The sequence below is a fragment of the Halomicrococcus pelagicus genome (assembly GCF_050954125.1).
In genome coordinates, this window is the sequence record NZ_JBPBWC010000021.1 from 1 (window position 1) to 57,671 (window position 57,671).

The following is a 57,671-nucleotide window of genomic DNA, read 5'->3' on the forward strand; positions in this document are numbered from 1 at the left end:
ATTGACTTCTCTGATGGCCCATTTTCGCCTTCCGTCTCGTACTCGGCTCGCGTGAAGTAGTGTTTGTCCTGTTTGAGCGAGTTACCGGGGTAGAGAACATATTCGTCGGGGAACGCGACCGTGGCGATATTCTTGATGCCGAGGTCGATTCCTGCCACGCCGTCGCCTGCGGAGTCGTTGGTTTTGAGTTCGACTTTACAGACGAAGTGCAGTTCCCACTCCTCGCCGTTCCAGACGGCGCGAACGTTCTGCACCTTGTTGACCTCGGAGAGGTCAACGTCCGGGCGAGTCTGGTACTCGCAGAGGATGAAGTCCGACCAAGACTCTTTCAGGTTCGCGCCTTTCGAGAGTCGGACGCGGTTGTTCTCAGGATTATGTTTGAACCCGTCTGCTTTGAATGTTACCGTGCTTCGGGGTCGGGTGTCGCCGTGTTTGCGGTAGCCGGGCGGATTCGCCTCTGGGTCGTTCTGTCGCAGGTCGAACCACGACTGGAAAGCGTCAGAAAGTTCTTCAATGACTTTCTGACTGGATTGTGCGTTCAAGTCTTTCCAGCACGACTGGTTCTTCATGTACGATTTCAGCGGGCCTTCGTCGGGAATCTCACCGATTGCGTCCCATACGCGGTCTGCTGTCCAGCGTGCGACGTTCCAGATTTTCGAGGCTGAATCACCGAGCAAATCCAGACCACCCTGCACTTGTTGCTGGTTCTGGATGGAACCAACGTAGGTGCGCGTGACCTGAATCGCCATACATAGCCTATGTAGACAAATCTACTTAATAGTGTGGATCGGCGTGGAATATCCGGCCTACCATCGACTATGGATTGTGTAGTCGAATGACGCGATTCACGCCCGCCGTGAACGGCGGGATTCTCTCGCTGATTAAAGATAGCAAGATGGAACGGAACGATCTGCTGGATGAAGGCGTTGAAGCCGTGTTAATCGGTGGATTCAAGGTTCTGTTAGTGAAGTGAAAGATGGAGCGAGACATCGCTATGGAGATCGACGACGAATTACTCTGTTTGTTCAGTGCGGATCTCGACGAACAGAACGGCTCGTATACAGTCACGATCCCGAAGCGCGAAGTCGAAAAGGGAGACGTCGACGACGATGGCGTGTATCGCGTCGCGTTACTCAGGTCGAATACACTAGCAGACCGCAGTGACCAGGACACACACGAGTCACAGCCAGTGACTGATGACGACTCTGGGCCGCCGGTCGATGTTGGTGACCGGCGGCGTGTCGAAATCGAAGCTATCGGTGAGCAAGGCGACGGGATTGCGCGGGTCGAGCGCGGCTATGTGATTATCGTCCCGGAGACCGAGCACGGCGACCACGTCACTGTCGAAATCACCGAAGTCAAACCGAACGTGGCATTCAGTGAGGTTATCGAACAGACCGTCGAAGAACAAGCAGTCGCCGGATAAGCTCTCCTGTCCTATTCGTTCGCTTGTGCCCACTCAGTGAGCCGGAGTTGGCCGTCGACTTCGTAGAGATGGCCCCGCAATAGCAGACGTTCGATGGTATCGTCAGCCGCTGGTTGGCTGAGGTCTTCTTCCTCGGCAAGGATCGTATAGGCACGATCGTAGCTGAATCCCTCGTTTGCTGGAATCGCCGCGGTCAGTGCGTCAAGTGAGTCCTGAGCGAGTGGGGGAAGCCGAGGAGAATCTATGCTATTGGATGCCATGGGTGTAAATAGATTCAACCGTGAATAATAATATCTCGGGACCGTAGAACTGCGATCCAACGACACTATCTGACAAAGATGAAGCAACCCTCTACTTCGAGTACATCCTTGTTATCTAACCAGTAGAACGATCGGTACGAGATACGCGCTCTACATTCAACACGTCACTACAACTTCTTCAGTCGCTATGAGACTCTATCATCAACTGCTGTCGGAGAAGACGCGACAATGACCCCGATACTGCAGCACCTAATTGTAGTACGACTCGTGCAGTGGCAAAACGTGCCGTGGTCACTTATTTCATACCCATGCCACACTACGTTGCCCGCAAATGGCTCTTGCATCCCAACGACACAAATCAAAAGAAGACCAGCGAACTGAACACGCTTCAACCCGTGTACTTGCCGAGCCTAAGATCACAGCCTGTGCAAATTGCGGCGCAGAGATTCAGCTTCAGCACCAACACAAGTGCCTCTCCGTAATTCAACCAGGAGAAGATGATGAGACCATATTACTCCAATACCCACTCTGCGACGCCGACTGTCTGACCAATTTTCGATAATCATTCCGCGCCCTACTACTGGCTATATTAAGTTCCTCACCCAGTACCATGCCGCCCCCAGCGACTGGTCACCAACCGTCGTCGTAATACCATCACGGCTCGGTGAGTCGAAGTTCACCCTCAACCTCGTAGAGAAATCCCCGCGATAGCAGCCGTTCGAGAATATCGTCAGCGGCGGGTTGACTGAGATCTTCCGCTTCGGCGAGAATCGTATAGGCGCGCTCGTAACTGAAACTGTCGTCATGCGGCGCTGCAGCGATGAGTGCGTCAAGAGCCTCTTGGGCCAATGGTGGCAGCGACGGTTCACCATTCGAAGCCATGTATATGACTAGCTTTGGGAAGCCGACGGGTAAACCCTCAGTCGAATTCGGTCATTAGGGCAAGGATGTGAACCAGTGAGCAAAGGGGGAACAGAACCAGACGACGGGATATGCCGAGGCTTAGGATGACTTGCGGCAGTGTCGTCTGGTATGCCACTGCGACCGCAGTCTACTATTTGATCCCGGTGGTAAAAGACGTGAGCCAACCGGAGTAAAAGTGGAATTGGATTCGCTGCCTAACAGTAATGGGAATCGCAAAAGAAAATCCTGTAGTTAGCATACTAAAATAGCCATTATAAGTTCGAAACATAGTCTGGATTGTCGTCCTGCAGGCACTCTAGGAAGTAATTCCTGACATGCGGAAGGATGATCCTCACTTCGACCAGATTCGGTCTACTCGTGAAAAAACAGGTTGACGAAGGCATATAAATCTCTCCTGATAAGGAGCGAAATAACTGTTTGATACCTTAGAACACGGTAGAACTGCTAAATAGAGAGGCCTGTCCAAGATGTCCCGATTTAGTTTTCCATTGCTTGATCAGCGATTTCGAGGCCGGCGTCGAGTGCTTCTATGGCATCATCGATCTCGTCTTCTGTGATCGTGAGTGGCGGTGCAATAATCAACGTGTTAATCATGTTCGCAACATAGGTCCCGTTCTCAGCGGCCGTTGCCGAAACCTCGTCAACAACGGTACTTCCGCTGCTGATTTTGTCTTCTCGAGTGCCGAAAGGAACGCGCTCTTCTGAGTTTTTCGTGAGTTCAATGCCACGGAAGAGGCCAACACCTCGAGTGTCGCCGACGCTCGGGTGGTCCTCAGCCAAGTTCTCAATCTGGTCGGCGAGATACTCACCTATCTCGCTCGAGCGTTCAATGAGGTTTTCGTCCTGGTACGTTTCAAGCGTTGCAAGCCCGGCTGCGACTGCGACAGGATGACCGGCGTACGTGTGGCCGTGGCAGAGCATATTGCCCTCAAAGTGCTCTGCAATCTCGGAATTGACAATAGTGGCACCGAGTGGCTGGTAGGCACCAGTCAGTCCTTTCGCCATCGTCATAATATCGGGCTCAACATCGAAGACATCGCTACCGAACCATTCACCAGTACGGCCAAATCCACTCATGACTTCGTCACAGATGAGTAGCGCGCCATGGTCATGGGCGATTTCCTTGAGCCGAGGGAGATATTCGTCCGGCGGGACTAGGATACCGTTCGACCCGACAATCGGCTCAACGAGGACGGCAGCAACTGTGTCACCCTCTAGTTCAAGCATTTCATCAATGTACTCGAGACTCTCCATCGGGTCAAGTGTCGAACCGTATGCATAGGGGTCGGGAGCTTTGATTGTGCCGGGAATACCGGGTTCAGACTCTAGACGGCGCGGATCGCCGGTGACGCTGATGGAACCATAGGTAGCTCCGTGATACGAGCGGTATCGGGAGATGATTTTCTGTTTGCCAGTGTAGAACCGTGCGATTTTGATTGCTGCTTCAACTGCTTCTGTTCCGCTGGTGGAGAAGAATGTTTTAGAGAGATCACCGGGCGTGACCTCCGCGAGTTTTTTGCCGAGTTTTGCGCGTGCTTCGGTTGTATAGTTGGGGGCAACGTAAGCGGCCTCGTCGATTTGCTCGGAGACAGCTGTTTTGACTTTGTCTGCAGAGTGGCCGAGGTTCGAACACATGAGCTGACTCGAGAAGTCGATGTATTCGTTGCCATCGGCATCAGTGAAGGTTACACCGTCTGTGTCAGTGATCTGCGTTGGATTAACTTCCTTCTGGAAGGACCACGTTCCAAAGACGTGCTCCCTGTCCATCTGTTCGATTTCGTTGAGGTCGTCTGCAGAGGTCTCTTGCTGTGACATCGGTGTATGTCACCTATTGGCTTAGGATTGATTAATCTTTGCACTACAGAGAGAAATCTCGCACAATGTTCTTCAATAAACCCTCTTCTAGGATTGTATCTGTATCTTCGTATTCAGATTAGGAAAAAGTCGGAAAGACTTATGGCGTGAGGGCTAGATGTCTGGATGTCGAATGTCACTACGTACCAATCCGCCGTGGGACGACGTACAGAACTATATCAATGGTGACTGGCAGTCGCCATCAGGCGATAACGGCCAAGACATCGTCAATCCAGCTACCGGTGAATCCATCTCGTCCGTAGACTTTAGCTCAACTGAGGATATCAACGAGGCCGTCAGTGCTGGACAAGATGCGTTCGAACACTGGCGTTCAACACCAGTTGAAGAGCGCATCCAGCCATTGTTTGAATTCAAACAGCTGCTGGAAGAGCATCAGGATGAGTTGGCAGAAGTGCTTGTTCAAGAGCACGGGAAAACGCTTGCAGAAGCAAATGGCGAACTTCGGCGCGGCATCGAGAACGTCGAAGTAGCGTGTGGCATTCCGTCGATGATGCAAGCAGGATCACTGCCGAATGCTGCCCCCGAAATTGATGAGACGGCAGTGCGGAAGCCGCTTGGTGTTTTTGCAGCTATCACGCCATTTAATTTCCCAGGGATGATCCCATTGTGGTTCTTGCCATATGCGGTCGCAACTGGAAACGCGTTCATTCTCAAACCAAGCGAACAAGACCCTGTTGTCGCTGAACGACTATTTGAGCTCCTTGACGAAGCAGGCTTTCCCGATGGAATCGTTCAGCTCATTCACGGAAGCGTTGACACCGTGAACGCGCTCCTTGATCACGAAGGCATTGAAGGCGCGTCGTTCGTCGGAAGTACACCCGTCGCTAGGACGATCTACGAGCGCGCTGCGAAGAATGGAAAACGCGTGCAGGCCCAAGGTGGAGCGAAAAACCATATTATTGTTACAGAAACAGCAGATCTTGACTTCGCTGCGAAGAAAACAATCTCGTCGGCATGTGCCTGTGGCGGTGAACGCTGCCTTGCAAACGACATTGCCGTTGTCGAAGAGGATGTCTACGAGGAGTTCGTTGACCGCGTTCTCCAAGAAGCAGAAGCCCAGACAGTTGGTTACGGACTTGATGACGAAACTGATATTGGTGCACTTATCACACCTGATCATGAGGATCGAGTCCGGGATTTAATTGCGACGGGTGAAGATGAAGGTGCTGAATTGCTCCTTGACGGCCGTGATGTCGAAGTGAGTGGCTACAAGAACGGTAATTTCCTGGGTCCGACTGTCTTCGGCGATGTTGACCCTGAAATGACGATTGCTCAGGAAGAAATCTTTGGACCAGTTCTTGGACTAATATCCGTAAGCGACGTTGAGGAAGCAATAGATGTGTTGAACCGGAGTGACTTTGGAAATGCTGCAAGCTTATTCACCGACAGCGGGGCAGACGCTCGAAAAGTGCGTCATGAGGCCGATGTCGGGAATCTCGGTGTGAACGCTGGGACAGCAGCACCGATGGCCTTCTTCCACTTTGGGGGCCGCAAAGACTCGTTCTTCGGCGATCTCCATGCACAAGGCGAAGATATGATTCACTTCTATACAGACAAAACCGTCTACATCGAGCGGTGGCCAGATAACTGACTTCCGGTCCTTCAGTAAAACAAAGTAGAAACTGCTTTATTTTCCTCTTCCATCAGTTCCTATCTATTCAGAAGCATCTCAGCGCATTCTGTTGGAGGATTTAGCCCAGAAATGTCTCTTGCTATTGAATCGGATGAATATTATTAATTTATTTAAGTAAAGTAAAATATTAATTTAGGTAAACTCGATGAAAGTCGCCAGTGATACTGTCGACGATGTAGGTCAGAGAGATTTCGTTTGCTGTCGCACATTTAATAAGATGGAATGGTCGATATATGCGTCGGTCTTCGATGACTTGAAGATCTGGTGGTGAGCCGACACGGAGTTCTTTCCGTGCGAGTTCGAGAAGATAGTGGCGCGCAGTACGCTTGGGATTTTCAATATCGGCATCCACTGGAACAACCGCATCTTCGTCGACAACTTGATCGACTGTTTCTGGAGCCTCTTCAATAAACATCTCTTTCCCGTTGCAGAGGTCGACACCACAGTACACCTGATCACTGAAGTCATCAAGGAATGCCTCTGCGTGGAGGTTAAACCCGAATACTCGGTACGGATAATAGACTAAACCATCAGCCGTTGTATCAGCCATCTCTGTATCAGTTTCCAGAAGCGTTTGCTCTGCTTCAGCCACTGAGATGGTTGTGTCGAACACCGTGATGGTTGTTCGTGGTTGAGTGCTAGCCATTGTCTTAACTAATCGTCAGTTGGATAGACATCGAGAGCGGGACTATCGGTTGTCTGTGGCGTCGTATTATCAGCAGCGAGGTGCTCGCCAATGGACCGAGCTTCGGGGGCAAGCGAGCGTGCTGATTGCTGGACAGTTCCTGAGGGTGCAGTACCGGACCGACGAACGCGTTGGACAATGGAGACAACTTCCCCAGTCGGTGGTTCGGTGATGAGCGAAACGGTAACTAGTAGGAAGACAGAAACGAGAAGCCCCGCAAAGAAAGGATGGACTGCGGTAGTCTCCTGTAGGCTTTGAGCTGTCCAAACAATATTCGTGGTTGCGCCACCGATCATCCCGGCGAGTGCCCCCTGCCAATTTGCTCGGTCCCAGTAGACACCAGCAACATTTGGAATCAAGAACGCTGTGCCAAGTCCGCCGAAGGCAAAAATAACGAGTTCGAAGACGCCAGGTGGTTGGACAGCAGCGACGATGACACCGACAATGCCGATAGCGAGCACGAGCATCCGTGACCAGACGAACATCTGGTCATCAGTGAGATCATCGTTGCCGAACCGCTGAATGACGTCGCGTGCTAAAATGGATCCAGCCATAATCAACAGCGAATCGGCGGTACTCATAACTGCCGCCATTAAAGCAGCAAGGATCACTGCCGCGACGAGACCGGGTAGCAGCGAGAGTGCGAGCCGCGGAATAGCCATTTCGGGATCATTAAGATTTGGGAGTAGGACAATCGCGACTAGCCCAAGGATGTACGGTTGGTAGACGAAAAATGTGTTATAGAATATATTCCAAATGGTAGCGTTTTTTGCTGTATCTGGGTCATCCATACTGAGGTGACGGACGACGGCATGGGGCAATCCCATGTAGCCAATTGCATAAATAAGTACGGCGCCGGCAACTACGCCCCATTCACCGAGGTGCGTGAGTCCTTTACCCCAGATGGAGAGATACGTTGTATCTTTGGCTGCGATTTCACTGAAGAGAGCGCTGATCCCGCCGACTTCGAGGATACCTGCGACGAGGATGATGTTGATGCCGATCGCCATTACGATTGCTTGGAATGCATCGGTCCAGGCAACGGCGAGGTAGCCACCAACGAATGTATAGAGGATAATAATTCCTGCTCCGATGAGAAGTCCATATATAAATGGAAGCCCGCTTATTGATTCGATAGCTTTCCCTGCTGCAATAAATTGTGCGAAGACGTACGCAGCAAGGAAAATGATTGAAATTGTTGCGCCAGCAATTCGGATGCTTGGATGCGGGTAGCGATCTTCAAGCCATTCAATCGGTGTGAGTGACCCAAGTGCCTCGGTGATTCGGCGGAGATTCCGGCCGAGAACAGCGAGGTTGATGAGACCTCCACCGAAGTCACCGGCAGCATACCAGAGCGCCCATAGACCCTGCTTAAATGCTAGTGCGGGCCCGCCCATGAACATGAATCCGCTCATGGATGTTGCTTGGAGCGTGAGGGCTGTGACGCCGCTTCCGATCGTTCGTCCGCCGAGTAAATAGTCGCTCAGGTCATCTAATTTCTTGCTTGCGAGATATCCGAAGATGAGGAGACCAAGTAGATATACTACGAACGGGACGACAAGTGCCCAGTTGATCATATAGCTTCCACCTCGTCTTGTTGGGCAGCTTGTTCGTCGTTTTTGTTCATGCGGTAGAGTGAGAAGAGGGCGACTCCCCACCAGAACGGTATCCAGCCGAAGAGGAGCACTATCGTTCCGAGATCCAAACCAGGAATCATTTGTTGGCCCCTCTCTCTGAATATTTTCCTCTTGTTGTCGAATTTCGGAGTACAATATTAGTATTAGTGGCTATTTCTATGCACATTTTCCCTACCCTGCCAAGGAATGGCATGCCAAATAAACCTTTCGGATCAACCGGTTTAAATTGAATGAGGAACATTCCAGAGGAATATCCGCGAGTAGAATAATTCAGGATTTCAGGAGAAAAGCACTCAGAAGCGGTATTTTGGGACTTTCTGCTTCGCAGCTAAACCGGTGAAAGTCGACAGGGAAGCGAATATTGATTATTTCGGCGGGTGAATCAATGATTATGACGAAAACCAAAGTGTTCGAAGAGGTCGAGCGTCAGCGAGAACAGCTCACGACAATAGCACAGCAAATCTGGGAGAATCCTGAGTTAGGCCTTAATGAAGAAGAATCAGCACAAATCTTGATAGAGACATTAGAAGAAGAAGACTTCGACATTGAATCAGGGCTTGGAGAGATGCCGACAGCATTCAGGGCATCGTTTGGAGAGGGAGAGCCTACTATCGGTGTTCTTGGTGAGTATGATGCATTACCGAATCTCTCTCAGAAAGTGAAAGCAGAACAAGACCCAGTCGAAAACGATGCGCCAGGTCATGGTTGTGGTCATAATCTCTTTGGGGTTGCCGGTGTCGGCGGAGTAATTGGAGTCAAGCGTGCTATCGAACGCGATGAACTTGACGGAACCATCGAGTTTTACGGCTGTCCAGCCGAAGAGACGCTTGTCGGGAAGGTCTTCATGGCTCGTGACGGTGTATTTGATCATCTTGATGCTGCACTAACTTGGCATCCGGCAGACCTCAGCACCCCTACACTCAAACGGTCGCTTGCGTTGGATTCGATACAATTCACGTTTGAAGGTGTCGCCGCACATGCAGCTGCTTCACCTGAATCTGGTCGAAGTGCACTTGATGCAGTTGAACTGCTTAATTCCGGCGTCGAGTATATGCGCGAACACATCTCTGAGAAAGCGCGAGTCCACTATGTAATCACAGATGGGGGCACAGCCCCGAATGTGGTTCCGGCAGAAGCTACTGTCTGGTACTATGTCCGTGCACCAACGCGTCCTGAAGTCGAACACATCAGCGACTGGTTGGCTGATATCGCTGAAGCCGCTGCCATGATGACACAGACGGACGTAGAGCGACGATATATCACGGGGTGCTGGGATTACCTTCCAAACAGAACGGTGACGGATGTTATTTGGGAAACGATGCAGGAGGTCGGTGACGTCGACTATTCAGACGATGACCGGGCATTTGCGTCCGATCTCAAAGACACTATTTCCCGTGAACAGGTTACTGCAAGCCTTGAGGATGTCCCTTCGGAGTTTACAGAGAAGATACGCGGAACAAGTCTCTATGACGCTCCAATACCGCCACACGCAGAAGGAGAGGCAGGTGGCGGTTCAACTGAGGTAGGCGATGTTAGCTGGATTACGCCGACTGGTCAGTTCCGAGCAGCAACGTGGGCAGTTGGGACACCAGCTCATACCTGGCAGGCAACGGCAGCCAACGGGGATTTTGGGAAGAAAGGAGCGGTCTATGCTGCGAAAGTTCTCGGCGGAACTGCTTATACTCTCATCGATAACCCAAGCATCATCGAGCAAGCACAGGAAGAATTCGACGAGATAACAGGCGAGCAGAGCTATGAAACGCCGCTACCGGCTGGAACCGAACCGCCATTTGATATCACTGGTTCTTAACAATAGAGCTGAAACACAATTTTGATCGCAAGGAGAACGCGGTGGAGTCCAGGAAGAAGCTTCATGACAAGGGATTCATTTAGTATCTTCAACTAACGTTTCGTTAGCCCATTAAAGATATTATCGCCGCTATAACTGTATGTTCTTCCACTTGAGAGGCGCAAAGCCCCTATCCTATTCCAAGATGTAAGCTTGTAATAAATTCCAATGGTACGGAGCGTGCTTAATCGGTTGATGGGTCAAGTATCGCTTCTCGCGCTGCTTCAGTAAGGTTTGAGCTGACAGTACCTTTGTTTTCGAATTCTCGCATCACAAAGCGAGATGAGGTCTCGTTAACTCCGTCGATTGCAATTATACGATCGATAAGATCATTCAATTGGGTGCGAGTTTGGACACGACTAATCACAACGAAGTCGACATCGCCCATTGTATAGTAGACTTGCTCGACGCCCTCAAGATCGGCTAATGCCTCGCCGATATCTTCGGAGTAGCCTCGTTCGTGTGTGACAGAGACATCTGTAATCGATACCATTTCTAATCCGAAAGCAAGAGGATCAATATCGGCAGTGATCCCCTGGATAACACCGCTGTCTTTGAGTTTGTTGAGCCGGTAATGAATGGCTGATTTCGAGAGATCGAGTTTGTCAGCCAGTGTTTCGAGACTGACATCGAAATCGTCTTCTACTTGTTCAAGAATGGCGAGATCAGTCTCATCGAGATCTGAAGCCGTGTGATCTGTGCCGCTCATATAACCCACTTAGAGGGCTTCCGTCAAGAAAACCTCGTTGTTGAGCGAAGAGCTAGAACAGAGCCCTCCATATTGACTGAATTTAACTAAAGGCAGTGCTCCGGTATTGAAAAGAGCACTCTTACGGCCTGCCAATAGTAAGTATACGGGGATCAATGAATATGTAGTTGTGACTAATGTCGCTCAGAAAAGAACTGATATCGGGATCGATACTGCTAGCCGTGAGTCGGTGATTCGGTTGTTTCCATAAGATCAGTTGTTGACGCAGCCATTACTTTCGCCGCAGTGACTATTTCGTTGATAGGGATATACTCGTCAACCACGTGGGCTTGCTCTAAGAGTCCAGGTCCGTAGACAATGCATTCTTCAATACCAGCGTCATTCACGACGAATCGCTGATCGTCGGACCCTGGTGAGACAACCGGGTCGGTCTCATCATAGAAATCAAGAATATTCTCCGTATATGTTTTGCTCACCGTGCAATCTTCAGAGACACTCGCCGGCTCGGCGAACATAATCTCGTCATACTCGAACTTCGTCTCCGTTGCATTCTGAGATTCCGAAATGAGTTCGTGTATCTCCTCTCGAGCACTTTCGACGGATTCTCCCGGGACAAGCACTCGGTAGAATGTTGCTTGACAACGGTCTGGTATAACGTTCTCTGAATAACCGGCATCAATCATCGTTGCTGAAATATCGGCTTGCCGCGACTCTACAGGCGTAACCGGAAGATCGGTCGTGCGCTCGTGAAGTTCGTCTTCGTAGCTATCGACGCGAGCAAGAAAGTCATTTAGCGCCATGACAGCGTTCGAGCCATCATGTGCCATACAGCCATGAGCTTTTGAGCCATGAGCAATAACGTGAAACTTCAGGACACCTCGGTGGCCGAGACAAATTCGCGAGGAGTCAAAACACTCCGTATAAATACAGTAATCAGTGTTCTCTCGCGAAATGTATCCTTCATCAACGAGGTAGCCTAAGCCAGTGAATCCACCTGTTTCTTCGTCGACAGTCATACTCTGAGTGACTGACCCCTTGAGGTCGACGCCTGCTGCTTCAAGTGCGTCAACGGCAAAAAGACTGGCCGCGATGCCTGATTTCATATCACTAGTTCCCCGGCCATATAGACGTCCGTCCTCGAGAACAGGATCGTAGGGGTCGTAGCTCCAGTCTTCGCCTGCGGGGACGACATCAAAGTGCCCCGTGAAGTGGATATCCGGACCAGATTGATCGCTTTCCTTCTGTCCAAGGACATTCACTCGTTCGTGGGCAGTCCGATCAGGATAGTTCTCGGCCACTGTGTCTTCGGGTACCTCAACGCTCTCTACTTCGTAGCCTCGCTCAACCATCGCATCTGCGAGAAATGCTGCGCCCTCGTCGTAGTTTCGACCCGGTGGATTCTCTGTCTCAATCGAGACGAATTCCTGCATGAAATCGATGATCTCTGACCGGCGGTTGTCGATAGCAGCGTAAATCTCAGTCTTCTGAACCATAGTCAAATATCCCTCCCACCGTCGACTTCAAGCGCAGTCCCTGTTATCATGGCAGCCTCATCACTAGCAAGGAAAGCTGCCGCGTGCGCGATGTCTTTAGATTCGGCCAACCTACCGAGGGGAATCGTTTCGCGCATTGATTCTACACTAAGGCTGTCTGCCGTAAACTCCGGCAGCATGTCTGTATCGGTCGCTACTGGACAGATAGCGTTGACACGAATGTTGTCCTCGGCTAGTTCATGCGCTAATTGTTTTGTCAGGGTTATCATCCCGCCCTTTGAGGCACAGTAAGCTGAAAGTCCTGTCCGTGGACGGATACCGGCTGTCGAAGCTGTATTCAAGATGACGCCACTATCCTGGTCACGCATGTATGGCACTGTGTGTTTTGCGCCGAGAAATGCGCTCTTTAGGTTTACATCCTGTATCTGGTCCCATGTCTCTTCTGTCACGTCTTCAACTGGAGTTGACTGTTGAGGGATTCCTGCATTGTTATGGAGAATATCAATACGACCAAATTCAGCTACTGTCTGCTCAGCAAACGCTGCTACGTCATCAGTGTTAGATACGTCTGCAGTTATTGAAATCGCCGATCCACTATTTTCAGCGTTGTTAATTGCAGAGGCAGTCTCCGCAGCCGCGTCAGTATCAAGGTCAATAGCCGCTACATCGGCGCCACGTTCTGCAAATAGTTGCGCAGTTGCCCGTCCCATTCCAGACCCTGCACCCGTAATAGCTGCCACTTTGTCACTAAGCGTCATACCACATAATCGGCCTTTCACCCTATCAAATTATCGCATAGATTCAAAACAAGAACTCTAAAGTGCGGAAAATAAACGCTAGACCAGAAATATCTCGGATAGAATTCAAACGAGGGCATCATGGGAGTGTTATGTACAGATGCGAAGTCGGGAGATTAGAAGAGAAGATAAAGTAATCGAGATAGGGTGGGGAGTGAGATTATGGCTAAATTGCCAAGCAAGACGACCAAGTCTTGCCGTTCATATTCGCGTGAATGACGGGCGTTTAGATGTCAGAGAGAGTGTAGTCTTGATATGAGGCCTGACATGGCGGGCCATTGGTCGCAGATATCTGTCTCTCAGTGAGACCAAGGATAGCGCTTACACGCGTTATACTCCGTTCTTGGGTGGGCGCGGCCGGGTCGCGATGCCGGCAGATGCTTGTAGGGTTATCAACGTGATCACGCAACGCAGCCTCAATATCCGGCATGGAGAGATCACTCTGGGCAGTAGTGAAGAGGCGGCGAAGACGCGGTCCACGACAAATCGTATCCGGGAGGATACGTTCAAGTTGGCTATCCCCTTTGCCGCCTTCGATATGATTGGCGTGTGTAAGGACGCCATCTGACGGATAAAGGTAATTAGCAGATTCAGGGAGGATCTCGAGGTTAACGAGTTCACCGACGTCATTGCCAAGGAGAACGTTTGCGGAACAGGCACGGTCAGTTTCGATGAGTGCTCCGATTGACTTACTCAGCCGTGTCGCGTTTAGCACGTTCCGAAACCGAACGTGGTAGGGAGTACGGAAGGTTTGCTCGCCATCCATTGCGCTAACTAAGCCGTTCAATACCATGCCGATTCCGTGCTCGTTGACACCGATCTTTCCGCCGACAATGCCGGCCTCTGTAAGGGCGATATGATTGGGTGCGTCTGGCTGCTCGACACCCATAATGAATACGTCGATGTCAGGTATCCAGTCCCAGTTTTGGCCGATATACGGTCCTTCATCATCTACTGCTGGTCCTCGAAGTCCGAAACTTGTACAGCCATCAGTTCGGCGTGGAGATGTATCATCGGCCGCATCCGCGTAAGCGCCATACGTGATTTCATAGCGAGCATTAAGGAGCGAAATATCCTCCAGCGGAACACCACTACCGTCCGCAATTCCACGCATCTCAGTCGCGTATGCTGGTGCCGCCTCATCAATTAACGGAATGAATTCATTTGCTAATTCCCGTGCTCGTTTAGCCGGAATATCGTAATGCGCGAATTTATCTAGATATCGGTTAACGTTGGCTTCAATTTCAGTCGCGAATCGGTCCCCGTGTGTGACGCCTCGATCATATGGGCTCCCGGTCAGTGTAACGAATTCCAGACTATCTCCATCCTGTGTCATTGGCCTGATTGCTTGGTGAGTAACTCTCGAAGCGCAGTCTTCAGCGTCTGGAGCCCTATCGCTGCATCAGCCAAATCGATATGCTCATCATATGTGTGAGCCTGTCTGAGGTCGCCTGGTCCCCACGTAATCGCCTCGATATCCGCGTCGTTAATGAAGTTTCGCACGTCCGTCGAAGCGTTGACACCCCATGGATCCGTTGAGATGTCGGCGTGTTCGGCTGATTTCTCCCGAAAGATTTGTGCTAGATGACTGTCGACGTCGATTGCCGCTGATTCGTATGTACGTGTCCGCTGCCACGATGTTTCGATATCATGGCTTGCTTCGACCTCGGCGAGTAGCTCATTGATCTCGCTGTCGATTTGTTCGGCTGATTCAGAGGGGAGAAACCGCCGGTCGATGGTGATTATGGCGTCCTCTGGTACGACGTTTTCCTTGGTTCCGGCTTCAAGTTGAGTGATAGTTGCATGAGCCTGTCCGACAAGATCGTGCTTTCGCTCGCTGATACGGTCGTCGTAGTTCTCGAGCGCGGCAAGGACTGGGCGTGCATTCGAAATGGCGTTGTCGCCTTGGTTGGGCCGGCTCGCGTGTGATGGCTCTCCGCTAACTGTAATTTCGTACCAGGCCAGCCCCTTCTCACTGGTTGCAGTCCGCATTGCAGTCGGTTCGAGAACCACTCCATAATCGCCATCGTACCCCTTCTCAAGGAGCTTTTTTGTTCCCGGTTCTGCAGTCTCCTCACCGATTGCAGCGTGGAAGATAAGCGAACCTGTGAGATCGTCGGACTTGATAGCGTCCTTGAGATCAGCAAGCGCTTTCATCCCGATGCCGACCCCGGTTTTCATATCGACACTACCGCGTCCATAGAGTTTCCCATCGCTGATTTCAGCAGCATAGGGAGGCCGAGACCATTTGTCGCGGTTTCCGTCTGGAACGACGTCGATGTGACCATTGAGAACGACGGTTGGGTCACCGTCACCGACTATGGCTGCAACCTGGGGGCGATCTTCGTATGGCTCGTGGACCAATGTCGCATTAATTTCGCGTTCGGTCAGCCATTTGTGAATGAACTCGGCAGCTCGCTGTTCGTTGCCAGGTGGGTTTTCTGTTTCGCGCGAGACCAGTTCAGTGATTACGGAGGTCAGTTCCTCGTCCGTCTGTGAGTGGTGTTGAGTCATGATTATGGTTGCAGGATAAGGAAGTTGGAAGTCAGTCGCCTCTAGTAGTTGGTGTGGTGGGTGATGTCTCACGGCTCCACACGAAGTTGCCGATAACGAGCGTGATCAACGCTGCTCCAACGCCGACGAAGGTAGGAGGGATACCGTAGAATCCGCCGCCAAGTCGCCAGCCGACACCGAGCAGTGTCCCGGCTACGATCGAAGCAATGATCGCGGTGCCTGCTGCGCCCCGCCAGTAGAGGGCGACATAGATCGGAATTAGGAATGCGCTCGTCAGAAGAATTGCGCGGAATTCATACAGTGAGATGATGGTGCCTGGTGGATTGACTGCGATAGCTGTCGCGGTGAGACCCCAGAAGATCGTCGAGTATCGCGATATTTTCAGGAGCTTCTGGTCAGATGCCTCAGGACGGAAGTATTCATAGAGGTCGCGTGCAGTAGTGATACCTGTTGAGTGAAGACGGGTGTCGGTGGTCGAGAGGATGGCACTCATCACGGCCAAGATGATGACGACGCCGATGGATGTCGGAACGTACTCTGTGATCAGTACGGGGAACGCCTGGTCGACGTTATCGACGGCTAATCCAGCGTTTTCAAGAGCGACTGTCGTCGCCCCACCGAGCCAGACGAGCATTATGTAGAAGATGGAGAGAATGAGGCCGGCTGCCGCAAGATGGAATTTTGCTGTGCGAATGTCTTTTGTTGCGTTAATTCTGACAATTGTTGACTGGGAGGTGAAAATCGTGCCGAAGAACGCAACAATCGAGGCAAGAACACCAATGAGGGTGTATGCGCCTTCTCCGAGTGGGGCCACATTTGCTGTGCTCATAGCTGCGAACTGATTATTGATTGTTGCGATCCCGCCGAGATCAATCATCATGTAGATTAAGGCACCGAATACGGTCGTGACCATCAGTGTTCCTTGGATCAGGTCGGTCCAGGCAACGCTGACTAGACCACCCATGACCGTGTAGGCGATGAAGACGAATCCGATGACCCAGATCATGTATTTGTATGGGACACCGGTGATGGTCGTGACGAGCAGGCTCGCGCCCACCAACTGCATTATGAGGTATACCCATGCATTGGCGAGAAGCGGGACAGCCGCGACCGGACGAGCCCACTCTCGGCCAGTAACATGAGCGATCAGGTCGGGAAACGTGACCTGATCGAGTTCCCGGACTTTGTCAACAACGAAGTAGAGAGCGGTGACACCGAGCATGAGTCCAAGGACGATACCGGTTATGATTGAATAGCCGCCGCCATAGACGGAGCCAATGAAGCCGATGACACTGACAGCACTGACGAAGTTAGCGACGTACGACCATGTAGCGAGCCAAGGGCCGAGGTCTTTGCCGTAGACCCAGAAGTCGGTTACAGTGCTTGTCTTCTGGTATCCCCACGCGCCAATGCCGAGGACCAGAAGAAGGTACACCACGAATGCACCGAGGTAAAAGTAGTTCACCATATTACTGAACACCTCTGCTATCTACCTTTTCTTCTAAACCCGATTCGTCAACTGGCTTGCCGATGATGACGTGCACTACGATGAAATGTAATGCACCCAAGCTTCCAGCGATGAGTGTGGCTGTGAATACAAGGAACATGTCCAATGGCATTCCGAGTACTGGCATGAGCTCACACAACACATCACACCGCCTATTTTTATAGATATTGGTTTTCTTAATGATCCATAGGCTCCTAAATATCTCATTGCTATCCCGGAGAAATTGCCTTTCACTGCAAGCTATTCACTCTATCCCGCCCCTTGTTGGAATATTTCCTCTTACCCTAGCCGCTCTTCTGCTCTTTCTATATGGTTGTAAGATAAGTAAATGAAGTGGTCTAATGTCTCTTCTACAGGTCAAAAAGAAAGGATGGTATCTCAAGCTCCAGGGAGATCACCACCGCTATCATCCGTGAGATTCACGGCGATATTCTTCGTCTGGAGATACGAATCGAACGCTTCGAGACCCTTTTCTCGTCCAATACCACTTGCCTTGTATCCGCCAAACGGAGTCTGGTTTGTATCACCAAACCATTTGTTAATATACACGTTGCCGGCTTCTAATCGCTGGGCAAATCGATGAGCACGACTAACATTAGACGTAAACACCCCTGCTACGAGGCCATAGTCTATATCATTAGCTAACTCCAGTGCTTCCGACTTGTCAGCAAAGGGAATAACGGTGAGAACCGGTCCAAAGATCTCTTCCTGAGCAATACGCATATTATTTTCAACATCAGTGAACACCGTCGGCTCGACAAAATATCCCTCACGATCTAGTGTATTTCCGCCAGTTGCAATGGTAGCATTCGATTTGCGACCAAGCTCGATATATTGTGTTACTTTCCCCAATTGCTCTTCTGAGGCAAGTGGCCCCATATCAGGATCATCTGAGCCTGGACCAACGTCATAGCTACTAGCGTGGTCAACAAGCCGCTCGACTAGTTCATCGTGGATCTCTTTGTGGACGAGAACTCGATCGGCGGCCGAGCATACTTGTCCAGCGTTCGTGAAAATCGCTTTCGTGATCCAATCTGCTGCCTGTTCCAAATCGGCATCTGGGAATACGATAGCCGGATTTTTACCACCGAGTTCGAGCGTAACCGGGGTTATGTTATCTGCGGCCTGTTTCATGATGGTTTGGCCAGTCGTCACGCTTCCAGTGAACGTGATCGTGTCTACGTCTGGATGCGACGAGAGAGCCTCGCCTGCAGGGTCGCCAAATCCCGTAATTACATTGATAGCTCCATCGGGAACACCTGCTTCCGCGCACAGTTCTACAAGCCGGAGTGACGAAAGTGGTGTTTGTTCGGCAGGCTTGACAACCGTCGTATTACCGGCAACGAGTGCTGGAGCAACACCACGAGCAAAGAGGTTAGCAGGGAAATTCCAGGGAGTGATTTGTGCGCTGACTCCGTATGGCTCACGTACGGTGAAGTCCACCTGATCAGGACCAACTGGCACACTCGTGCCTTCTAGTTTGTCGGCTGCCCCTGCGTAATATTCGAAGTATCGGGCAGCCCCTTCAATATCGCTTTCTGCTTGTGAGATAGGCTTCCCTTGGTCACGGCTCTCCAGTAAGGCCAATTCATCACGATGTTCACGAACAAGTTGTCCAATTCGGTAGATAATTCGTCCGCGTTCATCTGGAGAGGTGTCACGCCAGGTCGGAAATGCCGCTCGTGCTGCTTGGACTGCGCGGTCAACATCAGCGGCCTTTGCTGCGGTTACTTTTGCGAGTGGTTTTTCGGTTGCCGGATTGACCGTGTCAAATCGTTCATTGTCTGTCGACGAAACCCACTCTCCTCCGATGTGAAGATCGTATACGTCTTTGATCGGCTGATTCGGTGTGCTCATAGTTGAAAGTATATTTTACTGAAAAATAATAATACCGGTCAAAATAGTCCCTGATACTATCGAAAGGCTGAATTTTGTTCTACTGAGATACAGAGTAAACGCTTGCTCTCATAGTTAAAACAACCATCCCACGAAATAATTATATGATAGTAGTCCTTTACTCACATAATGTAATGATGAGGAGAAAAAATGATGATAGATGCTAGTCGACGACTCGCTCTGAAGCTATTTGGGTTAGGCACGAGTTTTACGAGACTGGATTGGGCTGATAAAGACGATAAAACTGAGGCAGCTACGACGACCAAAACTGCAGATCAAAGTGGACTCCCATCTCCCGGCTGGGTGCTGAAACATGCCAAGATTGAAGGAAATCGGACCCAGAAACAACTGGAAAAGTCCGAGAGATCTCTCAATCTCGTTCTTTCGGAATTCCCTGATAACCCAGACGTAGAATACGACGGAACAAAATACACAGGCGAAGATGCAGGCGTGGTCGGCCGCCTCGCTGCTGCTGTTGAAGCCACTGATCAAAACGTCTTCCTCCATTATCCGGAGATAATTAAAGAAGTGAAGGGACCGTGGCTCGTCCTTGAACCATTGGGAGGGCAAATTGCAACGGTTCACAAAGGCCAGGCGCAAGCAACCGTTACAATGCATCACCGCCAACCATCGTCAAACACCCACGCTGGATTCCAAGATTGTCTCACCCTTGTCCGCCGCGCCGCAGATGCCTCCCATCTATTCTACCCTGCCGACCGAACAGTTTTCTCAACTGGTTTGACGACGTTCATTCTTGCGGAAGTAGAGGACTGCCCAACAACACTACGTGCTACGTTCGATGTTTCAACAATTCCAACCACCAATAAAGAATCAGTTACTGACCAATTCAAGTCGATCGACTGTATCAAAGAAGTTGAGTTCAAATCGAGCGTTGATTTCGAGAAATCTACGCCCTCGAAACCGTTCCGAGGAGCGGTTGAGAATGCTCATTCAGACGTTTTAGAAAGCGTTAGTTATGAGTGGTTTCCAAGGCCGACTCTATTTTCGACACTTAATACGAACGAGAAGATAGCTTGTGGCATAGATAAACGCGGCGCAACAACATTTACTGCTAAAGAGTACACTCAGATGAAAAATATTCTTTCTAGTATCACTCATAAGATGGGTGATCAGACATGAGAACGATCGCAGAACCGGTTGTTGGGTCCGAAGTGCGAGTTGAGCCGAAAGAGACCGAGGGTATCCTAATAAATGGAATTCCAGCCGAGCTGGGGAATGCCGTTCCTGTGTTCCGTATTGATTTGGTTCAGGACAATGACCGGACGTTCATCGCTGAACATGTCCTTTCCGTGCTCGGAATGTATGGAATTACAGCAGCAAAAGTCACCGGCATCACTGAAAACTGGGATTTCGCTCGTCCCGAACACCGATTCTGCTACTCGGAAAACGTCGGACCTGAGTGGGCAGTCGGCCATCCGGCAGGGCTCCATAATCCGACCTTAGTTGAGGCACTTCGGACCACAGATATTGTGGAGACAGGCGAGACAACGCGGACATCAGTGAGTGAACCCGTTGAGTGTGGCGATGGTGCTATCAGAATTGCTCCGCGTGAATCTGGAACAGGACTTCTGCTTCGAAATCATCACCAAGGAGAGGTTCTTACATTCGATATCGATCCACAGTCGCAAACTGACGGCGAAATAATAAGAGAGATCACGTCATCTACTACCCCGTTTCTCACGCCTGATTCTCGAGAAGGTGCTATTCATTGGATAGGTGATATGGTTTCAGATATTGGTATTATAGGCGGATTCGACGATCTTGTCATTGACTCCTATGAGCCGGGCCACAATTACACGATCGGTGTTTCGCAAAAGGCCTCTGATGAGGGTCTCGTGGTACAATAAGTTAGTATTCTATGCTAATCGCTGCTCTCGATAGATGCGGATGAAGTACTCGAAAATGTCTTCGTCATATATTTATCAAATTTGTTGTATTTGAGTATTGAATAGGAAAGAACACTAAGGGGTAGTCCAATCATCCAAGAGATGCTGAGAAACGGAATACTCGCTATCGATCCGATAAGCACGCTCACAACTGCTGCAGCGGAAATTCCTCGAACAAACCAGAATTTTGAGCCTCGCTCAGTAGAGTACAAGGACGTAAGGTCCGTGTCGCGTTTTCTAACAATCCAATAATCAGCCATCAAAACGCCGAGTGCAGGCCCTAAGAAGATCGAGTAGACATTGATGAAAGTGAAGAATATTCCACTTGAGAAGAGGTACCAGGGGAACGAGATAACAGAGAGTGCGCTTGTAAGGATTACTCCTTGTTTCCATGAGAGGCCAAGAGAGTCCTGAAAAACGTGAGTAGGAGGAAGAATATTAAGCGTGAGATTTGTGGAAACTTGCGCTCCTAATACGAATAGGAGCATTGCGCTGCCAATAATGGGGTTGGGTGCCACAATCATGATCGCCTCAATCGGATTTGCATTCCCTGTGGAAACACCAAAAACAAGCCCGACAAGGAGCATAAACATCATCGGGGGTGCGATACCAAGTAGATGGCCAATGACATGGTTTCGAGAGCCGCCCTTTTCTTTGAGATGGCGACTGAGGTCTGAGGCATTCAGTGCTCCGGTAATGATGAATCCGACCGCTGCAGAGATAGTTGCAAAGAATTGCATACCCCAGGATCCAGGATGATTGATCACGTCCGAAGGAATTTGTTGTGTAGTGAGGACTATATAGACGGTATATGATAGTAAGAGTCCGAGTACGCCGGCTGCTATTGAATCAAACCATTTGATGGAAGTCACGCCATTTAGAGCTAACCCGACGTTCAGAATCAAGAAAAGTACAAAGTACAGCCAGACGTTGCCAAATCCCCATAATGATGTAGTGATCGTCTGGATGGCTAGAGCGCCGATCCAATTTCCAATTCCCAGCCACGCAATTGCAGGTATAATTCGTAAGTAGTTAGGGATAACTGCGCCACGAATGCCGAAGGCAGAGCGTGTTTGAACAACAAATGGAATGCCTTTTTCGTAACCCGGGAACCCATTCAAAATGAAGAATAGTGTTACAATACCGGTCCCGATCGCGATTGCTACCCCTGCTTGGAGGAGATTCAAATTGCCGTGGGGATAGACGGCGAAGAATGCGACAGCAAAAGCTTGGACAATAATTAGCGAGGACCACCAGACTGGGATGTAATGGAGAAGCCCCATTGTTCGCTCGCTTGCAGGGATCGGATTTAGTCCCTCTAAGTCTGTGTTGTTCCCCGGATTATCTTGCGTTTGGTTGCTCATGTATCGCTCACCGTGTTTCTTGACAGCATATTCCACGGCATGACATACACGTATTTAGTCCTAGGGGTAGTAATAGTACGCTGTGTATTATTAGGATTAAAATTAGTATTCTGTATCTCTATGCTTGGAGAAGATTTAATAATGTTTGTGTTGGCATCAATGGTTATGGTCATCGAATTAGACCGAGACAGATTTATAGAAACGATGGAGGAGCAAGCTCAGATTGGTGCTACGGAGAACAACGGATTACATCGGTTGACGCTTTCAGACGAAGACAAAGAGATACGAGATTGGTTCTACGATCAGATGGAAGCGGAAGGGCTGGACATTCGTATAGATGAATTCGGGAATATGTTTGGACGACGTGAAGGAAGTGATTCAGAAAAAGGGGCTCTACTAATTGGATCCCATCTTGATTCCCAGCCGTACGGTGGTATCTATGATGGAGCTCTCGGAGTCATTGGGGCTCTTGAATTTATTCGGACCCTCAATGACGAAGGGATTCAGACCAAACATCCGATTGAGATCGTTAACTGGACAAATGAAGAAGGGTCGCGATATCAGCCTGCCATGCAAGGAAGCGGCGTTTGGGCTGGCGTCCATGATATAGATAACGAATACAAGAAGACTGACGAGGAGGGGAATCAGTTTGAGAATGAATTAGAACGAATTGGATATAAGGGAGAGGTTCCAGCGGAACCAACTGAGAACTACGAAGGCTATCTTGAACTTCATATCGAACAGGGTCCCTACTTAGCAGAACAAGAGAAAGACGTTGGGATAGTCTCGGGTATTGTTGGGTTTACATGGGGTGCAATTACGTACTATGGAGAAGCCGATCATACTGGTCCAACTCCGATGCGTTATCGGAACGATGCTCTCGTTGGAGCTGCTGATGTGATCACACAAATACGGCGAATTCCGAGCATGCTGGGGGAGCGGACAGTAGGATCAACAGGATATGTAGACGCTCAGCCAAATTCCATCAATACGATTCCAGGTGAAGTAACATTTACATGGGGATTTCGAGATCCAGACGATGAAGTTGTACAGGAGGCTTTCGATCGAGTGTTATTTGAAGCGGAAGCAGCGGCAGATCGTGAGGGACTTGATTGGGAATGGGAAGAGCGAATGCGTGCTTCGTCGGTCGACTTTGCGCAGAACAATGTCGAAGCGATATCGCGGGCAGCTGACAAACTCGGTTATGACGCCATGAAGATCTTCAGTGGTGCGGGCCATGACGCAACTCACACTGCTGATATTATGGATACTGCAATGGTCTTTGCGGTGAGTGAGAACGGAAAAAGCCATACGGAAGAGGAGTTCACTAGCTGGGATCATTGTTACAAAGCGGCGAATACACTCGCAAGCGCCGGTCTTGATCTTGCACAAGAAATGGAGGTGGAATCATGAGTGAACCTGAATTTGGCCGGGTTGGTATTTGGAATTGGGAACGCAAAGATATTAAAGATGAATTACATTACGCCCAGTATGCTGAGCAGAAGGGATTGGATTCAATTTGGCAAGGCGAATCTCGACTGGTTCGAGATGCGATGACGATTATGGGTGCGTACACGCAGGTAACGGATGACATAGATATTGCGCCCGGAGTTACGAACTGTTATACGCGAAACGTTGCCTTGATGGCTCAAACGTTTTCAACGCTGGACGAGCTCTCTGAAGGCCGTATGAAGCTTGGAATTGGGGCGTGGTGGGATCCCTTATCTGAGAAAGTTGGGATCGAGAGAGAAAATCCTCTGCGACGAATGTGGGAGTACTGTACCGTTGTTAGTGACTTGCTTGATCTAGAGAACGTAACTTACGAGGGAGAAACTCTTAGCGTAGAAGATATCGAGCTTGATCTTGTCCGTTCGGAGGCTTCCCCTCGTGATGTCCCAATTTACATCGGTGCTACTGGCCCGACCATGCATAAACTGACGGGTGAATTGGTTGGTAAAGGGATTGCTGGAGGCGTGTTTATGAATTATCTTATTCCGCCAGAACACAATGAGACTGGGATGGAAAAGCTCCAGGAGGGCGTTGAAAAGCAGGGAGGATCAATCGAAGATGTTGATCGGCCTCAATTGATTGCTGTCTCTATGGATGAGGATAAGCAGGCTGCTATTGACGAGGCTCGCGGTTTGGTGACACAGTATATTGGACAGCAGCCACATATCAAGAAGGCGTCTGGAATTGCTCCAGAATTGGGCGACGAAGTCGAAGATGAATTAGGGAGTTGGCCGGCCAGTGCGGAAGATGTCGAGCGGGCTAGTAGGCTTGTTGATGATGATATTGTAACAAATGTTGTAGCAGCGGGTACGCCTAGAGAGGTAGTTGACCGTGTCCAAGATTACTGTGATGCTGGGTGTACTGAACCGGTCCTCTATTCGTTAGGTGATAACGTAGAGGAAGTCATTGACGTTTTCTCCGAGTACAAACGAGTCTAATCCCTAACCCACCTATCGGTGGTGGATAGCATCCGTATTTTCGCCGTATCATCAGAACATTTTTCATCTATTTTCCATAACCTTTTTATGATATTTAGTGGTAATGAAACCATGCCAGTTGATACCATTATCAGGGGAGGTACGCTTGTTACGCCAACTGGAGAGACAAATGCCAGTATCGCAATCGACCGTGGAGAGATCGTGAATATCGGAAGCGAGCGGACGCTCCCCGAAGCGTCTGAGACTATCGATGCATCAGGGTTGCTAGTAATGCCTGGGGCCGTGGATCCCCATGTTCACGTTGACGATATGTTTTCTGTGGATAGCTATGAGACTGCAACCGCAGCCGCTGCAGCAGGAGGGATTACATCTTATATCGATTTTGCATGGCAAGCCTGGGTTGGAGAGTTAGGGATTTGGGACGAAGAAAGCAGTCTGCTTGAGGGTGTGAAACGAAAACAAAGGAAAGGAGAGGAGGCATTAATAGATTATAGTTTACACGGGGCTTTGACGAGAGAGGATCCGTCCGTCTTCGATGAGATCTCAGATGTCGTTGACGCTGGAGTGACTTCTTTTAAAATGTTTACCGCCTACGAACATGGCCTCTCAAATGGATTCATGAATCTAGCCATGCAACATATCGCTGACGAAGATGCAGTTGGTGTTTGCCATACAGAAGATCCTTCTATTTGCGATACACTCACTGATCAATTTCAGGAGGAGGGAAAAGGCGACGCCAAATGGTATCCTAAATCTCGGCCTGATTATGCCGAAGCGATGGCAGCAGAAGATGCCATTCGAATGGCTCTTGAAGCAGGAATGAAATATTATGGAATACATACTACTTGTCGGAAATCAGCCGACATTCTCGATCATTTCCAGAATGACGGTAGTTTAGTACGGGCAGAAACCTGCACACATTATTGTACGCTTGACGATTCGGTCTATGAAGAGATGGGCAATCTGCCGATGATAGCTCCACCGATTCGGAAAGAAGATGATATTGAGTCGATGTTTGAACATCTTCAAAATGGCTGTCTAAGCGTCGTCTCGACTGACCACTGCGCCTACCGCCTAGATCAGAAGCAAACTGAAAACTGGTGGGACAGTGCATTCGGCGCGAACGCGCTTCAAGTGAGTCTTCCTATCTTTTATGATGAAGCTGTGAACAGAAGAGGATTCTCAGCACCTTTTGTCGTACAGATGATGTCGACTAACCCTGCCCATACCTTTGGCCTCTCTCAAAAAGGCACGCTCGAACCCGGTACTGACGCGGATCTTGTCTTGCTCGACCCACAAGAATCGTACACAATTACCGCTGACGATAACCTATGCAAATCTGACTTTTCTATTTACGAGGATCGTGAAGTGACAGGACGCGTGAAGAAAACATTCGTTAGAGGAAAGCTGATAGCCGATGACGGGGAAATCGTTGGCGAGCCGGGATATGGCCAATTCATAGACCGAGAAATTCCAGATTGGGATCAGACTTAAGTGCGAATAGACATCACTAAGTTAGTTTCAATTTCATAATGGAATAGGATGAGCGCGCCACATAGAAATTAAAATTATCTCATCAAGCCCCTGTCTGCAAAAGTACGGGAGGATTTGAAAGCAGACGATGGATGCGCGTCTGCTTGGGCAAAACGTGACAGGCGGACGTACCTGAGGCAGTCTATTTGTGCGACGGTACCACGGCACAACCAAGTAGTGAGGGGATGCACAAATCAGTTGTGATCAGACAGAATCATCTGTCACAAACTACAAGCTAACATACTCTCTAGTTCATTCCAGTAAATTCGCTTGATTAGCTCTCGTCATGAGAGAGCTCGATTACACTGCTAAGATGGGCAGCAAGCAGTGTTTCGAAAGTCCCGGCTTGTTCAGGCATGAGAGAATCTTCCTAAAGCAAGCGTGGTGACGATGCTCCAGTAGCTTGTCTGCATTCTTCGTAGCGAGAAGTCATCATGAAGCACTAACACGGCCCACCTATCTGCTTGCCTTACAAGGATGGGTGACGATGATCGGGTTATTGGCACAAGGGAAAAACCAGACAGCGTGATAGCTTGGGGCTTGGGGTGAGATGACTGATACTGTTCACGCTATCCGGTTTTACGGCGACTGCATTCCACTGTTTGATAGCGATAGTTAAAGCAGTAATCCAACCAAGGCAAAAGTAGAACCTCGTTTCCAGTCGGATTTGAGAGGATTGGAGAGGCAAAGACGAAGTAAGAGATAGAGAGGTTAGTATATGGAACTAACAAAGCAGCTGAATCGATAACTCCATTTGGCGCTAGACGAGGCAGTCGAGACCCGAATTCGAGGTAGACAACAGACAGATATTAGAGGGCCGGCTTGCACTCAGTAAGAATCCTAAACGGATGAATTCCGCCAGGAGGTCGAAGACCCGAGTAACGGATTGAAAGCTGACCCAATTCAGATTGGGCTCTGAGCTCAAAGTGTACTTCTAACAGGGCGTGTTTTGGGGCGGCCGCAGAAGTGCGTCTGAAAGCAGACGCTGGATGGGCGTCTACTCGGAGACAGTACTGACAGACGGATGTTCCTCGGCTTGGTTGTGCAACGGTGCCACGGCACTACTAGCTGTGGACAAGAGGCCATATACCGATCATGATTAGACAGATCCGACTGTCAGAAACAGAAAGCGCTACGGTTTAGAATAGGATGGCTCACCAGGTGATGGATTAATTCTCGGCCAGTGAGTCGTCAAGTGCATCGTCGAGGCCATCGGCAAGCGACTCCCGAAGAGAGTCCTCTTGGTCAGGGTCAGCAAGCGCGTCTTCGAAGCGCTGCCGGTAGCGATGATCCACGTCCTCAGCGGCATGCTCAGCGCGAACAACGCGTCGATATTTCCGGACCGTACTCGTGCTCACAGCAAGCCTGTCCGCAATCTCGGCTGTCGACATCTCGTCATCGAGCAATGCACGGAGTCGATCGACGTCAAACGGAGCGTCAAAGTCTCTATCACGGAACAGCTGCAGATGGATACGCGCTCGCGCGACTGATTTGTCTCGACTTGCATTTCCTAATTCGCGCGCGATTGCTGTGTCCGAGTAGTCGTCGAAGTACAGCTGAACGAGATCTACCAGTTCAGCTGTCGACAGTGAGGTTTGGAACTCATATGCTGCCTGCATCTCCTGGATAATCTCGCGAAGCGTCTCATCCACGGCGGAGTCCTGTTGGAGTGTCCCGTGGGATTCCTGCTGTTCTTCGGTGACGGTTGATTCGTCAGTGATATCCTGAAAGATTTCGCGCAATCGCTCAGTTTGGTCGCTTCCAGCCTCAGTTTTCGTCATTCAGTCTGGGATTACTAGCTGCTGCTCGCATATCACCCTGTCGCTTAGACGTCTCGGAGCTGCTATGGTGGTGATTGCGTACTCAGCCAAAATTGAGCCAAGGATTCATTAGTTAGTATAGGATACTAACCCACAATGGCGAACCAAATCAAGCAATCCGGCGATGGGCTTGCACTCCAAACCACGAAGCCGGCCCGGACGGCGGGACTCGTCGAGGAAGATGAGGATGGGAACCCAGAGCGGCAGGCCGACGTCCGCGTGTTTGCGTTCGATGGGCTGCTCCTCCTCACGGATGTTGACCGTGTTGACGATGATGATGTGGCGGAGTTGGCGGCGACGGCTGCTCGCGATACGTCGTCACTGCATCGGGTGATGGATACCTCGATTCAGATTGCCGGCAATGGATATCAGGTTCAGCTTCCCCCGGCCAAAGACGCTGGGTTTCGCGTCGGCGATCAGCCGGCCTGTACGGCCGCCCCGAACATGCTTGTGCTCGCGGACGGCGAGTCGGAGCGGTTGGCGGCGGATCTTGAGACGATTCGACGAGAGCAGTTTGCTATCGCGGACAACGAAGGTTAGCATGTTATACTAACTGTTCTACCTACGATTTCGGCTCACTCTCACACAGCGGTTTTCCTGAGTCCAGTCATGGAGAAGGCTAGTAGAAGATCATCCGTTCTTTCTTCTATATATAAAATAGTGTCACCATGATTGCTTTTAACTCAAGAAAACCGCTGTCAGACGTATCGATGTATGGCGATTTCGAATGAAACCAGAACAGGATACTACTACTACTAACACAATAGTTAAATAGTATAATAATAGGCTTCGCTCATCGAGATGAAGCGGACCTTCTTTCCCTCCTGTGATTAACTCGGGAAAACTGCTGTGAGATCCGGTACTTGATCAGATCACACCCCTTCTTTGTGTGGCTAACTCAGGAAAACTGCTGTGTGAGAGGTATGCTTCTCCGCCAACTCAGGAAACTAAGGAAACTCGGGAAAGGTTAATGGGGCTGGAACCGACAATACAACCTATCATGGATGACGTTGATTCAATCTTCGCCGATGATGTCGAACTGATCAAAAACGCAGACGTACTCGAAGAAGACTACACGCCCGAACAAATAATTTGTCGAGACGACGTTCTTGAACAATACACAAGCGTCTTTAAACCGATTTACAAAGGTCGTCCTCCACAAAACGCCTTTCTCTACGGAGACACAGGCGTTGGAAAGACAGCTGCGACAAAGTACCTCCGAAAAAACCTCGAACAAGACATCGAACAGAAGAACGAACAGCTCTCTGAATCCGAGCAAATCTCGCTCAATATCATCTGGATCAATTGCGAGAACTTCACTACTGGAGACCACAAAACTTCATCCTATCAAGTCGCAGTCGGCATCGTCAATCGACTTCGAAGTCAAGGCAACCGCATTACCGGCACTGGCTACGCCCCGCAGGACGTCTATGATATCATGTACGAGGAGCTCGACAAACTCGATGGAACAGCCCTCGTGATTTTAGACGAAGTCGACAAAATCGGGAACGACGATACACTCCTCTACGAACTCCCCCGTGCCCGAGACATCGGCTACGTCGAAAACGTCCGAGTCGGCGTCATCGGCATCAGTAACGACTACACCTTCCGCAAGAATCTCTCACCGAAAGTGAAAGACAGCCTATGCGAAACCGAAATCAAGTTCCCGGCATACGACGCCGCAGAACTCGGAAAAATCCTCAGGACACGGGCCGAATCGGCGCTCTACGACGACGCATACACCACGGAAACCGTCAACTTGTGTTCCGCACTCGCGTATCAGGAAGCATCAGGAAGTGCTCGACGAGCGATTCGCCTCCTGCGTCGATCCGCAGAAATCGCAGAGGAAGACGGATCACAGCAGGTCGAAGAGACCCACATCCGGCAAGCTGACAAGGACCTCGAGTATGGGAATATCGTCGAATCGCTCGTCGACCAAGACGACGAGAAACTCTATATTCTAAAGGCAATCGCCCATCTCGACGAGGCAGGCCTAACTCCAGCTCGGACGCGCACCATACATACAGCCTACTCCCGTGTCGTTGACTCCTACAATACAAAGCGCGGCAAAGATCCACTTACCCAGCGAGGAATGTTCAACCACCTCTCGAAACTCGTGATGTTCGGCTTCGTCAACACCATCGATCACAACAAAGGCGTTGGGGGCGGACAGTGGAACGAACACGAATTCAGTGACGATGTTGTCCCCCAGAAAGTAAAGGACGCTTTCGACGACCGGAATCTCCAATGGACCAATATTGATGTTCGCGGCATCACTGAATAACTCAGGAAAACCGCTGTGGGCCGACCAACGAAACGTCATCAAAGCAGGAAACCCCGCCCTCAACGAATCGACGCCAGTTGCGGAGTAGGTAGGATAATTCACTTGTCCTGTAGAAGGGGCGGGGTAATACAGTATCATGGAAGTCGAAAATTACGACGGAAATGTGGAGCGAGGATAGTTTCTCGGGTACTCTTACTGCATTACGTCCGATCTGTTTCCTCCGACATTGTGTGGTTTTGTTGATCTACGGACTCTAGGATGCCGCTTAGCTTAGCCGCTCTATTTGGTTAGATAAATAGTGCTGGAGTCTCGCAACTGTTTCCGATGAGACTACTGACGCTCCGAAGTCACTACGATATCCGTGCTTGAGGTCCTCGCTCTCCAAAATATTTGATCCACGCTCGAGCTGCTCCCGAAGTGCCTCCTCATCTCCACGATGTAAGTGAGGTGTTACGGTTTCCAAATTGATCTCTTCGGCAACTGCAAGGACGTCTCGGAGATCTGTCTCACGGCCACTGTGGAGCTTTGCTGCCACAAGCACAGCTCCATCGATGACTCTAGCGGTCGTTGCCGCTGTCCCACCGGTTACCTCCTGTTCTCGGCTATGATCGTGCAAATAGTCGAACGACCACTGGGACTCAGTTTGGCGACACCCCAGTCCATTCACTAGTAGATCAAAGCCGATCGGTTGCTGGGGAGTGAGTCGCTTTTCGTACTCAATAACTTCCGTGTCATAGAACCACTGCTTCGTGTGGCTATCCGTCTTCTCGAATTCATGCGCCTCAAGAAACGTCACGAACTCTGCCTTTGTGTCTGGTGCAACGACGATATCGAGGTCCGTCGAGAAGCGGGCATTGAATGCAGACACTGCATAGCCGCCGACAAGAACGTACTGATAGTCGTTCTCGTTAAGTTCCTCAAGGAGTTCGATAAGTGCGTCACTTCGATTATTGAAGCTCATGGCTGGCCTCGCTCACTCTCTCGATAGGCAACATCCAGATCAATATCACTGTACATGCGGTCGAGCATCGCAAGGCCTGACTGGAACTGCGCATAGTGCTCGCGCATGTAGCTGATTGTTTCCTCCCGAGGAACTACCGGATAGCCCTCGACGTATTCAATATCGAGCGACGGTTGTGGATCAAGAACGATCTGCAGCGGCCCACCGAGCTCTTCCCTAGGCAGGCGTTCGAATGCTGTTGGGAGGCTGAACGACTCGAAGAATCCCTCCCACGCTTCGACGTCTTCCTCGCGAACTGCCAGGAACAACGGATAGTCATCGGGATCGCGGCTAACCTGATACCCACCCTGGGTCCATACGTAGACAGCATCAATTCGAGTAAACGCGAACGGCCAGTCGCCGAACTGGGGGATTACATATGCTTCGTCGATCGATGGCGGACTGACGCCAGCACTTGCAGCCACGAGCTCGCGTGCCGCGTCTCGAACATTGTTATCCGTGACAACAAGGCCATCGTCGTAGGTGACGAACCCTGCGTCTTCGAGTCGATTGACGGCTTGACGTACAGTCTCGTATGGTGTATGAAGGTATTGAGCAACCTGACGAATGGAGTCGCCACTCTCGAGGGTAAGGAGAACTTGCGCCGCCGTGTCATCGAGGACCTCGTACATCTAGTAGTTACCAATAATCGGGGAACAACCAAAAGTCTTACCTAAATATACTACCCGAGCGCTCACCGTACAGCCCGTCCGTAAATTGAGATCCTCATGAAACGCCGATTTCCCTCGACTGTAAGGATAAGAGTCCATTCTTGTTCTCTGGCCTATTGTACGGCTGTGTCCGAATTAGAAGTGTAGACATCGCTAACGCTCAGTTAGTGAGATTTCTTGCTTAACGTATTAGTATTGACTCCCCGATTAGCATTCCGAGAATAATGTGCGAATCGGAGATAATCTACAAAATGTAGATTTTGTACACTAGGCAGATTATGTGGACTAGGGTAGTGGAGCCGTAGTGGTGTGAGTGACGAGAATAATGTACAAAATCTACATTCTGTATATTGGGTAGATTCTATAGATTAGGGTTTGTAAAAACTGAGATGACGCGAGTAACGCGAATTATGTACAAAATCTGCATTTTGTATATTGTGGGCGATATTTGTCTGACGTAGAATTAAGGGGACTCATGAAGACGAATCGACTATGGTTCAGACAAAACCTAGATTATCCAAAAAACCCACCGAAGGTGGAGAATCTCCACAATTGTGGAAATTTGGATTATCTACATTATGTGGATTGTCTGCTACAGCTGGAGGGTCGTGCCAATGAGCGCAAGCGAGTTCGATGGTCTTCCTGGTGTGGCCGTCTCGCTACTCAAGGGTGGAGTAGGCAAGTCGACAATTGCGCTCAACATCGCAGATCGACTTTCTGAACGAGGCCATGAGACCGTTTTGATCGATTTGGACAAAGACGGTCACATGACTACCCAATTAGGATATGATGAAGCATATGACCGCGAGACCAATCTCGGCGACGCGCTTATCGATGGTGAAGACCCCCAGAAACTTCTTCTCGAGACCGACTTCGGAGTCAGCCTCCTTCCGTCCAGTGACGAGTTAGAGAATATTGAGACACGACTGAAAGACGAGCGGTTTGCAGATGTAAAACTCCGACGAAACGTCGTTGAACCACTTATTGACGATGGATACGATTATGTCGTCATCGACGCCGCCGGTGGTCGTGGTAAACTCTCAGATAATGCGCTTATCGCTCTCCAAAAGGTAATCATCCCCTTAATTCCCCGCGCAGGATCAATTAATGGACTAAATAAAATGATCGAACGGCAGATCTCCCCGATCCGTGAAAACATCGGATTAGATATTCTCGCCGTCACGCCAAACATGATTCGTGAAACGATGAGCCAACATAATGAACATCGTACGCTACTCGAGAATCTTAATCGAGAGTTTGGATCCTTTGTCCCGGAGTACGCTCGAGTCGATCCAGACGTGTTTGACGCTCTCGATGATCGAAATCAGACCGTTGAGTCTATCCCGAAGCCAGGAATCCGGGAGCGTACAGCTATTTCACGGGCTTTTAAGCAAGGAATGCCTGTCTCAGCGTTCGATGATGAGTGTGATCAGATCCCGAATTTCGACCATTTAGCTGACCTTGTGGAGGAACAGAGCAATGCCTGACGAAGACGACCGATTCGGCGATGTCGCTGAACAGCTCAAACAAACGGAAGCTGACAGAGATGACGAAACTGATGCGGTGGACGACACAACATCGTCCAGTGAAGCAGTTAACAAAGCAGATCAGGACCCGTCCTCGACTGAAGGCCAAGACGATTTGGATGACTCAAATGACGGTGGCCCAGCATTTTCGTTTGATGAGACGGACATGCATGGATTCTATGTTCGAGATGAGACATGGCGGCAGATTACGCGGATGCGTTCATCGGTAACCGCGGCGTGCTCGATGTTCGATGTTTCGGAGTTTGAAGGACGAGAATTCCAAGACGCGTGTCTTCAAGTTATTGCTGACCATGGTGATGAAGTTGCACTCCAAATCCTTCGTGAACGCGGTATTGAGGCTGATAAAGAGCAAGTACAGGAAATTGTCGAAATGCTCAGTAAACGAGCAACCGAATAACTATATTCTATTTCATCTATTATGAATACAACTACAAGATAATCTGAATTACGTACAAAATGCAGATTGTGAAGATATCGTGGATTATTTGGACAATATGGAATACTCTACCTGATCAGATAATAAAGAAAATTTTTGATGGAGGTGATGCTCACCATACCGAAATCTCAATAGAATTCCAGAGGCCTTGATAAACCAGTATTCGCGATATGGAGTTATCGTATCTCGGAAGTTGAGACAGGTCCTCTCAATGCATGGGCTAGAAGTCCATCGGTAGACCCGTCCGCACTCCGATCGCGTAGAATCATTGAGGGGACTAGATCATGGCTTCGGCCCGAGTGCGAAACCCTAATGGATGCATCGCACTCGTGAAGAACAAAGGGCCAGGCGATAACAAATACTGGGATCGAAAGTTCGCACGCGCGAAATATCATGTGACAACCATCTCGAGACCGACAGCAGCCTGTCATCGGTGTTCATCGGTCTCCCCACGATTCGTGTAATCGACCATTCTCGTTTTTCGTCGTTTCTTTCCAACATCACGGTGGTATCCCATCGAACCGAATCGCAGGATTCGCCGGTATCGTGAGGGCGAATCCGGTGATGTGGGGCAAGCGAATATAACTATTCACTTGTTATCGATCTGCCTCGTGCTCCTAGGATAGGTCTTGGCGATCGGTTTCCCCGAAGACACTCTGACGCGCCAGCTCGTCGATCTCCCGTTCACTGTACCCAATTTCCTTGAGTACCGTCCGCGTATCCTCGCCGAGTTTCGGAGGTGGCGATTCGAATCCGCTATCGGCACGCGCAAAGTTGAGTGGGTGTTCGATGACCGGGATTTCTCCTCGACTCGAATCGTCCATCGTTTGCACAGTCTCTCGAGCAGCTACCTGTTCGTTCGAAAGCGCCGCCTCAACGTCGACAACTGGGGCAGCTGGAACGCCTGCTTCCTCGGTGAGAATCGATAACCATTCATCGGTCGTCCGCTGTTCCAACGTCGCTTCGAGTTCGGCTTCGAGTGCCGTCATGTGTTCAACTCGATCTGCGTTCGTTTCGAAGCGAGTGTCTGCAACCAAATCTGGGCGGTCGATAGCTTCACAAAGCTGCCGCCAGAGTTTTTGGTTGAGACAAGCGATATTGATGAATCCGTCAGCCGTTTCGAACGTCTGGTACGGTGCAAGAACCGGGTCTTTCGTCCCCATACGCGACGGCGATTCTCCGGCGAACACCTTGCCGGCCTGTTTCGTGAGCCACGGTAAGGTTGCGTCAAGCATCCCGAGTTCAATGCGATCTCCCTCGCCGATCTGTTCGCGACGATAGAGTGCATTCATGATACCAAATGCAGCCCACATAGCCGTGATCAAATCTGTCATCGGAAGGCCAACCTTGGCGGGTCGGCCGTCTGGATCGCCGGTGACGCTCATGATGCCACTCATTCCCTGTATTAGGAGGTCGTAGCCAGGACGTTTGCTCCATGGACCGGATTCGCCGAACGCCGAGATAGTGCAGTACACGATATCCGAACAATGGTCGCGAACGGTTTCGTAATCGACACCCAATTTTTCGGCGGTACCAGGACGGAAGTTTTGAATGACGACGTCGGCCTCGCTCGCTATATCGTAGAATGCCTCTCTCCCTGCGTCCTTTTTCAGGTTGAGTTCAATACTCTTTTTGTCGTAGTTCACTGTCCAGAAGTACGGCGACTCCTCGTCGATGAACGGAGGACCGGAATGACGATTGTCATCACCGACGTCCGGACGTTCGATCTTGATGACTTCTGCTCCTTGGTTCGAAAGCATCAACGAACAGAATCCACCCGTGACGAACGTTGTCAGGTCGAGCACCGTTACGTCGTCGAGTATCTTATTCATTGACATGGATTCTTTCTGTTACTGGTGAATTCGTGGCCGATTATTGGTTCGCGAACGAGTACCACATTCGACGATCAGTCGTCTGTAATCACATACGAGCGGTTCATCGTTGGTCGTCGGGCGACGTTGGCGCAGCCGGTTAGTGCCAGTGGCATCTTCGGGTTCGGTCATGAATGCGTTTCTCCGGTTGAATCTATTCCGTCTGCAGGGACTAAGCACGGCCCTACTGTCGTTTCGTCACGGTCATCGCGAAGGGTGAAGCTTCCTTTGAGCTCGACGATGTCACCAATCGCTGGTGACTCCTCGTCGGCGGGTAGTTGTGCGATAACGTGAACGTCGTCGAACTCCGCCAATCCTAATCGATTCTTGTCGCGAACATTCGGCGGTGTGACACGGGAGATAGTACTGGCGACGAGTTCACCCGTTCCGAGCCGCCAGTCGCCAAATCGTGTCGAACCGCAGTTCGGACAGCAATGACGGTCGTAGTACCATCGTCTGTCACATTCTTTACATTCAAATCCGTACCGTAATCGAGTGTTGGCATCATCACTCATTGTATCGTTGAAGTATTGTACAGACGCTGTTGTTGCCGAATCCGGCGACGTTCAGTCCGAGTCCCGTTTCGGCATTCGACACCTGTCGATCGGTAGCTTGATCGCTGAGTTGCCACGTGAGTTCGACCAGTTGTGCAACACCGGTCGCCCCGAGAGGATGCCCTCGCGCTTTCAATCCTCCTCCCGGATTCACTGGAAGTGAGCCATCGCGTCGCGTTGTGCCTGACAGCGTGGCTTCCCACGCCGTTCCACGTTCGCAAAACCCTAACTCCTCGAGTTCGAGCAGTTCGAGGATCGTGAATGCGTCATGTAGGCACGCCACGTCGACCTCCGTCGGCCCGACGTCAGCGTGTTCGAACGCTCGTTCACCGGCTAATCGAACGCTGTCGATTTGTAGGGGATCCTCTCGTTCGGCGACAGCGTGGGTATCGGTCGCGCTGGCGGCGCTTGCGACGATCACATCGTTGTCCGATGGCGTTTTTCGGGCGAGTACGAGCGCAGCCGATCCGTCGCTCATCGGACAGCAGTCGTACAATCGGAGTGGATCGGCGACGAGCGGTGAGTCCATCACGTCTTGAACCGAAACGCGTCGCTGAAACTGAGCGTACGGATTTCTGGCACCGTTGGCGTGATTTTTCATCGCGATGGCGGTCAGGGCGTCACGCGGAGCGTCGTACCGTCGCAGATACGTGTCAGCCGCCAGCGCCGCGAACGACGGTAACGTGAGTCCCTGTGCTTGCTCTCGTTCGTGGAGTATTCGCCCGAGAATCTCCGTCGCGTCGTTCGTTTCCGCTGCCGACATCTTCTCGACGCCGACGATGAGCGCGACGTCCGACTGACCGCTGGAGATAGCTTCGTAGCCACGGAGGAACGCGCTCGCACCGCTCGCACTTGTGTTTTCGATGCGATCCGCACTGGCGCCGTGCACGCCCAAACTCGCGACGATCGCGTTCGCAAGGCCCGACCGTTGGTTGAACTCTTCGGCCGCCATGTTACCGACGTGAACCGAAGTAACCGCATCCGTTTCGTAGTCGGCATCCCGCAGCGCACGTTCGGCTGCATGCTCCATCAGTTCGTGGATTGAAACGGTTGCATCGGTCTGAAACGTCGTCATTCCAGCCCCGACTATAGCGATTTGTTGGTTCACGTTCGTTCGCCTCCAACGGGTCTCGGCGAGCAATGCGTCGGCATGGTGGGCGATCGAATCATGTCGGGGCGCTAATCGTCACCCGCAGTACCGGTCGCGGTATCACTTGCGGTCATATCGACATCCTGGCCGATTCGAGCGATAGTCCACCCCGCTTCGCGGTCGAACACGTATCCGCTCATCCGATCGAGGCGAACTCCAACGGTCGTCCCTTCGTCGAACGCCTTCGTATCGGATTCGACGACGCGAATTTCGCCGACATTCGAGTCAAGATAACAGAGGCTGTTCTCGCCCATCGGTTCGATGAATTCGAGTTCGGCGTCGAAGCCACCCTGTCCCTCGGGGACAAGCGACAGCGCCTGCGGTCGAAATCCAACGTCAACGACGTTTCCTGTTCGGTCGTCCCAGTTACTCCGAGACTTTCGTTCGGCGTCGGCGGCATCGTCCCGCACTGTAAGGTCGACATCGCTCGCACCCAGTTCGACTGTGCAGATCTCGCCGTCGGTTTCCGCGGTCCATATGTTCATCTCAGGCATCCCGACGAACGTCGCGACGAATCGGTTGTTGGGTTCGTTGTACACCTCGTTCGGCGTCCCCAACTGTTCGATCTCACCGTCGCTCATCACGGCGATCCAGTCGGAGAGCATCATCGCCTCCTCCTGGCTGTGAGTGACGTAGACGACCGTCTGCTCGGTCTGTTCGACGACTCGCTTCAGCTCCTTTCGCATTCGAACTTTCAGCTTCTCGTCCAACCCCGTCATGGGTTCGTCCATGAGGAACGCCCGCGGTTCCCTGACGATGGCACGAGCGATTGCTATCCGTTGCCGTTGTCCACCAGATAGCTCGGCGGGGTGTTTCTCAATCAGTTCCTCCACTTCGACGATCTCGGCGACTTCACGGGCCCGTTCGTATCGCTCTTCTTTCGGAACGCCCCGTACCTTGAGCGGATACGCGATGTTGTCGATACACCGCATGTGGGGATAGAGCGCGATCTCCTGAAAGACCATGCTCACGTCTCGCTCCTGGGCTGGAACGTCGGTCACCCGATCGTCGTCGAAGTACACCTCGCCGTCCGTCGGCGATTCCAGCCCCGCGACACAACGGAGCGTCGTCGACTTTCCGCATCCCGACGGGCCAAGGAGCGTCAGGAACTCCCCATCCGGAATGCGAAGCGACGAATCCTCGACGGCTATCTCCTCACCGTTCGGTACCTGGTACACTTTCCGCAGGTTTTCTACCTTTATCTCTGACATTGTTCGGTGGTCTCCTGGTATCTCTGCCGAAATTGGTTAGCGAGCAACGCGACCGTACTGTGTCGACCGACGGGTGTCATCCGAGCCCTCCAACGCTGAACCCGCGGAGCAGGTAGCTCTGTAGGAAGTACACCAACAGGAACGCCGGCAACGCCATCATGACCGCAGCGCTCATGATGAGTCCCCAGTGAACCGCCTGCTGTTCGATGAACCCGAGCATCCCGATGGGAAGTGTCTTCATCGGTTCCTGCGTGAGCAGGAGATTGGCGAAGGTGAAATCGCTCCACGAGATGGCGAACGAGAAGATGGCCACCGAGATGATTCCCGGGAGTGCCATCGGAATGGCGACGTCGCGCATCGCGCGTAGTCGTCCAGCGCCGTACACCCATGCGCTCTCCTCGTAGGAGATCGGCACCGTCTGGAAGAACTTCCACATGAGCCAGATGTCAAACGGGAGGGCGTGAGCGGTGTGCGCGAGGATGATCCCCGGATAGCTGTTCAGCAGGCTCAGGTTCCGCCAGATCATGAACATCGGCAGTCCGATGAGCAGCGGCGGAAACATGTACGAGAACAGCACCGACTGCGCCATCCGCTCCTTTCCCGGGAACGAAAATCGGGTGAGCGAGTAGCCGGCGAGGGTTGCGGAGACGACGCTGAGGATCATCGTCCCCAGGGCCGCGATGATGCTGTTCAGATAGAATCGGATGAACGACGTCTGTGTGAACAGGTTCTGGAAGTTCTCCAACGTCGGATGGTGTGGGACGAACAGGAACGTGTGGGAGAACAGTTCTAGTTCCGGCTGGAGCGACGCCTTCAACATCACATACGTCGGGAATCCAATGACGAGAACCGTGACGAACACGAGGAAGCGGAAGAACCACTTCGAAAGCGTCCGCTGGGTCTCGTACGGCACTCGCTTGACGTAGTAGTCGATCGTTCGCTCAATGATGGATGTGTTCCGTGTTTGCGTACTCATTCGACTCGCACCTCCTGTGAGGGGTTGAACTTGGTGAAGTAGACGATGGCTCCGACGACGAGCGTGAAGAACAGCGTCGACGCAATGGCGAGCGACTCGCCGAGGTGCCACTGATTGAACGCGACACGATACGCGTACACCGGGAGCGTCGTGGTGGCAGAACTCGGCCCGCCGCGGGTCATGATCCAGATGATGTCGAACTTGTTAAACATCCAGATGCCGCGAAGCAGGACGACGAGGATGATCATTCCTTTCAGGTTCGGGAGTGTGATATCCCGGAAACGTTGCCAGGCGTTGGCCCCGTTCACCCGTGCAGCGTCGTAGTATCCCTCTGGAATGGCCTCCAGCCGTGCCAGTGCCATCATCACGACGAAGATCGACCACTTCCAGCTCGCCGCCACGATGAGCGCGTACATGGCGAGGTCGGCATTGCCGAGGTAGTTGATTGGTTCGTTGATGAGCCCGAGTTGCAGTGGGACGAGGTTGAAGACGCCATAGTTGGGATCCATCATCCACGAGAATACTAGGCCGACGACGATAACGGGAATGAGATACGGGAGTAGCACTACGGCGCGTGCGAAGGCGTTACCGCGAAACGACCGGCGCAATATCAACGCGAACGCGACGCCGACGATTATCTGTAATACTACAGATCCAAACCCGAAGATGACGCTCTTTACGGTCGCCGACCAGTAGAGTCCGTCTGCAGTGAAAAGGTGGACGTAGTTAGAAACGCCCGCCCACTCCCACACTGGGTTGAACGAGTTGATGGTGAAGAAACTGCCCGCGAGCGCCCATAGGATCGGAAACACGGCGATGAACACGAACAGGGCCATCACCGGGAAGAGACTCCCATATCCGAGAACGACTTCGTTTTCGAGCAGTTCTGCGATGCGATTCCGAACGACGTCGTACTGGCGTTCGATACCCAAGTTTCGTGCAATCGAGGAGGTGACGCTCACGCTGTTCACCTCCGGTCGATCTGATGTACCATCCCGATCATACTAACCCTGGTCAAAGCTCTTGATGATGCTACGTGCTTTCTTTCCGGCTTGGTCAACGGCTTGGTCGGCGTTTTTGTCCTCATAGAGGTAGTTGTACAGCATACTCCCGAACACTCCTTCGGAGAAGACCGGAGAGGCGAGCGCGTTGTTTGGCTCCGTCTCGCCGACGAGTGTTTTCGCCGAATCGACCATTTCGACGACGTGGTCGATTTCGATGTGCTTGTTCGGACGAACCCACTTGTCGATGAATTCGTTGTCGAGGAACTTCTTGTCCTTGACTGCTTTCGGGAACGGTGGTAAGTTGTGCAACGGTGCGATGTGAAGCAGTTCGTACAGCGGTTCGGGTCGGGACATGAACTTGACGAACTCGCGGGCACCTTCCTTGTTCTTCGCGTCTTCGAACATAACCCATCCTTCGGAGAATGCCTGATGTGTCCTCTCCGCCTTTTTGGGTGGGTGCATTAGTCCGGTATCTTTCGCCACTTTCTTGTTGTTTTCGACGGCCTGCTGTAGTGGACGTGCACCGAAATACTTCGTCTCGTGAGCCTGCTCCGACCAGTAGGACTCAATCTGTTGGTCGTACGCGTAGCCGCTGCCGTTGATCGAGTACTTGTTGAGTTTCTTTATGTACTCTAAAACTTCCTTGGACTTTTTCCGATTTTCGCCTTTATCCATAACCACTTCGACGTTCCCGTTGTTACGCTCGAAGATGGAGCCACCGTTTTGGAACATGTGGTCGATATAGTACTCAGTGCTCATGAGCGACTGCGCCGCCGGCACCACGGTGCCACGGCGGTTGCTCTTCTTGTCGATGGCTTTCACACCCTCTAAGAACTCGTCCCAAGTAGGATTTCGGGGGGGCGTTCCCGCGTGCTCTTTCCACGTGTTTACGCGGTACCAATCCATCGTCATGTTGACCCAGATCGGCACCACATATTGTTTTCCTTTCAACTTGAACAGGAAGTCGTCGTTGAACTTGTACCCGTACTTCTTCTCCATCCACTGCGCCTCGTCGCTCAAGTCGGCGAGGACGCCCTGAAGTGCCAATCCTCCGCCTTTCTCCGGTGCCGTCGTCGTTAACTCGGGCGGATCTCCCGTCTGCAGGAGCTTCGAAATGCGAGCCGACTGGCTTGATCCGACACCGACGAACTCCAGTTTGACGCCGTATCCCGTTTCATCCCGGAATTTCTGTGCCCACTTCTTGTAGTAATTCTTGAACGACGTGCTGTTCTCGGCCGAGAGGAAGTGGACGTCCCCCTTCTTTCCCTTAATTTCTTGAGCATTGTTCGACGAGTTATTATTCTTGCCTTGGGAGCCGCTGTTCATGCCGAAGTCACCGAGGCATCCCGCGGTACTCGCCAATGCGGCAGCTACACCTGTCCGTCGGATGAACTTACGTCTGGATTTCATGTGCTGCGTGTCCACATATCGCGTGTTGTCCGTGCTTCTTAACTATTTTGTATCTATTCGATCATAATTGTTACAATCGGAATGTAATTTAGCTAACGGTATAATTCGAAAGAATGGAAATAGACGGGTACTTAATTGGCGTACCTAAAATACGAACGTCTGACGACCGCTTCGCCACCTTTTCAACTTGGAACCAGTAAATTCAGCGTTCCATTCAATGGAACATTCGACCGACTTCCATTCACAACTTCCTCAGAATTGAACAATCTTAGATTGGCACTACAAAGGGAACTAGTTGAAAGATTGTATTTCCGAAACATCTTCAGAGTATTCATCACAGAAGACTTGAGAACGTGCCATAGAGGGTGGCATTAATAATCGATTCTATTGACGAATGAATGGAGATGAACGAACTACTGAGAGAGATTGGTCGGCAAGTCGCAATCAAATCGAACGAAGCAAAGTTCACCGCGTTCCACACAGTAGAACCGATTGTGAACGGAGAGCAGGTGGTTCCAAGTAGATAACACCATTTCTGTACATTATTATACCTATATGTTGGAATTCGATTGTGCGGAACATTCTTGAGGTTGGAACAGAAATTGCGTGATAATGTCTCACCCACCTAATTCGGTTGTCACGGTCGAAAAAACGCTGTCGATAATTGAGTACCTCCGGAAAGCCGACACGGCATCCATCTCCGAAGTCGCCTCAGAACTCGATCTCGCCAAGAGCACCGTCCATCGACACCTCTCGACGCTTAAACGCTCCGAGTACGTCATCAAGAAACCTGAAGGGTACGCGTTGAGCCTCAAGTTCCTCGATTTAGGGGAGTTCACGCGGACGCGGGATACCGTGTATCAGCTTGCAGAGGAAACAGTCGTCGAGCTCGCAACGGAAACGGACGAACGAGCGCAGTTTCTCGTCGAAGAACACGGTCAAGCAGTATACGTCTACCGAGCAAATGGAAGTCACGCCGTAACCGCTGACACGCACATCGGTAAACGCATTCCGATTCACGCCAGCGCCGCCGGCCTTGCTATACTCTCGGAACTACCGACGGATCGAATCGAGACCATCATCGATCAGCATGGTCTCGAATCCCTAACGAACGAGACGATAACGGAACCCGACGAACTCTACAGTGAACTCGAAGAGATCCGCGAGCGGGGGTTTAGTATCAACGACCAGGGATACATCGAAGGACTTCGGGCTATTGGCGCGCCGGTTTTGGACAAAAACGGAACGGTCATTGGCGGACTTAGCATCTCCGGCCCCATCAACCGATTCCGAGGTGAGTGGTTCGAGGAGGAACTACCGTCGCTATTACTTGGCGCGACAAATGAACTTGAACTCAACATCGCTTTTCGATAGAGGTAGCCAAAATCGGCATACGTCATTGGAGTTCTCAGTACTTAATGTTTTTATCTTTGACAATCGAAAATCTTCTGGGGGTGTGGCTAATCCACTTTCTAACAATATATGCCAAATGTTGATTTTACTTAATTATATTTACTTATTTGACGACTATACGTCACCCACTGAGTATGAACCACCATAGTATTACAATACTAGTATTGTAAGATATGTCACCGGCTATGGCGCTTTTATACCAGGGATAACCGTTACATATGAAGCTAATGCAGAAAGATATGGCTCAAATTACCCTACGCGTCAAAAATATTGGTAGCATAGGCAAGATGGAGGTTTCTTTCCCCTGGTGTGACCGCTCTTACCAGTCGCAACTCGACAAATTGAACGTCTTTCCTCCAGGCGACGCGCGACGAACTGACCGACGAAATTGAAACGCTCGAAGATGAGGTTGAACCACTTGAACAGGGCGATTATAGTGATATTCTCGACCTCCACAAGGAAGCTAACCAGCTGGAAGTCAAGATCGGCCGTATTAAAGACGATCTTGAGGTTGTGGAAGACGAAATTAGCGAGGTCGAAGAGGAGCTGACAACCTGGGATGATCTCGAAGAGCAGCGCGAGAACGTGCAGGAGTCTCTGACTGAGCTCTGAACGCGCGTTGACCAGATCGAGGCCCAAGCTGTCGAGGAGTTCAACGAGCATATGGAGACAGTCCTCGATATACTGGACTATGAGAATCTCGATCGCATCTGGATCGAGCACACCGAACAAGAGGTCCGAGAAGGGCGGCGGAAGGTCTCGAAGACCGTGTTGACGATGCATGTCGTGAGAAGTACGGAGTCAGGAACGACGTATGAAGACACGATTAATCATCTCAGTGAGTCTGAACGTGAGGTGACGGGACTCGTATTTACGCTTGCGGGGTATCTCGTCCACGGTGTGTACGAAGAGGTTCCATTTATTCTGCTGGACTCGTTGGAGGCGATCGACTCCGACCGCATCGCTGCGCTCGTGGATTATTTCAGTGAGTACGCCGACTATCTCGTCACGGCATTGCTCCCGGAGGACGCCGCTGCCCTCGATGATGGCTATGAGCGTGTGACTGAAGTCTAAGTGCGGACTCTAACTTTCGGTTCTTCTTGTATCGTGGATTTCATCTAGTTCATTTCCGACCGTGAAGTACACATTTGTGGTCTTGAACGTCAAGAACGTTGTCGCCATTAATATCAAGTGCGGCAATCCGGTGATAGTCCTTGGCCAAGGCACGCATCAAAACCTAGACTCTGAAACTGTGACTCTCGATTAACCGAAATTGAATTACCCGGAAGAGGTGCTAAGCTCTTTCCCCAAGGAACGATATAATGAGTCAGGGGAATACAGCAGCCCACTGTGGGATGATGGTTCTGCTCCGAGGTTTTCAGCCGGACCGTTGCCCTCAGTGACCTATGAACTCTTAGCTGCATCACTAATTGAATGAGGTGAACCCACGTTACAGTTCCAGGATTGTAATCGAATTCACCCGCTCTATTCATATTTATACTATAAAACGAGGCGTGTTCTCCGGTTCCTCCGCCGACGCTTTGAGGTGAATACGATGAGATATGACCTTAAGACGATTTACTCGGTCTCTGTGGGTTCAGGAAATCCGTTGGTCTCCTCTCATCCGTACATTTCGTCGAATTGTGTCTTGATTCGGTCCTCAAAGATTGAAACCTGCTGTTTGAGTGTCTCGACTGCTGACTGTTCCATGTCCTCGGTGTATAGGTACGTCGGCGCGCTAAGATTCAATGATCCACAGATGTCCCCTATCGGTGTTTTCACTGTCTTCTCAATTGCCCATAACCCTTTGATGGCTTCCTCGTCATTTGTGGCGTATCCGCACTCACGGATATCTTCTAGCTCTTCGTATAGTTCTTCACTCGTGATCGTGTCCTCCGTCTTCTTCGGTAATCCTACTTGTTGAACGATCTTTCGCACCCGCTCTTCTGAGTACTCTGCTAGCATTGCTTTCCCCGCAGCAGTGCTGTGTACGTGGAAAAACCGACCGTCTGTGAGGAAGTGAGAGCTATCCGAAAAATTGAGTTCGTTGGCACTGTCTAGTTTAGCTCCTCCTCGGCAGGTGTTCGATCGTCGAGCGATTGGTGCGGTCGCTGATGGTTATAGTAATGTACAAATTGTTCAAGCCACCGTTGGACGCTGGGCTGACTGCCAACCCACGACGTATGAAAGCGGTCAATACGCTGTTTAAGCGTGTGAAACCATTTTTCAATCAGGTTTCGCTCCGTATAGTTAAGCTGACCGCTCAACCCAATTCGATAGACGGCAGTCCGATAGCCATAGCCATCGACGAGAAACTCAGCGTCCGAGAGATCGTGTTTCTCGGCCAACTGGCCGAGAAACACAGCCGCTTGATCAGTGCCATGCTGCTCAAATACGGTAACATCAAGCAGCAACTTTGTGTCGGTGTCGATTGCAGCATACACCCACAACCACTCGCCGTTCACTTTGACAGCAGTTTCGTCGACCGCGACCCGCGTCGGTGAAGCCGACGGCGGGTCGGAAACGCTGTCAGCAACGCGATGTACCCAGTGAAAAATCGCTTGGTGTGACCGTTCTATACCGAAGAGTGCAAGTATTTCTCTTGTCTCTCTGAGTGAACAACCGGCGGCGTGGAGGCGGACGGTGAACGCCCTGACGGGCGTCGCCGTCCGCTCGTTCTCCCAAGATTCTTCTAAATCCGCGTCTAAGCTCTCGCTGAGGAGTTCTTCGAGCGTCATGGACACTCGCAACAAGAACTCCTCACCTTCTCAAACTGGCTCAACTAGACAGTGCCCGGCGTCCGATTGCTCTAATGTGTAGACAGTATTTGGGGATGATAAGTCTGCCGCATAAAGGTGGAGACAGAGCTGCATCAGTGACTTCGACGTCGTCTCTCGTTGTATAAACTCTAAATCGACCAGCCCTCACATTCGGTGAGGCGGTTGAATTCGAAGATCAAGCATCACAAAGTCTCATCGCTTCATCTTTATCTGAATACTGCCGCTCTCACAGGACTTGATTCCAAGATCCAGCTTAACTTGCCTCGAGGCAATTTGTTATCGCAGCATATGATTTATAGACCCTAGAAATGCTGTTTTCAGAGGTAAGAGCCGATATGGCGGGTGGTTACATTGGAAGTGGTGGTGTCTGGTGTACTGCCGATTAGATCATTAAACGGAAGTGGAAACAGCCGGGTTGCCGCCCTCCGGAAAGCACGAAACCCACATCCGCCAGCGAGTGGTAGGCCTCCCCGGGAAACCTACGGTTCACAAGAGGTGTGCTAATCGAATGTACTTGTCTAGCACCGAAGGAGGTCCATCTTCAAGCAACAAGATAGATGCTTACGATCTCCCTATCGATTCGTCGAGTTTGAGCACGTCTATCGCGTCTTTTTCTCCTCTCACTGCGATTTTAGCAGTTTCACTGCGATAGTCATCCGAATCACTATCAGTGGATTTTTAGAATCTTTTCTTGCTTCATCTATGGATACAATTGAATTACATTCATTTGCCGTCAGAGACCGAACCCAGTTTATATATGAACTGATGGGTACCCCCATGTATGACTGGTGCGGAAGATAACGAGTTCATTGCCGACGATTGGGCGACACTTCAACAACTTCTGTATCGAGATTCTTGGAACGAAGAGATTGGCCGTCACCGATCACCGTACGTATTCAGGGGCTTGACCAGCACTGACTACAATCTTAAGACGTCGCTCCAGCAGTTTGTCGGTGATTCAGAGGAATGGGACCTCGAGATTCATCTCCTCCGAAATTTCCGCCACTATGCGCTGCAGGAAATCGACCAGCCTGAGTCACCATTCCACCTCATGGCACTCGCTCAACATCATGGGTTACCGACGCGGCTTCTCGATTGGACGTACTCTCCCACAGTTGCCACATATTTCGCGACCCGTGGCTCGTCTGACGAAGATGGTGTCGTGTGGGCAGTTGATTATAAAGCGGCCCACCAGCTACTCCCTGATCACTTCCAAGAGTTTCTCGATAAATTAGGAACGGACGTCTTCAATGCGAAGATGCTCGATGATCTCATGCGACTGGTGATCTCGCAGTCCGAGCAAGAAAGCGGTCGGATATCCGACCGCCAGACCCTTCCGATGCTTGATGTCAGAGACATCATTGAAGAATTCTCGAAACAGCGTGGCGAAGATTACGTTGTTTTCTTCCAGCCCCCGTCGATCGATCAGCGCATCGTCAATCAAGCGGCACTCTTCTCGAGTACGGCTAATCCCCGGACATCCATAGACGAATGGCTCAAACGCCATCCGGACCTCTACTGGAAAATTATAATTCCTTCCGAGCGTAAACGAGAATTCCGAGACAAGTTGGATCAGGCAAACATCAATCATCGAACGCTATTCCCTGGTCTCGATGGAATCGCGACATGGTTGAAGGAGTATTATAGACCAGCCGAACGATAGCAATTGGGACGAGGGTGTCAGCTACCCACGACTGAAGTCGTGGGCTTGTCAGTGGAACTCCCGAGTTTCGCGCTCCCGCTCCGAAAGCCCCCCGCCCCTTTCCTTTCTAAGAAGGGGCTTTCTCAGGGAACTTCCGAATCGGGAGTCGGAGGGACTCGTTCACCGTCCCCTGACTCTGGGGCTGGCTGACGGACAACCCGTCTCACCGACCGCTTCTGGGCCTGTGAGACCGATTAACCGTACCACCCGGAGTCCAATCACGCTTCCGCGCTTCCTCCCACGAGTGAACTCGGTGGCTTCCGCGCTGTACCGCGGTGAACACGCCCCGGGGGGTCAAGCCCCGTGGCACTCGGCCCGCTCCGCCGGCAGAACCTATCAGAGCAGGCGTTTCCGGTCGAAGAAAGTACTCCCGCCGTTTCATAGGAGTTTTGACCGTAATAGACGACTTCGATTACCAGGAAGAGACAAGATTCTGCTTGTGATACACAATATTGGTTTAACCTCCATTTAGTGAATTGCATCGTAACAGTATGTCATCAGCATTTGAGTCGCATCTCTTTTGAATCCCCGAACCCAATAGTAATGTGTGAAGAATACAATACCAAGCATTATAGATAGCCCTTCTGCCATCATAGGGGCAGTGGTACTCGGCGGCGGCGTTGTCGCGCTAGCAAGCGGTGCCAACATATCCTGGCTCCTTGTTGTGTCTCTTGTCATAGCTAGCGCGACCTTGCTCTCGCTGAGTAGAAGATCCAACGGTGAGAATACCGGCTCGCACTGGAGAGACAATGAAGCGAGCACCAAGGAAGACGCTTTGGACGTTCTCAAACAGCAATATGCAACCGGGGAGATCGACGACGAAGAATTTGAACGTCGAGTAGAGACGTTACTCAAGAACGAGACGGTTGCCGACGCCGAAACTCGGTTAGACGTAGATCACGACGCTACGACTGAGGCAAGAAGCGGAAAGCGCAATAGCAACCAGCAGAACGCACCCCGGCGACACAAGCCCCACCATCACGGCAAACACAGACACAGACGACATTAACTCTACTCCGTTAATAATAACAATATAATTATATAATTTATATTTTTACCGGTAAAATTATGTATACGGTGTATTAACTATAGGTTTATTTCTAGACAAAACAGCGGTGTCAGGGCGGCCCTCCGTGACGACCGTTAGTGTCGATACACTTTGACTGGTCTGGGTCTATTCTCCCTATTCGAGTTGCTTTTGTCGACGTTTGTACTCATTGTCTGAGATCTCTCCTCGAGCGTAGCGGTCGCGAAGGACTGACCGGGATCGGCTCTCACTCTTTTTCGATCCGCGTGTCGCGAACGCATAGACGAGGAGGACCGGAATGGCGAACAGAAGCGCCATCCAGAGGAGTCCCCAGAACCCCATCAGCCCTCCAAATGGACTCCAGCCGCCACCGCCCATCATTCCACTGGTGTAGCTTCCTCCGCCGTGGGCAGTAGCTGTCCCGCTTGCAGTCACCAGCAGGGTGATGGCGAACGTTGTAAGACGACGAGTCGTACGTCCGAAGGTGTCTGTCTGTATCATGATTGGATTGTGTTCTGTGGACGTCTGTTTTTCAATTCGATAGATCGGAGTGGTCAGGAGGAGTTACTGACCGTGTTCCTGACCGTACGGTCCGAGCCCGCCGTGGTTACCGTTGGCCCTCTTATGACTGCCGTGGGAACTACCAGCCATCCCGTGACTGCTGCGGTCATCATCGGCTGTCCGGTGATCGCCGCGATTGTCCTCAGTGGTCTCTGAGGGCATTTCGTCGATGGTCACACCCATGTGCGATTCCATCCATTCAACGGTGTCTGGACCCATGTGGCTGGTTATTTGCATTTCCATCCAGTTCATCCAGTCGGCCTCGGTTCTGTCTTGCGCGGATGTATTTTGAGCAGGCGCTTCGTCACCATGTGCGCTGACGGCAGGGACGGCAATCGCGATTCCGACGACCGCGAGCGCCACGAGCAGCCAGCGTCCAGTCTTGAGGTCAGGCATTGTCTTTCGCCTCAGTTACTCCTACAGCGGCTCAGGGGTTAGCGATGTGGGCGTGAACACACATAGGAGAACGCTCGAGAGCGTGTATAGAGCAACCTAATCGTTTTGCTGGACTACTACCGTTCATCTCTGCTGAATTTTGCCATCCTCGAGACGCGGCTTTTCTAGAATTCGTATTGGATGATATAAATTTGGGATATTGAATTAGCATACGACAAAACTTCTCCTATCCGATGTGATTCTATCGAGGAATAAGTCGGAATATAAAGTTCCAATCTTGAGAGATATCTAAGGGGTAAGCAGATGATGCTAATCGTGAGTTTGGTGCAGTTCGTCGCTTGGATAGATTCGATACGTCCGTCCCTGCCGCTCGCGATACAATAGACCACGCTTCTCGAGCGCACTTACAGTTTGGCTTACCTTGCTCTTCGAAAAATCGGAGCGGTCCCGTAGCTCGATTTGGGTGACACCAGGAGAGGTAAGCACCGGTTTGAGGATACGGCGCTCGTCCTCCGGTAAGAGATCGAGAATACGTGCCTTGGGTTGTTCCTCCGGATCAATCGACTTGGTCGTCTGAACATCTGAGCAGGCCGATTCGTTCGGTCGCTCCTCAGAATCAGCCGACTCGTTTCGTTGCGATTTGACATCTGCCAGTTCCGCCGCTTCCGTATTCAGCGAATGACGGCTCTCATTCACCGGCCGGTCATTTACGTCAGTAGTGGGGAGAGTATCACGGACGGTGAGATAGAGCCCCACGACGATGGCTGAAATAAGGAATGTCCCGAGAATGTACCAGAGCGAACTCGTGCCGGGGCTGGTCCCCATCGATGTTCCCATCATCGATCCCATCATCTGGTTGTGGAGGCGGTTCTGTTGGTATGCCTGCCAACTAAGGGTACCTCCGATAAGTAGGATAGCTGTCGTTAGCAGTCCAACTATGCCGTCGGCTCGACGCCGGTTCATATGGTCCACCTCCAATTTAGGTTTCGTTTGTTCATATGCAGTTATTTGTTCGCAGCCTTTGTACCCGTTTTGATTATCTGGGACAAGACTATCTCGCGTCGTCAGGACACCTTCGTCACAGCTGGACGGACCCGTCGAACCTTACGCGGCAGCGTAATAGACTATAGGAATGTGCGCTATAGAATGGTCTCGGTGGTTAGCGATTCAGAAAAGAGCCACACACCTTTCACCTGTCGGGACATACGTTGTTGACGAGGATGACGTATGGACGACCCCAAAGACACGCCCGGCGACGAAGACCAGTCTGCCCATCACTCCAATCACGGCAATCATAACGGCGCTGAGGACGATTACGAGGCATCTTCTGCCGGACAGGAAGACCCTCCCGTTGAGCAATCGATACTCGAGGAAGAAGCTGAAGACGCCAACGAAGCCGAACAGAAGGTCGACAAGCAGCACGACCACGGCGGTGGAAGCGATGACCACGACGGTCACGGCGAAGGGGATGGCATGCACGAAGGCCACGAGCAGATGTTCCGCCGACGCTTTTTCGTCTCGACGCTGCTCTCCATACCGGTGCTCCTCTACAGCGAGACGCTCCGGGAGTGGCTCGGGTTCTCGGTTCCGGCGTTTCCCGGGAGCGAATGGATCAACCCGGTCTTCGCGGTGATCGTTTTCGCGTACGGTGGAGTACCGTTCTTAGAGATGGCCGTCCCGGAACTCGAGGGTCGAGCACCAGGTATGATGACGCTCATCTCGATGGCGATCACTGTTGCGTTCGTCTATAGCCTCGCGAGCGTCGTCGTTCCGACGGCGTCGACGTTCTTCTGGGAGTTAGTGACGCTCATCGATATCATGTTACTCGGCCACTGGATCGAGATGCGGAGCGTCCGCCGAGCGTCGAGCGCCCTCGACGAACTGGCGAGACTCCTCCCCGACACCGCCGAGCGTATCACCGACGAAGGAGACACTGAGGAGGTTCCGGTGAGCGAACTGGAGGAGGGTGATCTCGTACTCGTCCGTCCGGGAGCGAGCGTGCCCGCTGACGGCGTCGTCAAGGAGGGTGACTCCGACGTGAACGAGTCGATGATCACCGGCGAGTCCAGACCAGTGTCGAAGGACCTTGGTGACGAGGTGATCGGCGGAACGATTAATGGTGACGGAAGCCTCCGAGTCCAGATCAGTGCGACAGGTGATGAAACGACACTGGCAGGCATCATGCGTCTCGTCGAGGAGGCCCAACAGAGCAAATCCCGAACACAGATGCTCGCCGACAGGGCAGCAGGGTGGTTGTTCTATATTGCCCTTGCTGTGGCGATTGTGACCGCTATTGCGTGGACTATCGCCGTCTCGTTCAATGCCACAGTCATTGAACGAGTTGTAACTGTGTTGGTAATCGCTTGTCCACACGCACTCGGACTCGCTATTCCACTCGTCGTCGCCATCAATACTTCGCTTGCCGCACAGAACGGGATGCTGATTCGCGATCGAATCGCCATGGAACAGGCCCGGGAACTCGACACGATCATCTTCGACAAGACAGGGACTCTCACAAAAGGTGAACAAGGCATCGTCGACGTGGCGACCGTCAAGGATGTCGACGAAGACGAGGCACTGGCACTCGCCGCAGCTGTCGAGAGTGATTCAGAACACATGATCGCGCAGGCAGTTCGTGAAGCCGCAACCGAGCAGAATATAGAGACTCCAACTGCCACGGACTTCGAGGCACTCAAGGGCCGTGGGGTTCGTGCAATCGTCGACGGTGAGACGATTCACGTCGGCGGCCCGAATCTTCTGTCGGCTCTCGACGCCGACGTCCCATCTGAACTGACGGCGTTCGCAGAACAGGCCGGTGAAAACGCCCAAACAGTCGTCTACCTCGTCCGAGACGGAGAACTCGTCGCAGCGTTCGCCCTCGCGGACGTCATCCGTGAACAGAGCTACCAAGTCGTCGATGCGCTTCACGAACTCGGTATCGAGGTGGCGATGCTGACCGGGGACAGCAAGGACGTTGCCGATGCCGTCGCCGCTGACCTCGGTATCGATACCGTCTTCGCCGAAGTGCTCCCCGAAGACAAGGATAAGAAGGTGACTGAACTCCAGGAACAGGGCAAACTCGTAGCAATGGTTGGTGATGGCGTCAACGATGCACCTGCGCTGACGCGTGCAGACATCGGAATTGCGATCGGAAGCGGGACGGACGTTGCCGTGCAGTCGGCGGACATCATCCTCGTCCAAAACAACCCGATGGACGTTATTCGTCTTGTCAAACTGAGCAAAGCAAGCTACCGGAAAATGCAAGAGAACCTCGTGTGGGCTGCCGGTTACAACGTATTCGCACTGCCGCTCGCAGCAGGTATCCTCGCCCCGATTGGTATCCTTCTCTCGCCTGCGGTCGGCGCCTTGCTCATGTCGCTCAGTACGGTGATCGTCGCGATCAATGCACAGTTCCTCCGCCGAACTGATCTTGATTTCCCGAGTTTACCGGGTGTTTCTGCGCCTCGTGAAGCGCAACCGGCAGACTAGACGCCGTATCGCTGTTTTCACATCTGATTCAAAAGTTCACATTCGCTCATTCGTGCAAGATTGGGGACGGATCCGACTCACTCTATAAAGAGGCTCATATAGTAGCTACTGTTAGGATTCGATTGGTTCGAAATATACGTGAAAAGCGAGTTTTTGCAGTGAGGTGTCTTAGTTACGATCAGCGTTGTTACGACGGGCAAGTTTTGCCCGGTGCGTCTCGAACTCTTCGTCGTTGATTTCGCCGCGGGCGTACCGTTCTCGGAGCGCCGCCACTGCAGTATCAGTCCCTTGCTGAGGCTCTCGACGGCTCGTCAGGAAGTAGACGAGCGCGATCGGGAGTGCAACGAGGAGAAGCATCCAGAGGACGCCCCAGAGGCCCATCCATCCGAACCCGGTCATCCAGCCATCTCCCCACATGTTGCCGCCACCCCACATGTGGCCGCCACTGACCGGGTCGGCGAGGGCTGTCCCAGTCGTGGTTGCGACGGACGTCGTAGCGGTAGTGATGAGTACTACGATTCTGGTTCGGAGTTGCTGGAGTAGAGTCATGTGGAGTTCACCCTTCTATCTACTACTACGACGAGTAGTATATTATATCGAATTGCTCGTTCTCATCGAGCGAGAATGGTATTTCGACTCACTTCGTCTATAATCCCATCGTCGATAACGGAGGGAGAACGACGGCTGTGATTGTGCCTTAAACACTATACCAATGGCGGACGAATTGAGAGAGTGGCTATGGAGTACACGATGACTCGCCGCGTTGACGGACCGTTCCAGGACGTCGTCGATTCCGTCGTTGAGGCACTAGAAGAAGAGGGGTTCGGCGTCCTAAGTGACATCAATCTACAGGCGAAACTGGAGGAGAAACTCGATCTCGAAGGCTATCCGGAGTATCGCATCCTCGGCGCGTGCAATCCACCGCTGGCAGAGCAGGGGTTGGACGCCGAACGCGACCTCGGTGCGCTTCTGCCGTGTAACGTCGTCGTCTACGAGGCCGACGACGGCGACGTGGTCATCAGCGCGGTCGAACCGCAGACGTTGCTCAGCGTCGTCGACAATCCGAATCTGGATGACATCGCCGGAGACGTTCACGATCGCTTCGACCGCGTGCTTGACGACGTCGCCGCCGAGTACTGACGTAAGCCTTTCCTACCGCTCACTCCTTCTCCGAAGTCTAAGAGTGGCCGACGAATGTCTGGGCCTCGTCCTCGTCGATCCGTCTCCGACGAACCGACTACCAGTGAGATACCGACGTGCACAGAACGGCGAAAACGGCGAAGAAACGCCGTCTGACCGCGGTTCTGTACCCACGTATCCGTGTGCGAGTGTGGCCGTATCCTTCTACCGCTGCGAAAAAATGTCGCTGCCAAGCACGCTCGACGACTACCGCTTGACGGTGTACCCGGCGTCTTCGATTATCTGTGCGACGGCGTCGTCGTCCGGATTCCCTTCGACCGTGACGCGGTTGGACTCGTTGTCGGCACTGGCGCTTTCGACGTTCGCCATCTCTTCAAGTGCTGATTCGACCGTCTGCTCGCAGCCGCCACAACTCATTCCTTCGACGGTTAGTTCACTCGTCATACGGTAGGTATTAGGGACAATCACTTTTTGCCGTTTCGCCTTTGATTATGTGGGCTATGAGCAAATGAATTCCAGATTCCGAAAGCGACCCTCCGGTTCTTCAGCCGTCGAGAAAACCCATAACATTTTATTTAGGCCACAATCAGTCTTCACCGTGTGTGAGGATAGCCGTCCACTCGAACTCCTCGCCCTTTTAGGAGATGAACACGTGCAAATTGTGCTTTCTGCCGCGAGCGAACGACCACGGTCTGCAGACGAACTGAGTGATGCCTGTGGAGTCTCATTACCGACCGTCTATCGACGGATCGAAGCTATGGTAACGCACGACCTTCTCACCGAACGGAACGAGATCGACTCTGATGGCAACCACTATAAGACGTACGAGGCGGCGCTCGAACGCGCTACCGTTCGTTTAGATGATGGTGAATTTGTCGTCGATGTCGATACTGTTGAACAAGATGACGCACCGGATCGATTCATGCAGATGTGGAGCGATATTCGGGAGGACGATTCGTGATACATATCGGACTCGTCATCGCTAAGATCGTCGTCGTAGTAATTGGTTTGCTTATTGCACGCCAGAGTTACCGCGCCTATCTTCGCTACGAGAACCGTCCAATGTTGTACCTCGCGATTGGCTTCGCGATTATCAGTGTCGGCGCGGTTATCGAGGCCGTCCTCTACGAAGTCATGAATCTCTCTATTTTCTACGCTGGGATGATACAGACTACTATCGTTGCCATCGGAATGGTGGCCATCCTCTATTCACTGTACGGTCGACAGCCATAACCATCCCACTCTCACAATGCTTGTCGTAGTGTTTATGACGGCTCAAATTGAAGTGTACAATATACCCATTACTGTACTTTATAAGTATCCAGCTCATACGACGACCAATGACCGATCGGCATATCTCACGACGTGCTCTCCTCCATAGTCTCGGAACTGTCGGAATCGGGAGTCTCGCCGGCTGTGCCTCCAACTCCAGCTCACAACCAGACAGCAACGAAAACTCAGCTGCCTCACGAACAACTGTTTCAGGGCAGGCAAACACACGAAAGACGCTGACAGCGACTTCCGGGAAGGTGTCGCCAGCCGATACGTCGGCGCGAAACTGGCTGTACGATGGTGCGTTTCCCGGTGAGGAACTTCGCGTCGGCGAAGGCGACGTCGTCCGCGTCGACCTACAGAACCGCCTCTCGGCGGGGACGACGATACACTGGCACGGCCTCCCCGTCGTGAATCAGATGGACGGCGTTCCGGGGGTGACTCAGAAGCCAGTCCAGCCCGACGAGACGTTCACGTACAAGTTCCGGGCCGAACCGCCGGGGACGTACTTCTATCACAGCCACGTCGGTCTCCAACTCGACCGTGGACTGTACGCACCGCTCATAATAGAGGAAGAATCGCCGCACGTCGAGTACGACCGCGAGTACACGCTCCTGTTCGACGACTATCTGACCCAACCGCCCGAACCGCTCGGCGATTCGTCGAACGGTGGTGGCGGCGGTGGTATGGGAGGCATGGGCGGCGGTGGTGGAATGGGCGGTGGTGGTATGGGCGGCGGGGGACCCGGTGGCGGAGGACGTGGCGGTGGGATGGGCAACGGCGGAATGATGGGCGACCGACGCCCACCGTATGCAGGCCTGCTCGTGAACGGTCGTCTTCCGACGGACCCGGCCACGTTCGACGTGAAGCAGGGTGAGCGCGTCCGCCTGCGCTTTATCAACGCGAGCAGCGCGACGGCGTTCCGGGTCGGCGTCGCCGGACACGAACTGACGATTTCACACGCTGACGGGCGTCCGGTCGACCCCGTGACCGTCGACTCGTTCGTCTTTGGCGCCGGCGAGCGGTACGACGCCGTCGTGGAAGTGACTAACTCGGGTGCGTGGGAGATTCGAGGGCAGGCGCTCGATGCGAACGAACGCCCGGCCCGTGCCGTGCTTCAGTCCGGTGACGCGTCGGCGTCGCCGACGCAGCTCGACTCGTGGGGTCGAACGCTCGAATACAGCGATTTGCACGCAAAGCGGATTCCGGAAAAACTTCGTGGGAGTCCGGACCGAACGTTCGACTTGACGCTGTCGCCTGCGATGGGTGGATCGTACGGCTGGCTCATCGACGGACAGGCGTATCCGGACGCCGATCCGCTGCAGATTCGTGAGGGTGAGCACGTGCGTGTCCGGATGACGAACCGGAGTCCGGTGCTCCACCCGATGCACCTGCACGGGCACTTCTTCCGGGTCGGTGACGCGATGAAGGACACGGTCGTCGTACCGGGTCACATGGGGACGGTGACGTTCGACTTCCTGGCGGACAACCCCGGCGACTG

Annotated in this window: 52 protein-coding genes and 1 pseudogene (1 of these 53 running past the window's edge); 23 read left to right on the top strand and 30 right to left on the bottom strand. The window is 51.7% G+C overall.

The window, feature by feature from the left end; genetic code table 11:
* A partial coding sequence (locus ACRYA2_RS23000) for a transposase (RefSeq protein WP_433633456.1) occupies positions 1–749 on the bottom strand: 749 nt, incomplete at its 3' end.
* A gap of 86 nt (positions 750–835) precedes the next feature.
* On the opposite strand from ACRYA2_RS23000, the gene ACRYA2_RS23005 reads away from it, so the two are divergent.
* The 3 genes from ACRYA2_RS23005 (at position 836) to ACRYA2_RS23015 (ending at position 2,248) form a co-directional block, all read left to right on the top strand.
* The gene (locus ACRYA2_RS23005; RefSeq protein WP_433633458.1) at positions 836–973 is read left to right on the top strand and encodes a hypothetical protein; all 138 of its coding nucleotides are present in this window, start codon (positions 836–838) and stop codon (positions 971–973) included.
* A gap of 21 nt (positions 974–994) precedes the next feature.
* Positions 995–1,426: a TRAM domain-containing protein gene (locus ACRYA2_RS23010; RefSeq protein WP_433633460.1), complete on the top strand. Its 432-nt coding sequence runs from the start codon at positions 995–997 to the stop codon at positions 1,424–1,426.
* A gap of 591 nt (positions 1,427–2,017) precedes the next feature.
* Positions 2,018–2,248: a DUF7576 family protein gene (locus ACRYA2_RS23015; protein ID WP_433633462.1), complete on the top strand. Its 231-nt coding sequence runs from the start codon at positions 2,018–2,020 to the stop codon at positions 2,246–2,248.
* A 92-nt stretch (positions 2,249–2,340) separates the two neighbouring features.
* Here ACRYA2_RS23015 and ACRYA2_RS23020 read toward each other — a convergent pair whose 3' ends face one another.
* Together ACRYA2_RS23020 and ACRYA2_RS23025 are read right to left on the bottom strand one after the other, a co-directional pair.
* Positions 2,341–2,568, bottom strand: a complete 228-nt coding sequence (locus ACRYA2_RS23020) for a hypothetical protein (protein WP_433633464.1) — start codon at positions 2,566–2,568, stop codon at positions 2,341–2,343.
* 519 nt (positions 2,569–3,087) lie between these two features.
* Positions 3,088–4,425 (bottom strand): aminotransferase family protein, encoded by a 1,338-nt coding sequence (locus ACRYA2_RS23025; protein WP_433633466.1) that lies wholly within the window; start codon positions 4,423–4,425, stop codon positions 3,088–3,090.
* A 172-nt stretch (positions 4,426–4,597) separates the two neighbouring features.
* Between ACRYA2_RS23025 and ACRYA2_RS23030 the strand changes: the two genes are divergently transcribed.
* The gene (locus ACRYA2_RS23030; RefSeq protein WP_433633468.1) at positions 4,598–6,076 is read left to right on the top strand and encodes a CoA-acylating methylmalonate-semialdehyde dehydrogenase; all 1,479 of its coding nucleotides are present in this window, start codon (positions 4,598–4,600) and stop codon (positions 6,074–6,076) included.
* 169 nt (positions 6,077–6,245) lie between these two features.
* Here the strand turns inward: ACRYA2_RS23030 and ACRYA2_RS23035 are convergent, their stop codons facing one another.
* The 3 genes from ACRYA2_RS23035 to ACRYA2_RS23045 all read right to left on the bottom strand — a co-directional run bounded on the left by ACRYA2_RS23035 (position 6,246) and on the right by ACRYA2_RS23045 (position 8,508).
* Positions 6,246–6,710, bottom strand: coding sequence for a hypothetical protein (locus ACRYA2_RS23035; RefSeq protein ID WP_433633470.1), 465 nt, complete (start codon positions 6,708–6,710; stop codon positions 6,246–6,248).
* Between the two features lie 62 nt (positions 6,711–6,772).
* Entirely contained in the window at positions 6,773–8,380 is a 1,608-nt protein-coding gene (locus ACRYA2_RS23040; RefSeq protein ID WP_433633472.1) for a sodium/proline symporter, read from the bottom strand.
* Positions 8,377–8,508 carry a hypothetical protein gene (locus tag ACRYA2_RS23045; RefSeq protein WP_433633474.1) on the bottom strand — a complete coding sequence of 44 codons (132 nt, stop codon included), beginning with the start codon at positions 8,506–8,508 and terminating at the stop codon, positions 8,377–8,379. The genes ACRYA2_RS23040 and ACRYA2_RS23045 overlap by 4 nt, the downstream gene beginning before the upstream one ends.
* 323 nt (positions 8,509–8,831) lie before the next feature.
* On the opposite strand from ACRYA2_RS23045, the gene ACRYA2_RS23050 reads away from it, so the two are divergent.
* Positions 8,832–10,250 (top strand): amidohydrolase, encoded by a 1,419-nt coding sequence (locus ACRYA2_RS23050; protein ID WP_433633476.1) that lies wholly within the window; start codon positions 8,832–8,834, stop codon positions 10,248–10,250.
* A 223-nt stretch (positions 10,251–10,473) separates the two neighbouring features.
* Here the strand turns inward: ACRYA2_RS23050 and ACRYA2_RS23055 are convergent, their stop codons facing one another.
* The 7 genes from ACRYA2_RS23055 to ACRYA2_RS23085 form a co-directional block, all read right to left on the bottom strand.
* Positions 10,474–10,998: an Lrp/AsnC family transcriptional regulator gene (locus tag ACRYA2_RS23055; RefSeq protein ID WP_433633478.1), complete on the bottom strand. Its 525-nt coding sequence runs from the start codon at positions 10,996–10,998 to the stop codon at positions 10,474–10,476.
* A 215-nt stretch (positions 10,999–11,213) separates the two neighbouring features.
* Positions 11,214–12,491: an ArgE/DapE family deacylase gene (locus ACRYA2_RS23060; RefSeq protein WP_433633480.1), complete on the bottom strand. Its 1,278-nt coding sequence runs from the start codon at positions 12,489–12,491 to the stop codon at positions 11,214–11,216.
* Positions 12,492–12,493: 2 nt separating this feature from the next.
* Positions 12,494–13,249 (bottom strand): SDR family oxidoreductase, encoded by a 756-nt coding sequence (locus ACRYA2_RS23065; protein WP_433633482.1) that lies wholly within the window; start codon positions 13,247–13,249, stop codon positions 12,494–12,496.
* A 265-nt stretch (positions 13,250–13,514) separates the two neighbouring features.
* Positions 13,515–14,624, bottom strand: coding sequence for a C45 family autoproteolytic acyltransferase/hydolase (locus tag ACRYA2_RS23070; RefSeq protein ID WP_433633484.1), 1,110 nt, complete (start codon positions 14,622–14,624; stop codon positions 13,515–13,517).
* On the bottom strand, positions 14,621–15,802 hold the full coding sequence (locus tag ACRYA2_RS23075; protein ID WP_433633486.1) for a M20 family metallopeptidase: 1,182 nt from the start codon (positions 15,800–15,802) through the stop codon (positions 14,621–14,623). Before ACRYA2_RS23075 ends, ACRYA2_RS23070 begins: the two co-directional genes overlap by 4 nt.
* Before the next feature lie 31 nt (positions 15,803–15,833).
* A complete protein-coding gene (locus tag ACRYA2_RS23080) occupies positions 15,834–17,270 on the bottom strand; it encodes a sodium:solute symporter family protein (RefSeq protein ID WP_433633488.1) in 1,437 nt (478 codons plus the stop codon).
* Positions 17,271–17,687: 417 nt separating this feature from the next.
* Entirely contained in the window at positions 17,688–19,166 is a 1,479-nt protein-coding gene (locus ACRYA2_RS23085) for an aldehyde dehydrogenase family protein (protein WP_433633490.1), read from the bottom strand.
* Between the two features lie 192 nt (positions 19,167–19,358).
* Here ACRYA2_RS23085 and ACRYA2_RS23090 point away from each other — a divergent pair, with 192 nt between their 5' ends.
* Positions 19,359–20,345 (top strand): hypothetical protein, encoded by a 987-nt coding sequence (locus ACRYA2_RS23090; RefSeq protein ID WP_433633492.1) that lies wholly within the window; start codon positions 19,359–19,361, stop codon positions 20,343–20,345.
* A complete protein-coding gene (locus ACRYA2_RS23095; RefSeq protein ID WP_433633494.1) occupies positions 20,342–21,073 on the top strand; it encodes a hypothetical protein in 732 nt (243 codons plus the stop codon). The genes ACRYA2_RS23090 and ACRYA2_RS23095 overlap by 4 nt, the downstream gene beginning before the upstream one ends.
* Positions 21,074–21,087: 14 nt before the next feature.
* Here ACRYA2_RS23095 and ACRYA2_RS23100 read toward each other — a convergent pair whose 3' ends face one another.
* Positions 21,088–22,476, bottom strand: a complete 1,389-nt coding sequence (locus ACRYA2_RS23100) for a cytosine permease (protein WP_433633496.1) — start codon at positions 22,474–22,476, stop codon at positions 21,088–21,090.
* A 165-nt stretch (positions 22,477–22,641) separates the two neighbouring features.
* Here ACRYA2_RS23100 and ACRYA2_RS23105 point away from each other — a divergent pair, with 165 nt between their 5' ends.
* The 3 genes from ACRYA2_RS23105 to ACRYA2_RS23115 all read left to right on the top strand — a co-directional run bounded on the left by ACRYA2_RS23105 (position 22,642) and on the right by ACRYA2_RS23115 (position 26,417).
* Positions 22,642–23,889 carry a Zn-dependent hydrolase gene (locus tag ACRYA2_RS23105; RefSeq protein WP_433633598.1) on the top strand — a complete coding sequence of 416 codons (1,248 nt, stop codon included), beginning with the start codon at positions 22,642–22,644 and terminating at the stop codon, positions 23,887–23,889.
* Positions 23,886–24,923, top strand: coding sequence for an LLM class flavin-dependent oxidoreductase (locus ACRYA2_RS23110; protein ID WP_433633498.1), 1,038 nt, complete (start codon positions 23,886–23,888; stop codon positions 24,921–24,923). The genes ACRYA2_RS23105 and ACRYA2_RS23110 overlap by 4 nt, the downstream gene beginning before the upstream one ends.
* A 111-nt stretch (positions 24,924–25,034) precedes the next feature.
* A complete protein-coding gene (locus ACRYA2_RS23115; protein WP_433633500.1) occupies positions 25,035–26,417 on the top strand; it encodes a dihydroorotase in 1,383 nt (460 codons plus the stop codon).
* A gap of 1,208 nt (positions 26,418–27,625) precedes the next feature.
* Here the strand turns inward: ACRYA2_RS23115 and ACRYA2_RS23120 are convergent.
* Positions 27,626–28,237, bottom strand: a complete 612-nt coding sequence (locus ACRYA2_RS23120; protein ID WP_433633502.1) for a hypothetical protein — start codon at positions 28,235–28,237, stop codon at positions 27,626–27,628.
* 135 nt (positions 28,238–28,372) lie between these two features.
* On the opposite strand from ACRYA2_RS23120, the gene ACRYA2_RS23125 reads away from it, so the two are divergent.
* Positions 28,373–28,816: a hypothetical protein gene (locus ACRYA2_RS23125; protein ID WP_433633504.1), complete on the top strand. Its 444-nt coding sequence runs from the start codon at positions 28,373–28,375 to the stop codon at positions 28,814–28,816.
* Positions 28,817–29,276: 460 nt separating this feature from the next.
* Positions 29,277–30,560, top strand: a complete 1,284-nt coding sequence (locus ACRYA2_RS23130; protein ID WP_433633506.1) for a Cdc6/Cdc18 family protein — start codon at positions 29,277–29,279, stop codon at positions 30,558–30,560.
* 265 nt (positions 30,561–30,825) lie between these two features.
* On the opposite strand, the gene ACRYA2_RS23135 is transcribed toward ACRYA2_RS23130, so the two are convergent.
* Complete coding sequence (locus ACRYA2_RS23135; protein WP_433633508.1) at positions 30,826–31,521, bottom strand: hypothetical protein; 696 nt, start codon at positions 31,519–31,521, stop codon at positions 30,826–30,828.
* On the bottom strand, positions 31,518–32,192 hold the full coding sequence (locus ACRYA2_RS23140) for a MarR family transcriptional regulator (protein ID WP_433633510.1): 675 nt from the start codon (positions 32,190–32,192) through the stop codon (positions 31,518–31,520). Before ACRYA2_RS23140 ends, ACRYA2_RS23135 begins: the two co-directional genes overlap by 4 nt.
* Before the next feature lie 653 nt (positions 32,193–32,845).
* Between ACRYA2_RS23140 and ACRYA2_RS23145 the strand changes: the two genes are divergently transcribed.
* Complete coding sequence (locus ACRYA2_RS23145; RefSeq protein WP_433633512.1) at positions 32,846–33,718, top strand: ParA family protein; 873 nt, start codon at positions 32,846–32,848, stop codon at positions 33,716–33,718.
* Complete coding sequence (locus ACRYA2_RS23150) at positions 33,711–34,175, top strand: DUF7970 domain-containing protein (protein WP_433633514.1); 465 nt, start codon at positions 33,711–33,713, stop codon at positions 34,173–34,175. The genes ACRYA2_RS23145 and ACRYA2_RS23150 overlap by 8 nt, the downstream gene beginning before the upstream one ends.
* A 656-nt stretch (positions 34,176–34,831) precedes the next feature.
* On the opposite strand, the gene ACRYA2_RS23155 is transcribed toward ACRYA2_RS23150, so the two are convergent.
* The 6 genes from ACRYA2_RS23155 to ACRYA2_RS23180 form a co-directional block, all read right to left on the bottom strand.
* The gene (locus ACRYA2_RS23155) at positions 34,832–36,052 is read right to left on the bottom strand and encodes a CaiB/BaiF CoA transferase family protein (protein ID WP_433633516.1); all 1,221 of its coding nucleotides are present in this window, start codon (positions 36,050–36,052) and stop codon (positions 34,832–34,834) included.
* Positions 36,053–36,592: 540 nt separating this feature from the next.
* The gene (locus ACRYA2_RS23160; protein ID WP_433633518.1) at positions 36,593–37,747 is read right to left on the bottom strand and encodes a thiolase C-terminal domain-containing protein; all 1,155 of its coding nucleotides are present in this window, start codon (positions 37,745–37,747) and stop codon (positions 36,593–36,595) included.
* Positions 37,748–37,818: 71 nt separating this feature from the next.
* A complete protein-coding gene (locus tag ACRYA2_RS23165) occupies positions 37,819–39,000 on the bottom strand; it encodes an ABC transporter ATP-binding protein (RefSeq protein ID WP_433633520.1) in 1,182 nt (393 codons plus the stop codon).
* Between the two features lie 76 nt (positions 39,001–39,076).
* Positions 39,077–39,976 (bottom strand): carbohydrate ABC transporter permease, encoded by a 900-nt coding sequence (locus ACRYA2_RS23170; RefSeq protein WP_433633522.1) that lies wholly within the window; start codon positions 39,974–39,976, stop codon positions 39,077–39,079.
* The gene (locus tag ACRYA2_RS23175) at positions 39,973–40,938 is read right to left on the bottom strand and encodes a carbohydrate ABC transporter permease (RefSeq protein ID WP_433633524.1); all 966 of its coding nucleotides are present in this window, start codon (positions 40,936–40,938) and stop codon (positions 39,973–39,975) included. The genes ACRYA2_RS23170 and ACRYA2_RS23175 overlap by 4 nt, the downstream gene beginning before the upstream one ends.
* Positions 40,939–40,980: 42 nt before the next feature.
* The gene (locus ACRYA2_RS23180; protein WP_433633526.1) at positions 40,981–42,405 is read right to left on the bottom strand and encodes an extracellular solute-binding protein; all 1,425 of its coding nucleotides are present in this window, start codon (positions 42,403–42,405) and stop codon (positions 40,981–40,983) included.
* 597 nt (positions 42,406–43,002) lie between these two features.
* On the opposite strand from ACRYA2_RS23180, the gene ACRYA2_RS23185 reads away from it, so the two are divergent.
* Both ACRYA2_RS23185 and ACRYA2_RS23190 read left to right on the top strand, forming a co-directional pair.
* On the top strand, positions 43,003–43,764 hold the full coding sequence (locus ACRYA2_RS23185; RefSeq protein WP_433633600.1) for an IclR family transcriptional regulator: 762 nt from the start codon (positions 43,003–43,005) through the stop codon (positions 43,762–43,764).
* Between the two features lie 393 nt (positions 43,765–44,157).
* A pseudogene (locus tag ACRYA2_RS23190) lies at positions 44,158–44,877 on the top strand (archaea-specific SMC-related protein); the annotation flags it as partial.
* A 546-nt stretch (positions 44,878–45,423) separates the two neighbouring features.
* On the opposite strand, the gene ACRYA2_RS23195 reads toward ACRYA2_RS23190, so the two are convergent.
* A complete protein-coding gene (locus ACRYA2_RS23195; RefSeq protein WP_433633602.1) occupies positions 45,424–45,903 on the bottom strand; it encodes an IclR family transcriptional regulator in 480 nt (159 codons plus the stop codon).
* Positions 45,861–46,541 (bottom strand): IS6 family transposase, encoded by a 681-nt coding sequence (locus tag ACRYA2_RS23200; RefSeq protein ID WP_433633528.1) that lies wholly within the window; start codon positions 46,539–46,541, stop codon positions 45,861–45,863. Before ACRYA2_RS23200 ends, ACRYA2_RS23195 begins: the two co-directional genes overlap by 43 nt.
* 823 nt (positions 46,542–47,364) lie before the next feature.
* On the opposite strand from ACRYA2_RS23200, the gene ACRYA2_RS23205 reads away from it, so the two are divergent.
* Together ACRYA2_RS23205 and ACRYA2_RS23210 are read left to right on the top strand one after the other, a co-directional pair.
* Positions 47,365–48,246 carry an FRG domain-containing protein gene (locus tag ACRYA2_RS23205; RefSeq protein ID WP_433633530.1) on the top strand — a complete coding sequence of 294 codons (882 nt, stop codon included), beginning with the start codon at positions 47,365–47,367 and terminating at the stop codon, positions 48,244–48,246.
* A 586-nt stretch (positions 48,247–48,832) separates the two neighbouring features.
* A complete protein-coding gene (locus ACRYA2_RS23210) occupies positions 48,833–49,294 on the top strand; it encodes an SHOCT domain-containing protein (protein ID WP_433633532.1) in 462 nt (153 codons plus the stop codon).
* Between the two features lie 174 nt (positions 49,295–49,468).
* On the opposite strand, the gene ACRYA2_RS23215 is transcribed toward ACRYA2_RS23210, so the two are convergent.
* The 3 genes from ACRYA2_RS23215 to ACRYA2_RS23225 form a co-directional block, all read right to left on the bottom strand.
* Complete coding sequence (locus ACRYA2_RS23215) at positions 49,469–49,813, bottom strand: SHOCT domain-containing protein (RefSeq protein WP_433633534.1); 345 nt, start codon at positions 49,811–49,813, stop codon at positions 49,469–49,471.
* 63 nt (positions 49,814–49,876) lie between these two features.
* A complete protein-coding gene (locus tag ACRYA2_RS23220) occupies positions 49,877–50,269 on the bottom strand; it encodes a hypothetical protein (protein WP_433633535.1) in 393 nt (130 codons plus the stop codon).
* A 309-nt stretch (positions 50,270–50,578) separates the two neighbouring features.
* The gene (locus ACRYA2_RS23225) at positions 50,579–51,232 is read right to left on the bottom strand and encodes a helix-turn-helix transcriptional regulator (protein ID WP_433633537.1); all 654 of its coding nucleotides are present in this window, start codon (positions 51,230–51,232) and stop codon (positions 50,579–50,581) included.
* Positions 51,233–51,496: 264 nt separating this feature from the next.
* Here ACRYA2_RS23225 and ACRYA2_RS23230 point away from each other — a divergent pair, with 264 nt between their 5' ends.
* On the top strand, positions 51,497–53,758 hold the full coding sequence (locus ACRYA2_RS23230) for a copper-translocating P-type ATPase (RefSeq protein WP_433633539.1): 2,262 nt from the start codon (positions 51,497–51,499) through the stop codon (positions 53,756–53,758).
* A gap of 168 nt (positions 53,759–53,926) precedes the next feature.
* On the opposite strand, the gene ACRYA2_RS23235 is transcribed toward ACRYA2_RS23230, so the two are convergent.
* A complete protein-coding gene (locus ACRYA2_RS23235) occupies positions 53,927–54,307 on the bottom strand; it encodes an SHOCT domain-containing protein (protein ID WP_433633541.1) in 381 nt (126 codons plus the stop codon).
* A gap of 189 nt (positions 54,308–54,496) precedes the next feature.
* Here ACRYA2_RS23235 and ACRYA2_RS23240 point away from each other — a divergent pair, with 189 nt between their 5' ends.
* A complete protein-coding gene (locus ACRYA2_RS23240; RefSeq protein WP_433633543.1) occupies positions 54,497–54,898 on the top strand; it encodes a DUF302 domain-containing protein in 402 nt (133 codons plus the stop codon).
* Positions 54,899–55,144: 246 nt separating this feature from the next.
* On the opposite strand, the gene ACRYA2_RS23245 is transcribed toward ACRYA2_RS23240, so the two are convergent.
* Entirely contained in the window at positions 55,145–55,342 is a 198-nt protein-coding gene (locus tag ACRYA2_RS23245) for a heavy-metal-associated domain-containing protein (protein WP_433633545.1), read from the bottom strand.
* A 154-nt stretch (positions 55,343–55,496) separates the two neighbouring features.
* On the opposite strand from ACRYA2_RS23245, the gene ACRYA2_RS23250 reads away from it, so the two are divergent.
* The 3 genes from ACRYA2_RS23250 to ACRYA2_RS23260 form a co-directional block, all read left to right on the top strand.
* A complete protein-coding gene (locus ACRYA2_RS23250; protein WP_433633547.1) occupies positions 55,497–55,859 on the top strand; it encodes an ArsR/SmtB family transcription factor in 363 nt (120 codons plus the stop codon).
* Entirely contained in the window at positions 55,856–56,131 is a 276-nt protein-coding gene (locus ACRYA2_RS23255; RefSeq protein ID WP_433633549.1) for a DUF7521 family protein, read from the top strand. The genes ACRYA2_RS23250 and ACRYA2_RS23255 overlap by 4 nt, the downstream gene beginning before the upstream one ends.
* A gap of 107 nt (positions 56,132–56,238) precedes the next feature.
* Positions 56,239–57,671 carry the 5' portion of a multicopper oxidase family protein gene (locus ACRYA2_RS23260; protein WP_433633551.1) on the top strand. The gene runs 67 nt beyond the window's last position, so the window shows 1,433 of its 1,500 coding nt (coding positions 1–1,433); it begins with the start codon at positions 56,239–56,241; its stop codon lies beyond the right edge, outside the window.

Coding starts and splice junctions, on each gene's coding strand:
- ACRYA2_RS23005 (WP_433633458.1), top strand. CDS start 836: ATGACGCGATTCACGCCCGCCGTGAACGGCGGGATTCTCTCGCTGATT.
- ACRYA2_RS23010 (WP_433633460.1), top strand. CDS start 995: ATGGAGATCGACGACGAATTACTCTGTTTGTTCAGTGCGGATCTCGAC.
- ACRYA2_RS23015 (WP_433633462.1), top strand. CDS start 2,018: ATGGCTCTTGCATCCCAACGACACAAATCAAAAGAAGACCAGCGAACT.
- ACRYA2_RS23020 (WP_433633464.1), bottom strand. CDS start 2,568: ATGGCTTCGAATGGTGAACCGTCGCTGCCACCATTGGCCCAAGAGGCT.
- ACRYA2_RS23025 (WP_433633466.1), bottom strand. CDS start 4,425: ATGTCACAGCAAGAGACCTCTGCAGACGACCTCAACGAAATCGAACAG.
- ACRYA2_RS23030 (WP_433633468.1), top strand. CDS start 4,598: ATGTCACTACGTACCAATCCGCCGTGGGACGACGTACAGAACTATATC.
- ACRYA2_RS23040 (WP_433633472.1), bottom strand. CDS start 8,380: ATGATCAACTGGGCACTTGTCGTCCCGTTCGTAGTATATCTACTTGGT.
- ACRYA2_RS23050 (WP_433633476.1), top strand. CDS start 8,832: ATGACGAAAACCAAAGTGTTCGAAGAGGTCGAGCGTCAGCGAGAACAG.
- ACRYA2_RS23055 (WP_433633478.1), bottom strand. CDS start 10,998: ATGAGCGGCACAGATCACACGGCTTCAGATCTCGATGAGACTGATCTC.
- ACRYA2_RS23060 (WP_433633480.1), bottom strand. CDS start 12,491: ATGGTTCAGAAGACTGAGATTTACGCTGCTATCGACAACCGCCGGTCA.
- ACRYA2_RS23065 (WP_433633482.1), bottom strand. CDS start 13,249: ATGACGCTTAGTGACAAAGTGGCAGCTATTACGGGTGCAGGGTCTGGA.
- ACRYA2_RS23070 (WP_433633484.1), bottom strand. CDS start 14,624: ATGACACAGGATGGAGATAGTCTGGAATTCGTTACACTGACCGGGAGC.
- ACRYA2_RS23075 (WP_433633486.1), bottom strand. CDS start 15,802: ATGACTCAACACCACTCACAGACGGACGAGGAACTGACCTCCGTAATC.
- ACRYA2_RS23080 (WP_433633488.1), bottom strand. CDS start 17,270: ATGGTGAACTACTTTTACCTCGGTGCATTCGTGGTGTACCTTCTTCTG.
- ACRYA2_RS23085 (WP_433633490.1), bottom strand. CDS start 19,166: ATGAGCACACCGAATCAGCCGATCAAAGACGTATACGATCTTCACATC.
- ACRYA2_RS23090 (WP_433633492.1), top strand. CDS start 19,359: ATGATAGATGCTAGTCGACGACTCGCTCTGAAGCTATTTGGGTTAGGC.
- ACRYA2_RS23095 (WP_433633494.1), top strand. CDS start 20,342: ATGAGAACGATCGCAGAACCGGTTGTTGGGTCCGAAGTGCGAGTTGAG.
- ACRYA2_RS23100 (WP_433633496.1), bottom strand. CDS start 22,476: ATGAGCAACCAAACGCAAGATAATCCGGGGAACAACACAGACTTAGAG.
- ACRYA2_RS23105 (WP_433633598.1), top strand. CDS start 22,642: ATGGTCATCGAATTAGACCGAGACAGATTTATAGAAACGATGGAGGAG.
- ACRYA2_RS23110 (WP_433633498.1), top strand. CDS start 23,886: ATGAGTGAACCTGAATTTGGCCGGGTTGGTATTTGGAATTGGGAACGC.
- ACRYA2_RS23115 (WP_433633500.1), top strand. CDS start 25,035: ATGCCAGTTGATACCATTATCAGGGGAGGTACGCTTGTTACGCCAACT.
- ACRYA2_RS23120 (WP_433633502.1), bottom strand. CDS start 28,237: ATGACGAAAACTGAGGCTGGAAGCGACCAAACTGAGCGATTGCGCGAA.
- ACRYA2_RS23125 (WP_433633504.1), top strand. CDS start 28,373: ATGGCGAACCAAATCAAGCAATCCGGCGATGGGCTTGCACTCCAAACC.
- ACRYA2_RS23130 (WP_433633506.1), top strand. CDS start 29,277: ATGGATGACGTTGATTCAATCTTCGCCGATGATGTCGAACTGATCAAA.
- ACRYA2_RS23135 (WP_433633508.1), bottom strand. CDS start 31,521: ATGAGCTTCAATAATCGAAGTGACGCACTTATCGAACTCCTTGAGGAA.
- ACRYA2_RS23140 (WP_433633510.1), bottom strand. CDS start 32,192: ATGTACGAGGTCCTCGATGACACGGCGGCGCAAGTTCTCCTTACCCTC.
- ACRYA2_RS23145 (WP_433633512.1), top strand. CDS start 32,846: ATGAGCGCAAGCGAGTTCGATGGTCTTCCTGGTGTGGCCGTCTCGCTA.
- ACRYA2_RS23150 (WP_433633514.1), top strand. CDS start 33,711: ATGCCTGACGAAGACGACCGATTCGGCGATGTCGCTGAACAGCTCAAA.
- ACRYA2_RS23155 (WP_433633516.1), bottom strand. CDS start 36,052: ATGTCAATGAATAAGATACTCGACGACGTAACGGTGCTCGACCTGACA.
- ACRYA2_RS23165 (WP_433633520.1), bottom strand. CDS start 39,000: ATGTCAGAGATAAAGGTAGAAAACCTGCGGAAAGTGTACCAGGTACCG.
- ACRYA2_RS23170 (WP_433633522.1), bottom strand. CDS start 39,976: ATGAGTACGCAAACACGGAACACATCCATCATTGAGCGAACGATCGAC.
- ACRYA2_RS23185 (WP_433633600.1), top strand. CDS start 43,003: ATGTCTCACCCACCTAATTCGGTTGTCACGGTCGAAAAAACGCTGTCG.
- ACRYA2_RS23200 (WP_433633528.1), bottom strand. CDS start 46,541: ATGACGCTCGAAGAACTCCTCAGCGAGAGCTTAGACGCGGATTTAGAA.
- ACRYA2_RS23205 (WP_433633530.1), top strand. CDS start 47,365: ATGACTGGTGCGGAAGATAACGAGTTCATTGCCGACGATTGGGCGACA.
- ACRYA2_RS23215 (WP_433633534.1), bottom strand. CDS start 49,813: ATGATACAGACAGACACCTTCGGACGTACGACTCGTCGTCTTACAACG.
- ACRYA2_RS23220 (WP_433633535.1), bottom strand. CDS start 50,269: ATGCCTGACCTCAAGACTGGACGCTGGCTGCTCGTGGCGCTCGCGGTC.
- ACRYA2_RS23225 (WP_433633537.1), bottom strand. CDS start 51,232: ATGAACCGGCGTCGAGCCGACGGCATAGTTGGACTGCTAACGACAGCT.
- ACRYA2_RS23230 (WP_433633539.1), top strand. CDS start 51,497: ATGGACGACCCCAAAGACACGCCCGGCGACGAAGACCAGTCTGCCCAT.
- ACRYA2_RS23235 (WP_433633541.1), bottom strand. CDS start 54,307: ATGACTCTACTCCAGCAACTCCGAACCAGAATCGTAGTACTCATCACT.
- ACRYA2_RS23240 (WP_433633543.1), top strand. CDS start 54,497: ATGGAGTACACGATGACTCGCCGCGTTGACGGACCGTTCCAGGACGTC.
- ACRYA2_RS23245 (WP_433633545.1), bottom strand. CDS start 55,342: ATGACGAGTGAACTAACCGTCGAAGGAATGAGTTGTGGCGGCTGCGAG.